Genomic DNA, 56,281 nt, shown 5'->3' on the forward strand with positions numbered 1-56,281 from the left:
GCTGCACCTTCAGCACGATGTCGGCGTCGGCCAGCGCCGAGGCGGCGTCCGGCGCGATCTCCGCACCGGCGGCCTGATAGACCCGGTCCGGCAGGTTCGAGCCCAAACCCGCGCCGGTCTCGACCACGACGTCGAGACCGAGGCCCTTGATCTTCTTGACGGTTTCCGGAGACGCTGCGACGCGATTCTCGCCCGCTCGCCGCTCCCTGGGTATGGCGATTTTCATGGTTGTTGATTGCCTCCCAAAGCAATCGGCAGGACGAGGCGTCAGCGCTCCGGCCTCGACGGCGGGCGGCCTCGGCGGGCGGCCCGCCGGTCAAATTCTCGAATGATGTCGGTGCCGGCCAGCGACGAGGCGTGGTCCGGCGTCAGGCCCGCAGGGCGGCGGAGCGGTCACCCGGGATGGATGCGGGCGACCGCCTCCGGACCGCCGCCGCCTTAACTTGGACGCTGCCGTGGACGTCGCCTTGGGCGCCGCCCACGGCGCCGTCGTCCGTCACTGGGCCGCGGCGACGGGATAGCTGACGACCTCGCCCGGCTCGGAGTCCGGCGGCGCGGCATCGAGCTGCGCCTTGATGAGATCGCGCACGCTGACCACGCCGACCAGCGAGGCTCCGTCCAGGACGGGGATGTGGCGGATGGTGTGCTCGTCCATCAGCTGGAGCACGTGGCGGACGGAATCGCCCGGCGTGCAGCAGACGGGATGATTGCTCATCACCGCCGTGACCGGCAGGGACAGGATGCCCGGCCCGCGGTCGGTCAGGCCACGCACGATGTCGCGTTCGGAAATCACCCCGACGACGGTGTTGCCCTCGGTCCGGCAGACGTCCTTGACCACCAGCGCGCCCGTGTTTTCCGCCTTCAGAAGACGCAACGCCGTTTCCACGGTTTCGTTGATGCGCACCGTGCCGATGCGCGTCCCCTTCCGGCGGAGAATGTCTTCAACCCTCATGACGCTCCTCCTGTGAAGCGATTGTCCGGCCCCTCGGCGTTGCTTCGCTTCGTCGTTGGGGGCGTTGGTTTCTGTGTGCGGGGCCGGACGGTGTCCGCCCTACTGGGCGGCGACCGCGGGTGCGGCCTCGGACGACGCCCGCTGCGGGCGCGTGTAGGCGCCGGCGATCTCGCCGCGCTGGCGGACGAGCGCCAGGACCACGTCGATGGTCGGGGTCGCCACGCCAACCATGCGGCCCATCTCCTGGACCACCGACAGCAGGGCGTCGATCTCCATCGGACGGCCACGCTCCAGATCCTGGAGCATGGAGGTCTTGTGCGCGCCGACGGCGCCGGCGCCGTTGATGCGGCGCTCCACATCCACCCGGAAATGCACACCCAGACGGTCGCCGATCTCCTTGGCCTCCAGCATCATCGCCTTGGCGACGGCGCGGGTTTCCGGATCGGAGCAGATGACGTCGAGCGTGGCGTGGGTCAGCGCGCTGATCGGGTTGAAGCAGAGGTTGCCCCACAGCTTCAGCCAGATCTCGTCGCGGATGCGGTCAAGCACCGGGGCGCGCAGGCCGCCGGCCTCCATGGCCGCGCTGAGCTTCTTCACGCGGTCGGACTGGGTGCCGTCCGGCTCGCCCAGCGAGAACTTGTCGCCGTAGATGTGCTGAATGACGCCGGGTTCGACGACCTCGGTCGCGGGGTAGACGACGCAGCCGATGGCGCGCTCCGGCCCCAGGCCGTTCCACTGGATGCCGCCCGGATCGACGGTGTCGAGCACGCGGCCTTCGAACTCGCCGCCGTTCTTGTAGAAGTACCAATAGGGGATGCCGTTGACCGCGGTGACCACGGCGGTGTCCTTGCCAAGCAACGGCTGGATGGCGTCGACGACGCTGGGAACGGAGTGGGCCTTCAGACCGATGATGACGTAGTCCTGCGGGCCGAGTTCCGCCGCGTTGTCGGTGCAGCGGGGGCGGACGACCGTTTCTTCCTCTCCGACGATCAGCTTCACGCCGTTCTCACGCATGGCCGTGAGATGGGCGCCGCGCGCGACGAGGCTGACATCCGCGCCGGCCTGGTGGAGACGCACACCAAGATAGCCGCCGATGGCCCCGGACCCAAAGATGCAGATCTTCATAACCCGTTTCCTCTCCCCCAATTATCGGCCACGCGCCGCGCAGCCTTTGCAGTAACCCCAATCAATCAGCACACCGAACAAATACGGAGTTTGGTATACCAGATACCAGATGTCAACTGGCAAAATAGACCCTGTAGAGGGAGGGACATGATCCGGAATCGGGCGAGAATCCTGGGTTTTCCAACGAAAGTTCGAGCATGGAAAACCGGGCGTCCGGCCCGTCCGGACGCCCGGCTCGCGGATCCATCCGGTGTGCGGGATCAGGTGAGCGGAAGGACGAGCTGGAACGCCTTAACCGTCATACGCTTGCGGTGATAGAAGCGGTGCGCGTCGCCGCGCTGGACCCCGGAGATGATTTCCATCTGAGCGCAGCCCTTCTCGCGCGCCTGGGCGGCCAACCAATCGAACAGCTTGTCGCCCAGGCCGAAGGAGCGGTGCTTCGGCGAGGTTACAAGGTCCTCAACATACATATAGCGACCGCGCGACAGCGTCTCGTGAACGCGGAAGCCGCCGCAGCCGGCGACCTCGCCGTCGATGCGCAGGAGGGCGAGGTTGTAGCCGTCCTCCATCTGGCGGCGGATCTGGGCGGCGTAGGCGTCGGCGTCGGTCATGTGGGTGCGCAGTTCCTTCACCACCGCGTAGCTGTCGGCGATGTCGGCGTCGGTCTTTGCCAGGGTGATCTCGATGGTGTGCTGGTCGGCAGCGTTCTGTTCGGCGATCCGCTGGTCCATCGTGCGTAACTCCCGTTTTTTTGTGTGTTCGAGGGACTCTGTTCGTCTCTCTGGTATTTGGTATACCAGATAATCCGTGCAGGAAGCAACCGACCTTATGACGCAGCTGCGCAAAGTCCCTCGAAATCCCTCGGCGCTTCGCCGTCCGAGCCCCGGTCAGGCGTGCATCAGGGCCTGGAGATGGGCGGCGCAGCCTTCGGCGAGCCCCACCATGTCGTAGCCCCCCTCCAGCACCGTCACGACGCGGCCGTCGCACAGCCGATCCGCCGCCTCGACCAGCTTGCGGGTCGCCCATTCGAAATCCGGGCCGGTGAAGTTCAGCGACGCCAGAGGGTCGCGGGCGTGGGCGTCGAATCCGGCGGAGATCAGGATCAACTCCGGCTGGAATTCCTCCAGCGCGGGGAGGATGCGGCGCTCCATCGCTTGTCGGAACTCCACCGTCCCGGAGTGGGGCGGCAGCGGCGCGTTGACGATGTTGTCGGCGACACCGGTTTCCCGCATCGAGCCGGTGCCGGGATAGAGCGGCGACTGGTGGGTCGAGGCGAAGAACAGGTCAGCGTCGTCCCAGAACATCGCCTGGGTGCCGTTGCCGTGGTGCACGTCGTAATCGACCACGGCCACCCGGGTCAGGCCGCGCCGCTTGCGGGCGTGCTCCGCGCCGACCGCCACATTGTTGAAGACGCAGAAGCCCATGGCGCGGGCCGGCTCGGCGTGGTGACCGCAGGGGCGGACGGCGCAGAAGGCGTTCTTCGCCGTCCCGTCCAGCACCGCGTCCACCGCCGCGCAGACCGCTCCGGCGGCGCGCAGAATCGCCGAGCGCGAGGTGGGCGACAGCACGGTGTCGGCGTCCAGCCGGACGTGACCGCTGTCCGGGACCGCGTTCAGCACGGCATCCACATAGGCCGCGTCATGCACCCAGCGCAGCTGCTCCGCCTCCGCCTCCGGGGCCTCGAAGCGGGGCAGATCGCGGAACTCGTCGCGGTCCAGAACCTCCCACACCACGGCGATTCGCTCCGGACGCTCCGGGTGCCCCGGGCCGGTGTCGTGCGCCAGGAAGTCCGGGTGGGTGAAAATGGCGGTTGTCATCGAATCCTCTCCTCCCCTGTACCGATGATTTGAAACTGGTCGATCACGCGACGGCGCGGAAGCGCCATGCCTTCCCGAGTCGACGCGCGCCCTTGCCTTATATGTATACCAGATACCAGAATGGACCAAATCGCTTTGGCAGCAAACCGTCAGCACCGCCACCGTCTGAGCGCAAGAACCCCTATCGGGACAAGGGCCATCAACGCTTCCGAAGGTGGTAGAGCGGCCCTCGCAGGCCGAGTCTGTTTGTTACGCTGACAAACAGCTTGCGCCAAAAACTGTATCTGGCATACCATATCTCTAATGCCAAAAACGCTCATCCCGGGAGCTGAAGCCGCCCACACCAAGCGGCCGGTTCCACGGTCAAGCAAAGGCGATGGAGACGACCCGGCACACCACGGGGAAACCTCCGGTCAAAAAACAAAAACAACCCGACTCAAAAAAGCAAAAGACCGCTTCGCAAAGAGATCGCTTCTAGGAGGAGAGAAATGCACCAAGCCCTCACGGAGGCCCCGAAGGGGCCCCTCGGTGGCCGCTGGTTCCAGCTCGTCATCGGCGTCATCTGCATGTCGATGATCGCGAACCTGCAGTACGGCTGGACTCTGTTCGTCGAGCCCATCGACCAGAAGCATGGCTGGGGCCGTGCGGCCATCCAGGTGGCCTTCACCATCTTCGTCGTCATGGAAACCTGGCTGGTTCCCGTCGAAGGCTGGTTCGTCGACAAATTCGGCCCGCGCATCGTCGTCCTGATCGGCGGCGTGCTCTGCGCCGTGGCCTGGGCGGTCAACTCGGTGGCCGACTCGCTCGCCATGCTCTATCTCGGCGCAGCGCTGGGCGGCATCGGCGCCGGCGGCGTCTACGGCACCTGCGTGGGCAACGCGCTGAAGTGGTTCCCCGACCGCCGCGGCCTCGCCGCCGGCCTGACCGCCGCCGGGTTCGGCGCCGGCTCGGCCCTCACGGTCGTTCCCATCGCCAACATGATCCACTCCTCGGGCTATGAAGCCACCTTCATGACCTTCGGCATCGGCCAGGGCGCGGTGATCCTCGCGCTGGCATGGTTCCTGGCGTCGCCGAAGAAGGGTCAGGTTCCGGAGGTCACCCGCTCGGCGGTGTCGCAGACCCGCGAGAGCTACACCCCGGTCCAGATGCTGAAGACCCCGGTCTTCTGGGTCATGTACGCCATGTTCGTGATGGTGGCGGCGGGCGGCCTGATGGCGACCGCTCAGCTCGGCCCGATCGCCAAGGACTTCCACCTGGACGGCGTGCCCGTCAGCATCATGGGCCTGACCTTGCCGGCGCTGACCTTCGCCCTGTCGATCGACCGCGTGCTGAACGGCGTCACCCGCCCCTTCTTCGGCTGGGTGTCGGACCACATCGGCCGCGAGAACACGATGTTCATCGCCTTCGCCCTGGAGTGCGTCGGCATCCTGGCGCTGAACCAGTGGGGCCACAACCCCGTCGCCTTCGTGATCCTGACGGGTCTGGTGTTCTTCGCCTGGGGTGAGATCTACAGCCTGTTCCCGGCGCTGTGCGGCGACTCCTTCGGCTCGAAGTTCGCCACCACCAACGCCGGCCTGCTGTACACCGCCAAGGGCACCGCGTCGCTGGTCGTTCCCTTCGCCAACGTGGCGGTCGCCTCGACCGGCAGCTGGCAGGCGGTGTTCTTCTTCGCCGCCGCGGTCAACGGCATCGCCGCCCTGCTGGCCATCTTCGTCCTGAAGCCGATGCGCGCCCGCCAGATCAACGAGAGCCTCCCGGCCTCGAAGCTGGCGGCGGAGCCGGCCCAGTAAGGCACCGGACGCACCATCAGCACCCGAACGCAATCGGGCCGGGAGATTTCCCGGCCCGATCTGCTTTTGAAGAATGGAACGGCGGGAAAGATCAGAGAGCGCGCGGGAACGACGCCCAGGACGGGCCGCCCTCAATCTCCTCCCGCGCCTTGCGCGCCTTCTTCACCCGGCGGAGGTGGCCGGGCGACCAGGGATCGCGGACCGGCATGCCGGCGGTGGCGACCTCGGCGGTCAGAATCCGCGCCACGACGACAGCGAAGCCCGACAGCAGCATGGACAGAAGAACGATGGCGAGCATGCTTCGTTTCCCGGATGAGGCACACACGGACTCAGGCACGCCCGATTCCGCAATGCAGCATACATAGGCCGTTCGGCTAGGGAAATCGAGTCCGCCACCGCAAGCGCGGCGCTTCGCCGCGCTACAGCATCTCCAGCGGGCGCGGCCCGCGCGGCGGCGGGAAGGCCCGGTCGAGGTCCGCGAGATCCTGCTCGTCGAGCCGCAGGTCGGCGGCGGCCCGGTTGTCGCGTACATGGGCGGGATCCGACGCCTTGGGGATGGCGATCACCCCGTCCTGGCGCAGCAGCCAGGCCAGCCCGACCTGGGCCGGCGTCGCGCCGTGCCGCTCGGCGATGCGGCGAAGCTCCGGATGGCGCAGCATCCGCCCCTGCTCGATCGGCGAATAGGCCATGATCGGAATGCCCCGCCCACGGCACCAGGGCTGCAGGTCGTATTCGATGCCGCGGCGCGTCAGGTTGTAGAGGAGCTGGTCGGTCTGCACCCCCTCCCCGCCCGGCGTGCCGACCAACTCCTCCATGTCCTGGAGATCCAGGTTGCTGACACCCCATCGGCCGATCTTGCCGTCACGCATCAGCGTGTCGAAGGCCTCGATGGTTTCGGAGAAGTCGTGGCTGCCGCGCCAGTGCAGCAGATAGAGGTCGATGCGGTCGGTGCGCAGGCGCTTCAGGCTGCGTTCGCAGGCCGCGATGGTGCCGCGGCGGCTGGCGTTCATCGGCAGCACCTTGCTGACCAGAAACACCTCGTCGCGGCGCCCGGCGATGGCCTCGCCGACCACCTCCTCCGCCCCGCCGTCGGCGTACATCTCCGCCGTGTCGATCAGCGTCATGCCGAGGTCGAGGCCGAGCCGCAGCGCCGCCGCCTCCCGCGCGCGGTCGCGGCTGTCCTCGCCCATGTACCAGGTGCCTTGGCCGAGCACCGGCACGGCGGTTCCCGAAGGAAGGCGTGTCGTCGGAATGGTCATGGATGTCTCCCGTTCCCTTGGCCCCGTCGAAGCATCGAAGGGGCGTGAGGAACGTTAGTCCACCAAGCTACCCCTGGAAACCGCCCCTTGGCGCTATTTCGGCGGGTGGGAGAAGCCGGCGAACGCGGCGCGGCGAAGGGATCACCCGCAGCCGGCAAAGGCGGCAGACAAATGACGCCTGAAACGACAAAAGCTCAGCCAAGGGCTGAGCTTTCGAAACCGGTGCCAACCTGTGAGAAGGTGGCGTCCCCAAGGGGATTCGAACCCCTGTCGCCGCCGTGAAAGGGCGGTGTCCTAGGCCTCTAGACGATGGGGACGTCGTTGGCGTGGCGGGATTACTAATGGGATGACGGGCCGAGCGCAAGCGTTTTTTCCAACTCCTTTCTACCCCGTTCGCGTATGCCCCCCATGCAGCACTCCCGAGCCGAATTTGTTTGCATTCACATGGTTTGGGAGGGTGCGGCGTCGTCGATCAGGAGCTGGACTCCCTCCGCCCCGTTCCAACGGTCGATGCGCAGGACGCCGGCGATGTGGAAGGGCGATCCGCGCCCCATCAGCAGGGCTTTTCCCATCTCGCTGTCCAGCGCGCGGAAGGCGATGGCCTTCAACCGGGCGCCGTCGCCGCCCTGGAGAATGCAGCGGACGTGATTCGCCCCGACCACGTCCGCCCGCACCACGCGGGCGTCGGTGACGGCGAAGCGCGGCTCCGCGTTGCCGGTGCCGAAGGGGCCGAGCTGGTTCAGGCGGTCCACCAGGGAGGTGTTCGCCGCCCCCACGGACAGCGCGCCGTCCAGCTCCAGCGTCGGCACCAGAGGGGCTGCGGCGACCTGTTCGGCGACGCGGCCGGTCAGGAAGGTCTGCAGGTCGGCCAGCCTGTTCCCCGCCACGGTGAAGCCGGCCGCCATGCGGTGCCCGCCTCCGGCCATCAGCAGCCCTTCCTGCCGCGCGGCGATCACCGCCGCCCCCAGGTCGACCCCACGCACCGAGCGGCCCGAGGCCTTGCCGATCACCGTACCGTCCGCCCCTTCCTCCAGGGCGATGACGCAGGCGGGGCGGCTGTAGCGCTCCTTCAGGCGGCTGGCGACGATGCCGATCACGCCGGGGTGCCAGCCTTCACCCGCCACGAAGACCAGTTCGGCCAGCTCGTCGGCGTGCTCCTCCAGCCGGGCCAGGGCGTCGGCGAGCACGCCCTGCTCCACCGCGCGGCGTTCGGCGTTGTGAGCCTCCAGCTTCTGGGCCAGTTCCATGGCCTCCATGGGATCGTCGGTGGAGAGCAGCCGCGCCCCGAGGTCCGAGGCGCCGACGCGCCCGCCGGCGTTGACCCGCGGGCCGAGCACGAAGCCGGCGTGGTAGGCGTCCGGCTTCTCCTTCACCCCGGCGACGTCGGACAGGGCGGACAGGCCGGGGTTGGCGCGCCGCGCCATCACCTTCAGCCCCTGCGCCACCAGCGCCCGGTTCAACCCGGTCAGGGGCACCACGTCGCACACCGTGCCCAGCGCCACGAGGTCGAGCCACTCCATCAGATTCGGCTCGTTGCGGCCCGCGTAGAATCCGGCGCTGCGCAGCGCCCGGTTCACCGCCACCACGGCCAGGAAGGTCACTCCCGCCGCGCACAGCGTGCGGTAGGCGCCGTCCTCGTCCAGCCGGTTCGGGTTGACCAGAGCGATGGCCGGCGGCAGGCGCGGTTCCGCCGCGTGATGGTCGAGAACCACCACGTCCAGCCCGGCCGCCGCCGCCGCCTCCAGCGCCGCGAAGGCGGAGATGCCGCAATCCACCGTCACCACCAGCCGCACGCCCTCGGCCTTCAGCCGCAGCAGCGCCGGGCCGTTGGGGCCGTAGCCCTCCTTCATGCGGTCGGGCACGTAGATCCGCAGATCCGCCCCCACCGCCCGGAAGAAGCGCCGCAGCAGCGCGGAGGAGGTGGCGCCGTCCACATCATAGTCGCCGAAGACGGCCACCGGCTCGCCGTCCATCACGGCGCGGGCGATGCGCTCCGCCGCCGTGTCCATGTCCCTGAAGCGGGAGGGGTCGGGAAGCAGCGCCTTCAGCGTCGGGTTCAGGAAGCCGTCGCATGCCTCCTCCGTCACCCCGCGGGCGGCGAGCACCCGCCCGACGATCTCCGGCAGCCCCCGCCCCTGCGCCAGCCCCCAGGCCAGCCGCTCGTCGTAGGGCCGCGCCTGCCAGCGCTTGCCGGACAGGGAATGGGCGACGTTCAGGAAGGGGGGAACGGTGTCGGTCATGCTGCCCAGAATGCCACGGATCGGAAAGGGCGAAGCCATAGCAGATGGGGGACAAGCGGGCCAGCGGATGGGGCCCGCGGAAGGAGACGGCCGGTCCCGTCGGCGGCGGCGGCGTACGCAAAGGTGGCAGGCATCCTTGCCGCACCGCAACTTGAGGCAGGTCATTGCGGGTGGAAAGGCGTCCTGCTCCACTGCGTCATCCACACGCGGAGGAGGGAACCATGATCACCACGGCGATCTTTCCAGCCCGCTACGTCCAAGGCAACGGCGCCCTCGACAGCCTGGGGGAGGATCTGGCCCGGCTGGGCAAGACGGTTCTGGCCGTCACCGACCGCTTCGTTCTGAAGACGCTGAAAGGCCGGCTGGTCGATGCCGCCGCCGGGCGCGTCGAACTGGACATCCAGGAATTCCGCGGCGAATGCTCCGACGAGGAGATCGAGCGGCTGACCGATCTCGCCCGCGCCATGGGAGCCGACGTCGTGGCCGGCATCGGCGGCGGCAAGGCGCTCGACACCGCCAAGGCGGTCGCCCACGCGCTGGACGCGCGCACCGCCATCGTCCCGACGCTTGCCTCCACCGACGCGCCGTGCAGCGCGCTATCGGTGATCTACACACCGGAGGGGGCGTTCAAGCGCTACCTCGTGCTGCCGCGCAACCCAGACCTCGTTCTGGTCGACACCGGCGTGGTGGCGAACGCCCCGGTGCGCTTCCTCGTCTCCGGCATGGGCGACGCCCTGTCCACCTGGTTCGAGGCGGAGGATTGCCGCATCAAGCGCGGCGGCAACATGACCGGGCGCGTCGGCCCGATGACCGCCTTCGCTCTGGCCCGGCTGTGCTACGACACGCTGCTGGAGTATGGCGTGCTCGCCAAATCGGCCTGCGAGCAGGGCGTGGTCACCCCGGCGCTGGAACGCATCGTCGAGGCCAACACGCTTCTGAGCGGGCTGGGCTTCGAGAGCGGCGGGCTGGCGGCGGCGCACGCCGTCCACAACGGCCTGACCGCGCTGGAGGAAACGCACCATTGCTGGCACGGCGAGAAGGTCGCCTTCGGCACGCTGACGCTGCTGATCCTGACCGACCGGCCGCCGGCCGTGCTGGACGAGGTCTACGGCTTCTGCAAGGCGGTGGGGCTGCCGACGACGCTGGCCGAGATCGGCCTTGCCAGCGTGTCGGACGAGCGGCTTCTGCTGGCGGCGGAGCGGGCCTGCGCCGAGGGCGAGACCATCCACAACGAGCCGCACGAGATCACCCCGCAGCGTGTCCTGGCCGCCATGAAGGCCGCCGACGCCGAGGGACGGCGGCGGAAGGGCCTGTAATCTCCGAAAAAGGAGAAATCTCCAAAAAAGAAAGGGGCGCGCGGCAGACCACCGCGCGCCCCTTTTTCCTTGAGCAGCCTTAGGCCATGCTCGGCTTGCGCTGCAGGTTGTGGTGCGCCTCGACGTAGCGCACGGTGCCCGACTTGGAGCGCATGATGACCGAATGGGTGGTCGCACCGCCGGGGAAGCGGCGGACGCCGCGCAGCATGGCGCCGTCGGTCACGCCGGTCGCGGCGAACATGACGTTGCCGCTGGCCAGCTCGGTCAGGCTGTACTTCTTGTTCAGATCCTTGACGCCCCAGCGGGCGGCGCGGGCCTTCTCGTCGTCGTTGCGGAACAGCAGACGGCCCTGGAACTGGCCGCCGATGCAGCGCAGCGCCGCCGCGGCCAGAACGCCTTCCGGCGCGCCGCCGGAGCCGACATACATGTCGACGCCGGTGCCGGCCTGGCTGGTGGCGATCACGCCCGACACGTCGCCGTCGTTGATCAGCATGATGCGCGCGCCGGCCTCGCGGACGCGGGCGATCAGCTCGGCGTGGCGCGGACGGTTCAGGATGCAGACCAGCAGCTCCTGCACCTCGGTGCCCTTGGCCTTGGCCAGGGCCTTGAGGTTGTTGGCCGGGGTCTCGTCGAGATCGACCACGCCTTCCGGCAGGCCGGAACCGACGGCGATCTTGTCCATGTAGACGTCCGGGGCGTTCAGGAAGCCGCCCTCGTCCGCCATGGCGATGACGGCCAGCGAGTTCGGGCCGCCGGTGGCGCAGATGGTGGTGCCTTCCAGCGGGTCGAGCGCGATGTCGACCTTCGGCCCGCGGCCGATGCCGGCGCCGACCTTCTCGCCGATGTAGAGCATGGGCGCCTCGTCGCGCTCGCCCTCGCCGATCACGACGGTGCCGTCGATGTAGAGGGTGTTGAGCGCCTGGCGCATGGCGTCGACCGCGGCCTGGTCGGCAAGCTTCTCGTCACCGCGGCCCATCAGCAGCGACGCGGACAGCGCGGCGGCCTCGGTGACGCGGACGGCTTCCAGCGCCAGGTTCCGGTCCATACCGGACAGGTCGACATGAACGGACATGGTTGTTCTCCCCCGAATCGATGCTCGGTTCTTCTATGGTTCGGTCAAAACTGTTCGATGCGGATCATGCGCGGCGGCTCGACCACCGACTCCTTGGCGGCGATGGTGGCAAGCGCGCGCTGCATGGCCGCCTCGTCGGTGTCATGAGTGGTCAGGACCACCGGCACCGCTTCACCGGGGGCGCGCCCGCGCTGCAGGAACTGCTCCATGGAGACGTTCTGGTCGCGCATGGCCGCCGCAACATCCGCTATCACGCCGGGACGGTCCACGACCATCAGGCGTACGTAGTACGACCCCCGGCGGGCCTCCATCGGGGACGGCTGGGCCTCGGAAAGCTGGGCCGCCGGCACGCCGAAGGTGGGGGTGGAGCGCCCGCGGGCGATGTCGATCAGGTCGGAGACGACGGCCGACGCCGTCGGTCCCTCGCCCGCGCCGCGGCCGACGAACAGCACGCGGTCCACGAAATCGCCCTGGGCGATCACGGCGTTGAACACGCCGTCCACCGCCGCGATGGGCGCCGCCTTCGGCACCATGCAGGGGTGCACGCGCTGCTCGATCCCGTGGTCGGTGCGCCGGGCGATGCCCAGCAGCTTGATCCGGTAGCCGAGCGCGTCGGCGTAGTCGAAGTCCACCGCCGAGACGTGGCGGATGCCCTCGACATGGACGCTCTGGAAGTCCACCGGCGTGCCGAAGGCCACCGAGGTCAGGATCGCCAGCTTGTGCGCCGCGTCCACGCCGTCGATGTCGAAGCTCGGGTCGGCTTCCGCGTAACCCAGCTTCTGCGCGTCGGCCAGCACGTCCGCGAAGTCGCGGCCGGTGGTGCGCATCTCGGTCAGGATGTAGTTGCAGGTGCCGTTGAGGATGCCGTGCACCTCCGACACCCGGTTGCCCGCCAGCCCCTCGCGGAGCCCCTTGATGATCGGGATGCCGCCGGCCACCGCCGCCTCGAAGCCGATGGCGAGGCCGGCGGCCTCCGCCTTGGCCGCGAGCGCGGTGCCGTGATGGGCAAGCAGCGCCTTGTTGGCGGTGACGACGTGGCGCCCCCGCTCCAGCGCCAGCTCGACGGTCTCCTTCGCCGGTCCCTCGGACCCGCCGATCAGCTCGACCACCACATCCACGCCGGGATGGGCGGCGAGCGCCACCGGGTCGTCGTACCATTCGACCGTCGACAGGTCGACGCCGCGGTCCTTGCCGCGCGAGCGGGCGCTGACCGCCACCACCTCGATGCGGCGGCCGCAGCGCTGCTCGATCAGGTCGGCCTGCCGCTCGAGAAGCTTCAGAACGCCCGCGCCGACCGTGCCCAGGCCCGCGACGGCGATTTTCAGGGGGCCTGTTTTGTGGGAGTCGGACATCAGGCTTTCGCTTTCTCGGGGTCGAGGAGGGCGGCGCGCGCCGCCGGGTCCTTGCTCGCCGCCGCGCCGGCGGCGTTGGAGCGGAAGAACTCCTTGATGTTGCGGGTCGCCTGACGGATGCGGTGGACGTTCTCCACCAGCGCCAGACGGACATGGCCGTCGCCGTACTCACCGAAGCCGATGCCCGGCGCCACGGCCACCTTGGCCTCCTGCAGCAGCAGCTTGGAGAATTCCAGCGAGCCGAGATGGGCGAAGGGCTCCGGGATCGGCGCCCAGGCGAACATCGAGGCCGACGGGCTCGGCACCGTCCAGCCGGCGGAGGCCAGACCCTCGATCATCACGTCGCGGCGCTGGCGGTACATGGTGCGCACCTGCTCCACGCAATCCTGCGGGCCGTTCAGCGCGGCGGTCGCGGCGACCTGGATCGGCGTGAAGGCACCGTAGTCCAGGTACGACTTGATGCGGGCCAGCGCGGTGATGAGCTTCTTGTTGCCGGTGGCGAAGCCGATGCGCCAGCCGGCCATCGAATAGGTCTTCGACATCGAGGTGAACTCGACGGCCACCTCGCGCGCCTCCGGGATCTCCAGGATCGAGGGCGGCGGGTCGCCGTCAAAGAAGACCTCGGCGTAGGCCAGATCCGACAGGATGTAGATGCCGTGCTTGCGGCAGAACTCGACGATCGGGCGGTAGAAGTCGAGGCCGACCACCTCCGCCGTCGGGTTCGACGGGTAGTTCAGCACCAGCGCCAGCGGCTTCGGCACGCTGTGGCGCACGGCGCGCTCCAGCATGATCATGAAGCTGTCGATGTCGGTTGAGGTGCCGTTGGCCTGCCCCACCGGCAGATGGCGCACCGAGGCGCCGGCCAGGATGAAGCCGAAGGGATGGATCGGGTAGCTGGGGTTCGGCACCAGGATGATGTCGCCCGGGCTGGTGATCGCCTGGGCGAGGTTGGCCAGGCCCTCCTTCGAGCCGATGGTGACGATGCACTCCGACTCCGGATCGACGTCCACGTTGAAGCGGCGCTTGTAATAGGCCGCGTGCGCCTTGCGCAGGCCGGGGATGCCGCGGGAGTTCGAGTAGCGGTGCGTCTTGGGATCGCGCACGGCCTCGATCAGCTTGTCGACAATGTGCTGGGGCGTCGGCTGGTCCGGGTTGCCCATGCCGAGGTCGATGATGTCCTCGCCGGCAGCTCGGGCTCGCGCCTTCATGGCGTTCACTTCGGCGAAGACGTAGGGCGGAAGCCGCTTGATCCGGTGGAATTCTGAATCGCTCATGGACGCTCCGAAGCCTTGTCCGGCCACGCCACGAACCCATATTTGCGGACCGGGACCACTTATCTACCGCCCCGCATCTTCAGAAGCGAGGTAAAATTCGCGTCCGGCCGCATTCCTGCGCTGCCCAAGGCATCCCGGACGCCGAAGCCCGTCTTCAGCCTCCCTTGCGGCCGGATGTCCGGCGCTGGTGCAGCGCCTCCTCGATCTCCTCGCCACCGGCGCCGACCAGGGCGGCGGGGTCCACGGCGACCTCCAGATCCTCCGGCCGGGCGGGCTTGGCGGGGTGGACGCGCCGGGCCGCCGGCACGCGCAGCAGCGCGTAGGACAGCAGCGACAGCGAGGCGAGGCCCGGCATGATGGCCGTCGTCGCGATGTAGGGATCGGCGAACAGGGCGGCCACCGCCGTGCCGGCCAGCCCGCCGCCGATCTGCATGAAGCCGATCAACGCCGAGGCCGCTCCGGCCATGCGGGGAAAGCCGGCCAGGGCGTCGCTGGTGGCGCCGGGCATCACCAGCGCGATGCCGAAGGCCCAGATCGCGGTCGGCCCCATCACGCTCGCCACGGTCGGTTCGCCGGTCAGGGGCGCCAGGGCGAAGCCGAGCCCGCCCACGGCCACGCAGGCCAGCCCGTAGGGGATCAGCCGCATCGCGTCCACCCGGCGCAGCAGCCGCCCCGCCAGGGTCGCCCCCAGCGTGTAGGAGCCGGTCTGCAGCAGCATGGCGAAGCCGAAGACGGTCGGGCTCAGCCCCACCCGCTCGATCATCACGAAGGGCAGCAGCGCCGCCATGGTGTAGAGGCCGCCCAGCGTCGTGCCGAGCACCAATCCCGCCCGCATGAAGCGCCGGTCGGTCAACAGGGTCCGATAGTTGCGGATCACCGGGCCGGGCCGGGCCGCCGAGCGGTCGCGCGTCCGGTTGGTCTCCGCCGTGCCCAGCGCGAAGACCGTCAGCACGGCGAGGCCGTAGAGCGTCATCACCACGAAGATGGCGTGCCAGCCCACCGTGCCCAGGATCACCCCGCCCAGCGTCGGCGCAACCGCCGGCACCACGGCGAGCATCAAACCGATCAGGTTCAGGATGCGCGCCGACCGCTGTCCGGTGAACTGGTCGCGGACGATGGCGCGGGAAATGGCGATGCCCGCCGCCGCACCGATGCCCTGCAGGGCCCGCCCGACCAGCAGCCATTCGATGCTGCCCGACAGCGCCGCCACCACGCTGCCCAGAACGTAGGTGACGAAGAAAGCCAGGGCGACCGGCCGCCGCCCGTAGGCGTCGGACAGCGGCCCGCAGGCGAGCTGGGAAAAGGCGAAGCCGAAGAAATAGACGGAAAGCGTCAGCTTCAACGCCGCCGGGGTGGTCTGGAACGCCTCCACCAGCATCGGCAGGGCCGGCGTGTAGAGCGCGAGGCTGAGCGGCCCCAGCGTGACGATCAGCGTTCCGATGACGGCCGTCCGCGTCTCCGTCATGGCGGGCGCGTCGCTTTGCGCTGAGGCGCGGCTCATTGGCCGGCTCCGCCGCGGTCGTCCGCGATCATGCGGTTGCGCAGGCGGGACAGCATGTCCTTGAGCAGGACGACCTCCTCCGCCGTGAGGTTGGCCATGGCCGACTCGCGCTCCGTCCGGAAGGCCTCCAGAACCTGGAGCGCCAGCGGTTCGGCCTGCGGGGTCGGACGCACGATCTTGGCGCGGCGGTCCGCCGGGTCCGGTTCGCGGACCACCAGCCCGCGGGCCTCCAGACGGTCGAGGAAGCCGACCAGCGTCATCGGCTCCACCCACATGTGGGTCGCCAGCACCGACTGGCGCGAGCCGGGGTGGCGGCAGACATAAACCAGTGCCCGCGCCTCCCCCGCCGTGAGGCCGAGCCGGGCGTCATCCAGGGCACGGTCGAACCGCGCGCGCAGAAGCCGCGCGCAGTCGATCAGGATCATTCCGAAGGGGGATTCATCAAGCATCCCTTATTGTAAGGGTGCCTTATAATTTCAAACAACCGCGGGCGGCGCAGGGCGGTCATGCCGCGGCGCCATGGCCACGCACCGTCCTTCCACTCGCCGTGAAACCCACCCGAGCTGAAGCGAAGCCGTCGCGCCAAATAGTCGCAGCATGAAAATCTGTTGCGGACCCGCCACCGCAAGACGTAGTTTTTCCATCTTGGCAGCAGCAATGGGTGCTCCGTGGTCCGCGCCACCGCCATCGGAACTGCGCATCGACCGGACGAAGACCGGCGCGTCCCTTTCCTTCAATGGAGCGCCATCAAAGGCCGAAGGACGCACCGCATAGGTATACTTACGGATTACTGGCAGCGTCCGCCTTTTGCTACACCCCTGCCCTCAATTGGGCTTTCCGGGAGCGGGCTTCCCGGCGCTTGGCTGTCCAGGCGTGATGTCCGGCGGCGGGGGAACGTCCATGGGGGTCGGCAGCATGGTCTTGGCGGCCTCGCGGTCCTGGGCCAGACGGTCCAGATCCTGCTGGCGCTGCGCTTCCGTCCGCAGATCGGTGGGGCGCGGCGGAACGGTGCCGAGATTGGGGTATTCCCGGTTCTGGCCGGACATGCCGCGCACCGGCGAGTCCTGGCTGGGCACCTCGCGACCGGTCACGGCGCCGACCAGCCCGGTGTCGAGCACGCGATCGCTGCAGGCCGGCAGAGCGAGAACAACCAGGACGGACAGCGCCGGACCCAACCGGCCCGCCTTCGCCACCATGCCGCGTCGGATACCCGTTTCCATTCTGCGAACCCCACATCCGAACCCATCCGGCCGCTTGAACGGTGGTGGGCGAAATGAAATCTTCATACGAGAGGTGTATGACGGACCCCGGCTCGAACGGACATGGCATAAGCTGTCCGGGATGCCAGGACCGGAACGCACTCCGACCGAACAGACTTCCGGCAGGCACTGTATAAACCGCACAACGTCCCTCCTGAAGCCTAAAACTCGCCTAAAGAAGAAGGACCGCACCAATGGCCGAAAACCAGGCCCCTGACGTCAAGCTTCCCGATCCGGTCGAGATGTCGCGGGCGATGACCCGCATCGCCGAGCAGAGCCAGCGGCTGGTCACCGAATTCCTGTCCCGTCAGGCCTCGGACGGCGTCGGCGCGAAGAACCCCGACCCGATGGGCGTCGGCCATGCGTTCCTGGAAATGACCACGCGCATGATGGCCGACCCGGCCAAGCTGATGAAGGCGCAGATGACGCTGTGGCAGGACTACCTGACCCTGTGGCAGCGCACCACCCAGCGCTTCTTCGGCCAGGAGGCCCAGCCGGTCATCGCCCCGGCCAAGGACGACCGCCGCTTCAAGGATTCGGCCTGGGACGAGAACACCCTGTTCGACTTCATCAAGCAGTCCTACCTGCTGTCGGCCCGGTGGATGCAGTCCACGGTCAACGGGGTGGACGGGCTGGACGACCACACGGCCAAGAAGGTCGACTTCTACACCCGCCAGTTCGTCGACGCGATGGCGCCCTCCAACTTCGTCATGACGAACCCGGAGGTTCTGCGCACGACCATCGAGACGGGCGGCGAGAACCTCGTCAAGGGCCTGGAGCACCTGCTGAAGGATCTGGAGCGCGGCAAGGGCGAGCTGCGCATCTCCATGACCGATTACGACGCCTTCCAGGTCGGCAAGAACATCGCCGTCACCCCGGGCAAGGTCGTCTTCCAGACCGACCTCATGCAGCTCATCCAGTACACCCCGACCACGCCGGAGGTGAACAAGCGGCCGCTGATGATCGTGCCGCCCTGGATCAACAAGTACTACATCCTGGATCTGCGCGAGAAGAACAGCTTCATCAAGTGGGCGGTCGACCAGGGCCACAGCGTCTTCGTCCTGTCCTGGGTGAACCCGGATGAGAAGCTGGCCCAGAAGGGCTTCGAAGACTACATGTTCGAAGGCGTGCTGGCCGCGCTGGACGCCATCGAGAAGGTGACCGGCGAGAAGGACGTGAACGCCATCGGCTACTGCCTGGGCGGCACGCTGCTGGCCTCCACCCTGTCCTACATGGCGGCCAAGAAGGACGACCGCATCAAGTCGGCCACCTTCTTCACCACCATGCTCGACTTCACCGAAGCCGGCGAGTTGTCGGTCTTCATCGACGAGGAGCAGCTCACCATGATCGAGAGCCAGATGGCCCAGCAGGGCTACCTGGACGGCTCGAAGATGGCGACCACCTTCAACATGCTGCGCGCCAACGACCTGATCTGGTCGTTCGTGGTGAACAACTACCTGCTCGGCAAGGACCCGTTCCCGTTCGACCTGCTCTACTGGAACAGCGATTCGACCCGCATGCCGGCGGCGATGCACAGCTTCTACCTGCGCAACATGTACCAGAAGAACCTCCTGGCGCAGCCGGGCGGGGTGTCGCTGGGCGGCGTGCCGATCGACCTGCGCAACGTGAAGACCCCTTCCTTCTTCCTGTCGGCCCGCGAGGACCACATCGCGCCGTGGAAGTCCACCTACATGGGCGCTCACCTCTTCTCCGGCCCGGTGAAGTTCGTGCTGGCGGCGTCCGGCCACATCGCCGGCGTGGTGAACCCGCCGGCCGCGGGGAAGTATTGCTACTGGACCAACGCCAAGCTGCCGAAGGCCTCGGACGACTGGCTGGCGTCGTCGGAGCAGACCCCCGGCTCCTGGTGGCCGGAGTGGAACAACTGGGTCTCCACCTTCTCCGAAGGCAAGGTCCCGGCGCGCAATCCGGAGAAGGGCGGCCTGCCCGTTCTGGAAGACGCCCCCGGCTCCTACGCCAAGGTGCGCATCGTCTGAAGTCCTTCGTCCGGGGAGCGGTCCGCCACTCTCCGGATCCCCAGAGCCGTCGACGCGACAGCTCGGTAGGACGCGGTCCATAAGAAAAGGCCCCGGACAATGGTCCGGGGCCTTTTCCTTTATCCGGCGAATTCCGTCATCAGGCAAAAGCCCCGGACCAAGGTCCGGGGCTCGTGTCCCGAAAGGGAACCTGCGCCTTACGACGACGGGGCGTTCGCACCGCGCGGCAGGATCTGCGCACGACGGTTGGACGGCTCGCGGACGTTCGGGCCGGTCTGCACCAGGAGCTGGCTCTCGCCCTTGCCCTCGGTGGTGATGGCGCCGGCGGCGATGCCCTTGGAGACGAGGGCCTGCTTCACCGCCTCGGCGCGACGCACCGACAGACGCTGGTTGTAGGCCGGCGAACCCGAGGTGTCGGTGTGGCCGACGACATGGACGCGGGCGTTGGCGCCCTTGCCGATGGCGGCGGCCGCATCGCCGATCACGCGATCGGCGGCCGGGGTGACGTTGGCCTTATCCCAGTCGAAGAACACGAGGTATTCGGTCTGGGCGCGGGCGGCCGGGGCCGGGGCAACCGCCGGAGCGGCGGCCGGCGGGCACTTGAAGCTGCCCTGGTGGGTGGCGTAGCCGCCATCCGCCGTGCGGACCGGGGTGTTGTTCCAGCCGATGACCGGGTTGCACCACTCGGCGGTGTCGGCGCTCTGGGCCTGAGCCCCGGCGGTCAGGCCGAAAGCGACGACGGCGGCCGGCACGACGGCCATGGTAGCGCGGAAGAAGCTGTTCATTTCTCCACTCCCTTAGAGACACACTCCCTACCGCTTGGTTCGCGGAGGACGAATCGCACAAACGATAGGACATATCGCGTGCATGTAACGTGACAAAACGCGAAACATGTGGGGTTTGTCCACGTACAAACATACCCTCCGGAAGTCCTACACGTTTCGTGCCGGTGTCACTGTTGCTAGTATGCCACAGTGCTGCGACGCACTAAAGAGGTATTAGCCCTCTCTGTAGATTTGAGCAAGCCGCACGTAGTTCCGGACGTTTACCGGGAAGAAAGATGTGTCCTTTTCCGTTAGTGCACGCACGGGTCTTGCAGGACTTCCGGCCCAAAGTTGCCCCGCTGCCACACGCTTCCCAGGGGTCACCAGGGCCCCGGCGGCCACCATGGCCCCCGACTCGACGTAAGCTCCGTCCATGACGCAGGCCTGCATGCCGATGAAGCAACCGCTCTCCAGCGTGCAGGCGTGCAGCAGGGCCATGTGGCCGATCGACACGTCGTCACCGATGTAGGTCCCCTGCCCCGCCGAAGCGACGTGGATGACGGTGCCGTCCTGGATGTTGGTCCGGGCACCGATTCGGATCTCGTTCACGTCGCCGCGGATCGTGCAGCCGAACCAGACACTGCTGCCCGGCCCGATCTCCACGTCGCCGATGACCGAGGCCGTCGGCGCCACATAGACGCTCGGGTCGATCTTCGGATGCGTGCCCTGGAAGGGCAATATCAGGCCGGACATCGCAGGCAACTTTTCCTCAGGCTGTTTCTCTTCGGTCACGGGAACAGCGGGGCCTGCTCCAGCCCGGTCGTCTCGCCCAGCCCGAACATGACGTTCATGTTCTGGATGGCTTGGCCGGAGGCGCCCTTCACCAGATTGTCGATGACCGACACGATGATGGCGCCGCGCGGGGTGCGGTCGGGGAAGACGCCGATCAGCGCCTGGTTGGAGGCGCGGACGTGGCGGGTCGCCGGGGCGATGCCCGCCGCCGTGACGTTCACGAAAGGCTCCGATTCGTAACGCGCGGTCAGCGTCGCGCGCAGGTCGTCGGCGGTGACCCCGTCGGCCATGCGGACGTAGATCGTCGCCATCATGCCGCGGTTCATCGGGACGAGGTGCGGCGTGAAGCTGACCGTCACCGGACGCCCGGCGGCCAGCCGCAGCTCCTGCTCGATCTCCGGCATGTGGCGGTGGTGGCCGACGCCGTAGGCGTTGAAGCCCTCCGACACCTCGGTGAAAAGGTTCTGCTGCTTGGCGTCGCGCCCGGCGCCGGAGACGCCCGACTTGGCGTCGATCACGATCCCGCCCGGCTCGATCATCTCGTCCATCAGCAGCGGCAGCAGGGCCAGCAGCGAGCAGGTGGGGTAGCAGCCGGGGTTGGCGACCACGCGCGCCTTGCGCACGCCCTGCCGGTTGAACTCGGTCAGCCCGTAGGCGACCTCCTTCTGAAGCTCCACGGCGCGGTGCTCATGCCCGTACCAGGTGGCGTATTCGGCGGGGTCGGACAGGCGGAAGTCGGCGGACAGGTCCACCACCTTGATGTGGCGCGGCAGGCCGGCGATGACCTCCTGCGTGGTGCCGTGCGGCAGGGCGCAGAAGACGGCGTCCAGCTTGTCCCAGGCGACCTCCTCGATCTTCACGAGGCCGGGCAGGTTGAACTGGCCCAGATGCGGGAACACCTCCGCCATGGGCTTCCCCGCCTGTCGCTCGGCCGTCAGCGCGCAGATCTCCACGCCGGGATGGCGGAGAAGCATGCGCACCAGCTCGGCGCCGGTGTAACCGGACGCACCGAGAATGCCGACGCGGATGGGGGAAGTGCTGTTGGCCATGGACGCTGTTCCTTTTGACGCACGGGGATGGGCACGGAACGGTGAAGAGAAGTGAAGCAGACCTGAAACAAGAAAGGGGCGTCCCGTCGGGACGCCCCTCGCTTGTACAGCAGTAACGCGGGTCCGCGGTAGGCTTTAGCGCTTCGAGAACTGGAAGCTACGGCGGGCCTTGGCCTTGCCGTACTTCTTACGCTCGACGACGCGGGCGTCGCGGGTCAGGAAGCCGGCGGCCTTCAGCGGCGGACGGAGCGCCGGCTCGAAGTAGGTCAGCGCCTTGGAGATGCCGTGACGGACCGCACCGGCCTGGCCGGACAGACCACCGCCGGCCACCGTGACCATCACGTCGAACTGGTCGGCGCGGTCGGTGATGCCGAAGGGCTGGGCGATCATCATGCGCAGCACCGGGCGGGCGAAGTAGACTTCCTGGTCGCGGCCGTTGATGACGATCTTGCCGGAGCCCGGCTTGATCCACACGCGGGCGACGGCGTCCTTGCGCTTGCCGGTGGCGTAGGCGCGGCCCTGGGCGTCCAGCTTCGGGGCGACCACTTCGGCGGAGGCGGCGGCCGGAGCGGCAGCGATGTCCTTCAGGCCGGAAAGGGTGGTGGTAACCTGAGCCATTGGATTACGCGCTCCGCTTATTCTTCGGGTTCATGGCCGCAACGTCGAGAGCGACCGGCTGCTGCGCCTCGTGCGGGTGGGCGGCGCCCTTGTAGACCTTCAGGTGGGTCATCACCTTGCGGCCGAGCGGACCGCGCGGAACCATGCGCTCCACGGCCTTCTCGATCACGCGCTCCGGGTACTTGCCGTCCAGGATCTGGCCCTTGGAACGGCCCTTGATGCCGCCCGGATAACCGGTGTGCCAGTAGAAGATGTCGTCCTGGCGCTTGTTGCCGGTCAGCTTGACCTTCTCCGCGTTGATCACGACGACATGGTCGCCGCAATCCATGTGCGGGGTGAAGGTCGGCTTGTTCTTGCCGCGCAGGATGTTCGCCAGGATGCTGGCAAGCCGGCCGAGAACGAGGCCGTCGGCATCGACGACGTACCACTTCTTCTCGATGTCGGTCGGCTTCAGATTGAAGGTCTTCATCGCCACACTCGTTGACTAAACGTGGATCGACGGGCCACCGAAACTGGACGTTCAATCCCCGGGGCGCCGAAGCGGCCGGTGTTGTACGCAGCGCACGGGGGCTCTGTCAACGGAAAAATATCCATTCCATATCAACGACCTAAGGCCGCGGTATCATTTTACCGCGAAAGCAAAGCCATTGATATCATTAGTGTTTTCCGGAGCTTTCCGGATCCTGGTATCCCGATACCGCGAGCGTCACCGGGTCGTGCGGCGGAATCGAGTAGGTGCCGGTGACGTGGGCGACGGGCTCCGGGTCGCCCTCGGAGAACAGCAGGACCTCGCCGTAAGCCAGCCGCTTGCCCATCTTCAGGATCCGGCAGTCGGCGGTGATGGCGACCGGCGCCGGACGGCGCAGGAAGTTGATGGTCATGCTGGTGGTCACCGCCAGTTCCACCCGCCCGATCAGGCTGAGCACGGCGGCGTAGAGCGCCACGTCGGCCAGACCGAACATCGCCGGCCCGGTCACCGTGCCGCCGGGACGGACGAAGCTGTCGTTGTAGGGCAGCTTCATGCGCACGGTCCCGGCGCCGAGCTGCTCGATGGTGATTCCATAATTGCCGACCAGCGGCACACCCTCGCGAATCAGGGCTTCCAGTTCCTCGGCGGACACGACCGGCGCGCTCATTCCCTCACCCATGGTTTTTTCTTGTGGTCATCCGATCATGGCGAACATCGTCCGCCCCGCCAAGCGCCTCGCACCGCCGCCAATTTCACACAGTCACCCGGAGCCAACCGGAATTAAATCTACTATTTCAATCAACAAATTGGTTGAGTTGTCCGTGGCGGCACCGTTAGATGGGCGGACCACACGCCCGGTTCCGTGGCGGGGGCGGTCGGGGTACTGTTCCCGCCAACGATCAAAACATCCGGGAGGATTGGACAGCGATGAACGACACCCCGCCCCTCATCGGCGACTCCGCGCCGCTGGTTCTCCGCGAGGACCGCGACGGGGTCGCCACCCTGACGCTGAACCGCCCGCAGGCGCGCAACGCCTTGTCCGTCGGGCTGATGGGCGCGCTGCAGGCGGAGCTGGACGCCATTCACCAGGACCCCGCGGTCCGCGCCGTGGTGCTGGCCGGGGCCGGGCCGGCCTTCTGCGCCGGGCACGACCTGAAGGAGATGCGCGCCAACCCGGACCGCGCGGCCTATGAGTCGCTGTTCGTCCAGTGCTCCAAACTGATGCTGACGGTCAGCCGGCTCCGCCAGCCGGTGATCGCCAAGGTCCACGGCATCGCCACGGCGGCGGGTTGCCAGCTCGTCGCCACCTGCGACCTCGCCTATTGCGCCGACAAGGCGCGATTCGCCACGCCGGGCGTGAACATCGGCCTGTTCTGCTCCACCCCGATGGTGGCGCTGAGCCGCGCCGTGGGGCGCAAGGCGGCCATGGAGATGCTGCTGCTCGGCGACCTGATCGGCGCCGACGAGGCAGCGCGCATCGGCCTCGTCAACCGCGCGGTGCCGGCCGACCAGCTCGACGCCGTGGTGGCGGAGGCCGCCGGCAAGATCGCCGCGAAGTCGCCGCTGACGCTCGCCATCGGGAAGGAAGCCTTCTACCGCCAGATCGAGCTGGACGTGGAGGAGGCCTACGCCTACGCCGCCCGCGTGATGACCGAGAACATGCTGGCCCGCGACGCCGAGGAGGGCATCGACGCCTTCCTGCAGAAGCGCCCCCCGGTGTGGTGCGGCCAATGAGCGGCCCCTCCCCTTCGCACGACGGCTACAGCGATGAGTTCATCCGCCAAGTCCTGGACCGGGTGAAGACCATCGCCCTGGTCGGCGCGTCGAACGACCCGGTGAAGGCCAGCTTCATCGTGCTGAAATACCTGCGCGACAAGAGCTACCGGGTCATCCCCGTCAACCCGAAGCTGGCCGGCCAGACCATCCTCGGCGAGCGGGTCTACGCCAGCCTGTCGGAGCTGCCGGAGCCGCCGGACATGGTGGACGTCTTCCGCAACGCCGCCGCCGCCGGAGGCGTGACGGACGAGGCCATCGCCATCGGCGCCAAGGTGGTGTGGATGCAGCTCGGCGTGCGCAACGACGAGGCGGCGGCGCGGGCCGAGGCGGCGGGGCTGACCGTGGTCATGAACCGCTGTCCCAAGATCGAGCTTCAGCGCCTGTTCCACGAGATCGGGCGCATCGGCGTCAACTCCAACATCCTGACGTCCAAGAAGGCCGCACCGGCCAAATCCTTCAAAAAACTGATGTAAAAAGCAGAGGAAGCCATCATGAGCGAGCAGAAGTCCTTCGGTTTCGAGACCCGCGCCATCCACGCCGGCGCCGCCCCCGACCCCGCCACCGGGGCGCGCCAGACGCCGATCTACCAGACGACCAGCTTCGTCTTCGACGACGTGGACGACGCGGCCTCGCTGTTCAACCTCCAGAAGGTCGGCTTCATCTATTCCCGCCTGACCAACCCGACCGTGTCGGTGCTGGAGGAGCGGCTCGCCAATCTGGAAGGCGGCGCGGGGGCCACGGCCACCTCCTCCGGCCACGCCGCGCAGCTGCTCGCCCTGTTCCCGTTGATGGAGCCGGGGGACGAGATCGTCGCCTCGCGCAAGCTTTACGGCGGCACGCTCAACCAGCTCGGCACCAGCTTCCCGCGCGCCTTTGGTTGGAAGTCCGTCTTCGTGGACACCGACCAGCCGGAGAACGTCCGCGCCGCCATCACCGCGAAGACCAAGGCCATCTTCGTGGAAAGCCTCGCCAACCCCGGCGGCGTGGTCACCGACCTGGAGGCCATCGCGAAGATCGCCGACGAGGCCGGCATTCCGCTGATCGTCGACAACACGCTGGCGACGCCGTACCTGATCAACCCGATCCAGTGGGGCGCCACGCTGGTCGTGCACTCCACGACGAAGTTCCTGTCGGGCAATGGCACCTCGGTCGGCGGCGTGGTCGTCGACAGCGGCACCTTCGACTGGGGCAAGTCCAGCAAGTTCCCCGCCCTGTCGGAACCGGACGCCGGCTATCACGGGCTGAAGTTCCAGGAGACCTTCGGTCATCTGGCCTTCACCATCCACGGCCACGCCGTCGGTCTGCGCGACCTCGGGCCGAGCCAGGCGCCGCTGAACGCCTTCCTGACGCTGAACGGCATCGAGACGCTGCCGCTGCGCATGCAGCGCCACAGCGACAGCGCCCTGAAGGTCGCGCAGTTCCTGGAGAGCCATCCGGCGGTGGGCTGGGTCAGCTACGCTGGGCTGGAATCATCCAAGTATCACGCGCTCGCCAGGAAGTACCTGCCCAAGGGGGCCGGCGCCGTGCTGACCTTCGGCGTCAAGGGCGGCTTCGACGCCGGCGTGAAGGTGGTGGAGAACGTCCAGCTCCTCAGCCATCTCGCCAACATCGGCGACAGCCGCTCGCTGATCATCCACCCCTCCTCGACCACGCACCGCCAGCTGTCGCCGGAAGGCCAGGCCCAGGCCGGCGCCGGTCCGGACGTGCTGCGCCTGTCCATCGGCCTGGAGAGCGTGGAGGACATCATCGCCGACCTCGACCGGGCGCTGTCCGCCGCCTGATGCCGGTATCCTTCCGCCCGCCCCGGCATCCGGCGGGCGGAAGGATGCCCCATAGGAGGTAGGCATGGCGCGAAGGGCTGAGCACTGGCCGTTCCATTGACCTCCGCAGGTCATAGCACCGACCCTGACACAAGAAGGATGGGGACACGAACAGGGCGGGGAAGCGGGGCATGAGCGGACGGCTCAGGCGGGGAGTGGCGGCGGCCGCGCTGGTGGGGCTGGGCGGCTGCGCGGGCGCGCCGGTGGCGATGACCGCCGCGTCCTTCGCGGTGGACGGGATGCTGTATGTCGGCACCAACAAGAGCAGCACCGACCATATGCTGTCGGCCATGCTGCAGCAGGATTGCGCAACCTTCCGCGTCCTGACCCAGGGCTATGTCTGCAAGCCGGTGATCGTGCCGGTGGTCCGCAGCGCCGAGAGCGTGCCGGTCCCCCTTCCGGAAACGCAACCGTCACCCGCGCCCGCCCCGCCACCACCCGCGCCGCTTCCCGTGACGGCGGAGGTGGAGATCGCCGCGATGTCGCGCCCCACCCAACGGCGCTTCCTCGTGGTGGCGGGCAGCTTTTCCAAGCGTGGGCAGGCCGAAGCCCAGCGCGCACGGCTGGGCCATCCGGAGGCCGACATCGTGGCGGCCGACGTGCAGGGCCGGCGCATCCACCGGCTTGTCCTGCCGCCGGAGGACCGCCCGACCGCCTTGCGCCGTCTGGCCGAGATCCGCGCCGCCGGAGTCGGCGACGCGTGGCTCCTGACCTGGCCTGGGCGGACGGTGGTCGCCGATCTGCCCGGCGACGCGCCCTACCCCAGCCTTCCGGACAGAATGTGAGCCCTCACTCCGCCGCCATCGGGGCCGCGGCGGGCTTGGCCGGAGCGTCGCGGTCGCGCGGCAGCAGCAGCGCCGCCGCGAAGGCGACCAGTGCCAGAACCGACAGCGTGATGTAGAGCATGACGAACTCGCCCGTCCGCTCATAAACCAGGGCGACGAGCTGCACGGCCAGCGGGCCGGCGCCGAAGGACAGGATGAACTTGGCGCCATAGGCCAGCCCGCGGTGCTTCTCCGGCGTGTAGCGGGCGAGCAGAAGGTTCTCCGCCGGGATCTGCACCTGCGAGGCGACGACGACCAGCGCCGCTGCACCGACCAGCGGCAGGTCGGCCAGGACCGCCACCGCCGCCATCATCGGCACCTGGACCAGCAGGCACAGGGTGTAGATGCGCTTCAGCGGGTACTTGTCCGCCAGATGCCCGCCGATGAGCTGCGGCAGGGCGGCGAACAGATAGACCGCCGTCACCACGCCGCCGACGCCCAGCGTGCTGCCGCCCAGCAGGTCGCTCAGCCGCGCCTCGAACAGCTTGGGCAGCACCACCTGCATGGCGTTGAACATCAGCCCGGCGCAGACCATCGTCACCGACAGCACGAAGAAGGCGCGGATCACATCGCCGCGCGACGCTTTGGGGATCGGCTTCACGTCGCCCTGGCGGTCCTCGACCTTGCCCATGGCGATCAGCAGGGCCAGCACGACGCCCAGCCCCAGGCAGACCGCCCCCGGGATCAGGAAGGCGGAGCGCCAACCCAGCCATTCGGTCAGGCCGCCGGCCACCACCGCCGCCGAGGCGATGCCGATGGTGCCGAAGATGCCCTGGTAGCCCAGCGCCTTGCCGCGGTTGGTGGCGTTCTTGACCATCCAGGCCATGCCCACCGGGTGGTAGATGGAGGAGCCGAGCCCGAGCACCGCCAGCGCCCACAGCAGCGCCTCCGGACCGTCGGTCAGGCCGCAGGCGATGGTCCCCGCTCCGGTCAGCAGGAAGAAGACCGCCATCATCCGGCACTCGCTCCAGCGGTCGCCCAGCCAGCCGGCCAGCGGCGCGCCGACGCCGATCATCAGCGCGCCCAGGGTCCACAGCCGGATCAGCTCGTCGTAAGGCAGCTTCCATTCCCGCTCCAGCGCCAGGACGACCGTCAGGAACAGGGCCGACACGATGTGCATCAGCGCGTGGCCGACCCAGGAAAAGCCGATCGACAGCCGCGCCGATGTGTCGGTCATGGAAATTCTCCGCATCCGGATGATTTGCGGTTGAAAGCAACCCTTGCGAAACTGGCACGCGGGTCGGAGGCGGTCCAATGCGCCCCCGGCATGGCCGGCATGCGGCTGCTGCCATCGGGGGAGTTTAGGCGGTCTCGTCGCGCAGCCAATCCAGATAGGCCGGATTACCGCGCCCCACCCTCAGTTCGACCACGCAGGGCACCTCGTAGCCATGCAACTCCCGCACCCGCAAGGCCAGCCGGTCGAACAACTCCGCCCGCGTCTTGGCGATCAGCACCGTCTCGCTGGCTTCCTCGATGGCGCCCTGCCAGCGGTAGATGGAGGTCATGCCGTCCAGGATGTTGGCGCAGGCCGCCAGCCGCTCCTCGACCAGCGCGCGGCCGATGCGCCGGGCCTCCTCCCGCGATCCGGCGGTGATGTAGGCGAAGACGAATTCCATGACCGAACCCTTTCGATGTAGGATGCCCGAATCTTGCCACAGGCCGCCGGGCCGCAACATCTTCCGAGGCGACGAACCATGGCCGCACCCCGACGCACCACGTCCCGACGACGCCCCACCGAGGCGCAGGCGGCGTGGCTGCGCAACGGCCTGGACCAGCCCGGCGGCAAGCTGCCCCTGTTCGACGGCGACGGCCAGCGCGTCAAGCGCCAGACCATCGAAAGCTGCCTGAAGTCCGGCTGGGCGGAGCGCTGGTTCCACAACCCGCTGAAGCCCGACTGGCTGGTCTGCCGCCTGACCGACACCGGCCGCGCCGCCCTCGCCCCCCGCCCCGCCGCGAAGGAACTCGCCCAGGCGGAGTGACCGCCGGACGGGTGACGCTCCACACCATGCGCACCATGTTGCGGTCCGCGAGGGCTCGCGGCCGAACCGGGCTTCGTTTCGTGACGGTATTGATCCATGCAGCTTTCCGACCTCGGCCACCGCATTTGCATTCTCGGGCCGTCCAACAGCGGAAAATCCACGCTTGCCGAAGCGATCGCGCGGCAGCACGGCTTTCCGGTCGTCCACCTCGACCGGCTGTATCACGCCCCCAACACGGATTGGCAGCCGCGGCTGACCGAAGAATTCATCGCCCTGCACGACGCGGCCATCGCCGGCGAGCGCTGGGTCATGGAGGGAAACTACTCACGCTGCATTCCGCAGCGCTTCCAGCGGGCGACGGGCCTGATCTACCTGGACGTGCCCATGCCGCTCAGCCTGCTGCGCTACTTCCGCCGGACCCTGTTCGAGCGGGAGCGGCGCGGCGCGCTGGAGGGCCGCCGTGACAGCATCAAGTGGGAGATGATCCGCCACATCGCCGTCACCACCCCGAGAAACCGGGCGCGAAACCTGCGGACCTTCGATCAGGCCGACCTGCCGAAAATCCGGATCAGCTCCGCACGCGACCTGAACGCGTGGTACCGGCGCTGGGGCCTCACGCGATAAGGCCGCGGCGCCCGTCTCACGCCGGCACGGCCTTCAACTGCTGGTCCACCGCCTCCGCCAGTTCACGGGGGGTGACCGGCTTGTGGATGACCGTCAGCCCGTGGGCGGTGGCGTCCAGCAGGCAGTCCGGTCCTGTCTCCCCGGTCAGGATCACCCCGGGAACCCCGGCGCCGTATCGCTCGCGCACGCGCAGGATCACCTCGGTCCCGATCCGCCCCTCGCGCAGCCGGTAATCGGCGATCACGATGTCGGGGACGCGGGTCTGGGACGCCAGCCGCTCCATCGCCTGATCGGCGCTGCCCGCCGCCAGCACCGCATAGCCCCACTCCGTCAGGATCAGCTGAAGGCCCATCAGCACGATGGCGTCGTCGTCCACCAGCACGGCAAGTCGGCCCTGCCCCCTCCCCGGCGCCCCATTCCCCGCCGCCGCGGCAGCGGTCACCACCGTTTCGCCGATCGGCACCAGCACCCGGAAGGCCGAGCCCTTGCCCACCGCGGAACGCACCTCCACCGGATGATCGAGCAGCCGCGACAGGCGCCGCACGATGGCGAGGCCGAGGCCGAGGCCCTGGTTGCGGTCGCGCTCCGGGTTGCCGACCTGATGGAACTCCTCGAAGATCCGCTCCAGATGGTCGTCGGGAATGCCCATGCCGGTGTCCTGGACGACGATGGACAGGAAGCGCCCGTCCGGTCGGCACTGCACCCGCACCAGCCCGCTGTCGGTGTAACGGATGGCGTTCTCGACCAGATTGCGCAGCAGCCGGCCCAGCAGCGTGCGGTCGCTGCGCACCCGACCGGTGCCGACCTCCACCTGCCAGCCGATGCCCTTGCCGGCGGCGACCGGTGCGTAGGCGGCGCGGATCGGGTCCAGCACTTCAGCCACGTCGAAATCCTCGAACACCGGCGTCACCACCCCGGCGTCGAGGCGCGACACGTCGAGCAGACTGTCCAGAAGCCCCTTCAGCGCATCCAGACCCTGCTCCAGATGGGTCAGGACCTTGGTGCCCGCGGGGGACCCGACATGGGCCGACAGGGCGGCGGCGAAGAAGAACAGCGACTGGAGCGGCTGGCGCAGATCGTGGCTGGCCGCCGCCAGGAACTTCGACTTGGCGAGGTTGGCGCGCTCCGCCTCGTCGCGGGCGGAACGCAGTTCGGCCTCCATCGCCTTGCGCTCGGTGATGTCCTCGGCGACGGTGATGCGATAGGCCGGCTCCGTGCCGGTGATCCGGGCGAGCGACGAGGTCACCCGCACCCACACCGCCCCGCCGTCCTTGCGGCGGTAGCGCTTTTCCAGGGCGTAGCTGGCCAGTTCCCCGGACAGCAGCCGCTCGATCAGCTGTTCCTCCGCCGGCAGATCCGCGGGGTCGGTGATGTCGCGGTAGGTTCGCCTCAGCAACTCCTCCCGCGGGTAGCCGACGATGTCGCAGATCTTGGCGTTGACGTCGAGAATGCGGCCATCCAACCCCACCCGCTCGATGCCCACCGCGGCCAGTTCGAAGACCGACCGGAACCGTTCGTCGCTTTGGCGGCGCGCCGTCTCGGCCCGGCGTAAATCGGTGACCTCCATCACGACGGCGCCGACCGCCGCCACCTCCATCCCCTCATGCACGGGGAACAGAGCGGTCAACCAGTGGCGCGTCACGCCCAGCTCCTTGGGCGTCTCTCCCACGATCTCCCGGTAGGGAATCGGCTCGCCGGTGGCGAACACCCGGTCGATCAGCGGCTCGACGCTGGCGCCCACGACGGGGATCAGGTCAGCCAGCGTGCGCCCCATATGGGCATCGGCCAGGATGCCGTTGCAATCCGCCAACTGCTCGTTGATGCGGATGTAGCGGCGCTCGCGGTCGAAGAAGGCGAAACCGACCGGCGCGTTCTGCAGCAGGCTGTTCAACTGCGCCAGCAGCGCGTTCTTTTCCCGGTTGGCCGAAACCAACGCCGCTTCCCCCCACTTGCGGGCGGTCGTGTCCTGGAAGAAGACGGCCAGCCCGTCCGGCGACGGGAAGGCGCGCACGGCGAACCACGATTCGTAGGCCGTGCAATACTCCTCGAACTCGACGGGCGTCTGATCCCGCATGGCGCGGCGGTAGTTCTCGCCGAAGGCACTGGCGGCGGCTTCCGGAAAAACATCCCACAGATCCTCGCCGATCAGGTCGCGTCCGCCGGCGATCATCATCCGGGCGCGCTCATTGATGAAGGTGAAGCGCCAATGGCGATCCACCTCGAACACGCCGTCGGTGATGCTGCCCAGAACGGCGGCCGTCTTGTGGGCCAGCGCGTTGGCCTGCTCGCGGATCTGCTGCTGGCGGGCCAGTTCTTCGGCCATGCCGTCGAAGGCGCGGGCCAGCGTGCCGAGTTCGGACGACTGCCCCGCCACGCCGCTGCGCGCCGTCAGGTCGCCGCCTTTCCAGCGCTCCGCCGTCGCGACCAGCGCCGCCACGGGCCGCCGCAGGAACCGGTTGGCGCCCCACCAGACGGTGATCAGAGTCAGCAGCAGCAGGGTGGCGATGCCCGTCATCGCCTGAACCATCGCGCCGTGGATCGGCCCCAGCGCCTCGCCTTTGTCGAGGCAGACGACGACGCCGACGCCGTCCAGACTGTGCCCGGTCGGTTGATAGGCAACGATGAGTGGCCGCCCGTCCTGTCCAATCACCTCGGCGACGCCAGGAGCGTCGCGGGACAGCAGAGCGATGACCGAATGGGACAGCGCACCGCCGCCGACCTCCCGGTTCGGCAGGGGCGGCACCTGGGCGACCACCCGATCCCGACGGTCCACCAGCGTGATCCGCGCGTCGTCGGACAGCGGCCGCTTGGACAGGAAGTCGGCGACCCAGGAGATGTCGGTCATCGCCGTCACCACACCCGCCGCCCGGCCCTCCTCGTCCTTGAAGGCCAGCGAGACGGGCATGGCGGAGTGTCCGTCCGTGCGGCGGAAGACATGCTCGCCCAGGGTCATCCGGCCGCTGTCCAGCGCGTCACGGAAATGGTTGCTGTCGGCGATGGAAATCCCCAGCGAGGCGCGATCGGTCGCGCAGCGCACCACCCCGTCCAGCCCGGCGATCACGATGCCGAGATGCCCGGGATACGACGCGCCCAGGTCGTCCATCAACGCCTGACAGGCCGGGGATCCGGGCGCACGCGCCGCCTCTGCCCTCACCAGCGTGTTCAGCACCTGCCGCAGCCCGTCGATCATGCGGTGCTGCTCGGCTTCGAACAGCGCGGCGAGGTGCAGGGCATCGCGCCCCACCTCCACCTCTCGCGCGGCGCGCAGAGACAGTTCGTTCTTCACCTCGATGACGGCCGCCGGAATCATCGCCACGAGGACGAGCAGCAACAGACGGTGAAGAAGACTCATGCAAGGCGGCTTTCGGAAAATGGTTCCGTGTGACCGTGCGCGATGCTCGACCGCCCCGTCAACGGGTACGGGTGGCCTTCCAGGCGCCGGAGCGTTCGGCTCCCGCAGCGATGCGGCGGTCGGCGATCTCCGATTCGTCCACCTCGGCGATCCCGGCGTGCTTCAGGGCGCGCAGAAGGACGCTGCGGACGGTCGTTCCCTCCTCTTCGGCGCGGCGGCGGACGGCGCGCTTGACGCTCTGCGGAACCATGGCGGCCAACTGCACGTCGGGTTCACGTCGGTCCGACGGAGCCGGGTTGGCATTGGACGGAATGGTGTGAGCGGGGCGGAGGGAGTGGTCGCGCATCGGTCCTGCCGTACATGGTTCGAATGTACGAAACCATCCCCGCTTATAGTTAATTTCTTGTTAACCATAAACCCCGCAGCAGTGCCAGGGGTTTATCCTACGCCGGAATAGCGGTTGACCTGCACAACCCTGCATCGAACAGTGGCCGGCCGGGCCTTCCGGGGCCACGGCACCGGATCACCGCCCCCTTCGCACGGCCAGAGCAGAGGAGCGACGACGTTGTCAGCACGCCCTTCGAAACGCCGCATCGCCATCATCGGCGCCGGCTTCACCGGCAGCGTCCTCGCCGCGCATCTGATGCGCTGCGCCGATGAGCCGACCAGCCTGCACCTGATCGAACGCACACCCAGCGTCGGCGCCGGACTCGCCTACTCCACGCCCAACGCCGCGCATCTGCTGAACGTGCGCGCCTACAACATGAGCGCCTATCCGGACGACCCACGGCACTTCCTCCGCTGGCTGTGGGCGCAGGACGACGGGGCGCTGGACGATAAGGCCGGGGCGGTGCCGCCCAGCGGCCATGCCTTCGTCTCCCGCGCCCGCTACGGCGCCTACATCCAGGACGTTCTTCGGGAGGCCGTGGCGGCCGCCCCGCCCCACGTCTCGCTCACCGTATCGCAGGCGGAGGCGGTGGACATCGCGTCGGACGCGCGGGGCACTCGGCTGCGGCTGGGCACCGGGACCAGCCTGTCGGTGGACACGGCGGTTCTGTGCGTCGGCAATTTCGCCCCCTCGCCGCCGCCGGTCCCGGCCCCGGAGGTCTATGCCTCCAGCCGCTACGTGGCCTCGCCCTGGGACTGGCCGGCGCTGGCCACGATCGCCCCCGACGCCCCCGTGCTGATCCTGGGGACCGGGCTGACCATGGTGGACACTGTCCTGTCGCTGGAGGACCAGGGGCATCGCGGCCCCATCCTCGCCCTGTCGCGCCGCGGGCTGCTGCCCCATACGCACGAGGAGACGCGGCCCTTCAAGAGCTTCATCCACCCGCAGGTGATGCCGCGCACCGTGCTGGACGTGTTGATCGCCCTGAAGGCCGACGTCCGCCGCGCGCGGGAGACGGGCTTCGACTGGCGCTCGGCCTTCGACGCGCTGCGTCCCTACCATCACCTGATCTGGAGCCACCTGCCGCCGGAGGAGCGGCGGCGCTTCCTGCGCCATGCCCGCCCCTATTGGGAGGTCCATCGCCACCGCATCGCGCCGGAGGTGGCCGCCCGCATCGCCTCCCTCTGCGCGAACGGGCGGCTGGCCATCCGCGCCGGCCGCCTGCAGACGCTGAATCTCGTTCCGAACGGGGTGGAGGCGACCGTGCGCGCCCGCGGGGCGGAGGGAGCCGTCTGGACCCGGACGGTGGGGGCCATCGTCAACGCCACCGGCACCGAATGCGATTTCAGTCGGATCGGCCATCCGCTGGTGAAGGCGTTGCTGACGCGCGGTCTGGCGCGCCCCGACCCGCTGCGGCTGGGGCTGGACGTCACGGTGGACGGCGCCCTGATCGGCGAAGACGGGGAAGCGTCGGACCGCCTGTTCGCGCTCGGCCCGGTCAGCCGCCCGCCCTTCTGGGAGATGACCGCGGTGCCCGAGCTGCGCAACCAATGCGCCCAGGCCGCCCGGCACATCGCCCGGCTACGGCGGTCCGCCTACCCTCTGGCGGGACCGGCGCTGCTGCGCGCGCGGGCGGTGACCTGACCGGACCGCGGCCCCACTCCTCTCACCAGGGGGTGCCGTCGCGGTGCGTGAAGAGATCCGCCACGCTGTCGTAGCGCAGATCCTCGTCCGGGTAATGCGCCTCGTCCCCGGCGGTGCGGTCGCCCACCTCCAGGTAGGTCGCCGGCTCGTCGGAGCGGTTGACGAGCTGGTGTCCGTCCGGCTTTCCGGCCGGGAAGCCGGCGCACATGCCGGGGCGCAGAACCGTCTCGCCGGCGTCGGTGACCAGCGTCAGTTCACCGTCCAGCACGTAGACGAACTCGTCCTGGCGGGTGTGCCAGTGCCGCAGGGCGGAGGCGGCGCCCGGCTCCAGCCGGGTCAGGTTGACGCCGAAGTTGGTGATCCCCAGCGGGTTGCCCAGCCGCTTGCGCAGGCGTCCGGCGACCGCCGCGCGGAACGGCTCCGGATAGTCGGTGGCGCCGAGCTTCGCCCCAAGGGCGGCGGGGTCGAGCACCGGAGGCTCCGGCGGGACGGCGGGGGCAATGGGCGGCGCGCTGGCGGGGGCCTTGTCTGACAAAGGTGGGTCTCCCTTCACCGAGGATCGATACCGATCTCTGGAATTGATTCGGGGACATCACTGTAGGCCATCGGGCACGGACCGACCATCCGGCCTGTTAAGCCACCGGCCGGGTGCCTCATCGAGGAATGGCCCAACGATAGGGGGGAAAGGCGCATGGAGACGACGCTCTACATTCCACCGCTCGGCCTTGCGGGGCAATTCGGCGGGCCTGCCGGATTCGAGGCTGTGGTGATCTTCGCCCACGGCACCTCCAGCGGTCGAACGAGTCCGCGCAACGTCCGCGTCGCGGCCCGTCTGCGCGAGGCGGGATTCGCCACGCTGCTGATGGATCTGCTGACGGACGGAGAGAAGGCCGACCCGGCCAACCAATTCGACGTCCACCGCCAGTCCGAGCGCCTGCTGCTGGCCGTCCGCCACCTGCGCGCGACCACCGCGGTGGAGCGCAAGCCCATCGGCTTCTTCGGCGCCGGGTCGGGGGCGGCGTCCGCCCTGATCGCGGCCGGGCGGGCTGCGGAGCATGATGGAATCGGCGCCGTGGTCTGCCGCGGCGGGCGTCCCGACTTGGCGGAGGAGTGGCTGAACGCCGTTGCCGCCCCGACCCTGCTGGTGGTCGGCAGTAAGGACGCCCCGGCGCTGGACCTCAACAACGACGCCTTCACCCGGCTGCACTGCACCAAGGCGTTGGAGGTGGTGCCTGGGGCCGGCCGCCTGTTCGAGGAGACGGGCAAATTGGATCAGGTGGCCGATTCCGCGCGCTCCTGGTTCACCACCCATCTGCTCAAGGCTGCCAACGGCTGAGCGTGGGTCGACAGCGGGAGCGATGCGGGCTACCTCTGGTTTCTCTATCGCATCGCAGCATCCGGATCGGCCCGCCCATGCCCCAGCTCGAAATCCTCAGCCGCCCCTCCGTCGGACCGGTCAAGCCCGTGCCCCTGCTGTTCGTCCATGGCGCCTTCTGCGGCGCCTGGATCTGGAACGAGCATTTCCTGCGCTGGTTCGCCGAGCAGGGGTGGGAGGCGCACGCCGTGTCCCTGCGTGGCCACGGCGCCAGCGAGGGGCGGGAGCGCCTGCACAGCTTCGGCATCGCCGACTATGTGGAGGACGTCCTGGCCGCCGCGGACGCTTGTTCATCGCCGCCGGTGCTGATCGGCCATTCCATGGGCGGCATGGTGGTCCAGCGGGCCTTGATCCGCCGCCGCTTCCCAGGGGCCGTCCTGATGGCCTCCGCCCCGCCGCACGGCTTGCTGGAATCGACGATGCGGCTGGCCTGGAGCGCCCCCTACGTGTTCCAGCAGATGGGCATGCTGATGGCCTTCGGCTCCCGCATGGTCGATCCGGAGGCGGTGCGCCGCGCCATGTTCTCCGATCGGGTGCCGCTGGAAATGGCCAAGCACTACGAACCGTTGATGCAGGAGGAGTCGCAACGCGTGGTTTTCGACATCGGCGGTTGGATTCCCTTCCCGCCCTTGCCGGCCCGCGGCATCCCCGTGGCCGTTCTGGGCGCGGAGGAGGACCGGCTGTTCTCCGCCGATCAGGTCGAGGCCACCGCCCGCGCCTTCCGCACGGAACCGGTCTTCTTCCCCGCCATGGGGCACAGCATGATGCTCGAACCCGGCTGGGAAGCGGTTGCCCGCCACATCGCGGATTGGGTGGAATCGGCGGTGCTGAAAAAGACGGCACCGCAAACGAAAGCTCCGGACGCACGGACTTCGGACACCGGCGCACGCGCCGCCGCCGACTGATCGGCAGGGCGCGCCACGGTTTCGCCGTTCACTGCGTGCGCAGAGTCCGCAGGAAGCCGGCGATCTCGCCGTTCAAGGTCTCCGACTGCTGGGCCAGTTGCCGGGACGCTTCCAGCACGGCGTAGGCCATCTTCCCACACTGGTCGGCGGCGTCGGTGACGCCGGAGATGTCGCGCGCCACCTCGCGGGTGACGTCGGCGGCTTGCTGCACGTTGCGGCTGATCGCCAGGGTCGCCGCCCCCTGTTCCTCCACCGCCGACGCGATCATCGTGGCGATGCCGTTCACCTGCTCGATCACCCGCGCCACACCGCCGATCTCCGCCACCGCCTCACCGGTCGCGGACTGGACGCCGGCGACCTGGGCGGCGATCTCCTCGGTGGCCCGGGCGGTCTGGCTGGCGAGGCTCTTCACCTCGCCCGCGACCACCGCGAAGCCCTTGCCGGCTTCGCCCGCGCGGGCCGCCTCGATGGTGGCGTTCAACGCCAGCAGGTTGGTCTGCGCCGCGATGTCGTTGATCAGGCCGACCACGGTGCCGATCCGCCCGACCGCCTCGGCCAGCCCGGTCACCTTGCCGGTGGCCCGTTCCGACGCGGTCGCGGCGTCCCGCGCGATGCGCGAGGCGTCGGCGACCCGGCGGCTGATCTCCCCCACCGAGCCGGACAGTTGCTCCGTCGCCGCGGCGACCGTCTGCACATTGAGGGAGGTCTGTTCGGTCGCCGCCGCCACGGCACTGGCCAACCGATCGGTCTGCCCGGCGGCCCGGGTCATCTCCTGGGCTTCGCGCTCCATCTCTTCGGTTTCGAGCGACACCGACTTCATCACCTCGCCGACGCTCCGCTCGAACCGTTCGGCGAGGCCAGTGAGGGTGCGGCGCTTGTCCTCCTCCGAGCGGCGGAGAGCGGCGGCCTGATCGGCTTCCAGGCGCTTCTTCTCCTCGGCGTTGCTCAGGAACACACGGGCGGCGCTGGCCATGGCACCGATCTCGTCGCGCCGGCTCGCCTCGGGAAAGGCGACGGAGAGGTCGCCGTCCGCCAGGGCGTGCATGCGGGTGCTGAGGCTGCGGATCGTGGCGCTGAGCCGCATCCCGACCAGCGCGATCAGGCAGATCGCCGGCACCGCCAGAAGGCCGGCCACCGCCAGAACGGTCCACAGCGTGCTCAGGAAGGCGCCGCGAATGTCGTCGATGAAGACGCCCGTTCCGATGTAGATCCCCCAGGGTTGGAAGGTCTTGATGTAGGACAGCTTCGCCGCCGTCTGGTCGCTGTTCGGGGTGACGTTCCAGAAATAGCCGTAGGTTCCCTCTCCCGTCGACTTGGCGATTCGCGCCATGTCCATCAGGATCGGCGCGCCTTTGGTGTCCTTCACGCCGGACACGTCCTGCCCCATCATCTTCGGGCTGGGATGGGCGAAGCCGAAGCCGTCCAAGGTGATCGCGAACAGATACTCCTGCCCGCCATAGCGCATGCCCAGGAGCGACCGTTTGAAGCGGGCCTGCGCCTCCTCCCGCGTGATCTGCCCGGCGGCGGCCTCCGCCTCATAGGCGGCGGCCATGCTGTGGGCCGCTTCCACCATGAAGCGCAGGGACTGAACACGGTCCGCGTGCATGCGCTGGTAATTCAGCCAAAGGCCGGCTCCGACGATGGCGGCCGACGCGATGCTCGCCAGAACCACCAGCCCCCAAAGTTTCGAGCGGATGGACAAATTATCGAACATGACAACCCTTCCGACAAATCAGCGCCGATGATCGATTGCGCAGACCTTTTCATCCGTCGGAATACTAGAAGAGAAACTATGACTCATTCATTAATAGATTTACTTCATAGATCCAACGAAAATCCAGCCATCATCGGTCTTCCGTTGCGAGTGTTTTGCTTATTCTGCCGCAAAATTGATAGCCATGTCGGGTTTGAAAATTACCGAGCCGGGAATTTTAATCCCCCTTTCAGAGACTGGGCGCTGATTTCTGCGTCAGGACGAGGAAGACCTTCTCCTCGAGCTGCTCCGGGGTGAAGGGCTTGGCGATGTAGGCGCTGACATTGTGAGCCAGCGCCCGTTCCACAGCCTTCAGCGTGGCGAGCGCCGTCACCATCAGGAAAGGCAGGTCGCGCCGGACCTCGCGCACGCGGCGCAGGACGTCTAGGCCGCTGGCCTTCGGCATCATCCAGTCGCAGACGATCAGGTCGTAGCTCCCGTCCCCGGCGAGCCGGAGCAGCGCCTCCTGCCCGTCCGCCGCCGTGTCGATGTGGCCGATGCCCAGATCGCGCAGCACCGATTCGACGAAGTGGCGCGGCCCCTCCTCGTCGTCGACGACCAGGACGCGGATGGCTCCGAGGTCGATGAAGGGCACCCCCACCCCCTCGAGCGCCCCGCGCATCCAGGAGGCGCGCGCCGAACGCTCCTTGCCGCCCGTCGCCCCCAACAGGAAGGAACGCACGAAGCGCGGCCGGTGCACCTGCCGGTACAGCGCCTTGGCGACCGCCGCCCGGCTCTTGCCGCGGCAGAAGGCGCCGTCGCCGGCCAGCCGAACCATCTCCAGCACAGTGTCGGGGTTCGGCTCGTCCTTGCCCTGAAGGGGGCTCAACAGGCGCTGGGTGCGGATGAAGGCGTTCTGGATCTCGTCGATCTGCCCGGCCATGTGCTCGCGGGTATCCTCGGCGAAGGCGCTGTCGAGCACGAGTTGCTGGACCTCGGCCAGTCCCTTCAGCTTCTCGGTCTTCTCCTTCCAGCAGTCGAGCAGGCGCCCGGCGAAATCCCGCCCGTCGAAGAACTGTGTCAGATAGCCGTTCACCGCCCGCTCGGCGCTGGGGGAGAGAGGCATCCTCTGCAGGACGAACAGGATGCGGAGCTTCTGCATCAGCGTCCGCCCCTTGGTGATCTCGGGCAGCGTGTCCTCGTTGACCAGCAGCGCGCTGCGCCGCTGGAGCGCCGCCTCCGTGCGGGCGCCGCCGAAATAGCCCTCCCCCGTGCGCAGCCGCTGCGACACCTGGCTTAGCGCCATGATCTCGCGCTGCACAGCCTCCACGCCGAACAGGTCGCCGGCGCTGGTGATGGTGAAGCGGTCGGGCTTCGACAATTCGCGGCGCAGCGCGAAGATCAGGCTGTCGCTCAGCACCGGCATGGCCGTGCGGCGCACCAGCGTCTCAAGACCCAGGAAGACCGGCGGCGCCTCGTCGGACAGCGGCTTGTCCCCGGCGATCAGCGACACGATCATGTCCACCCGGTCCACGAAGGCGGCGTCCTGGGAACAGGACGCGGTGCCGGTGTCGCTGCGCAGGATCTCGCCGAGCAGCCGATCGAGCGGTGCCAGCGCGTCGGCATCTTCCAGGCTGTCGGCCAATTCCAGCAGGAGCCGCGCCTTCTCGGCGAAGCTGCGGCCCTGGTACAGATGGGTGGTCAGAGCCGCATCGACCATGAAGCGCCCGGTGAAGGCGTCGCGGGAGGCGAACAGCCGTTCCGCGGTGGCGGCGTAGATGGCCGGCGTCAGGTCCGGCGGCTGGGCGTCCTTCAGACGCTCGCGGGTCAGCCGGGCGACCTCGTTGACCAGGGCGGTCAGCGCGCCCTTGCGGTCCATCGCCCGTTCCGCCTGCTGCAGGATGGCGACGAAGGTCGGGATGTTGGAGAGGCTCTGCTGGTGGCGGGGGGAGTGCAGAAGCTCGGTCGGGGTCAGCGCGTTTTCGTCGAAATAGCGCTGGCAGTGCCGGCCGATGCTGTCGCGGCCCTGCGGGGTGTAGAAATCGTCCGGGGTCCGGCAGACGGCGGTGTCGATCCCGCCCTCTGTGTCCGCGTCCCGGCCGTCCGCGATGCTCTGGTCCGATGCCATGCCCTACCCCTGTCTCATTCGGCCAGCAGCCCGCGCACCGCCTCGATCAGGCGGTCCGGGGCCACTGGCTTCATGACGATCCGGCGGCCCGGCTGTGCCGTCATGTCCGCCGCCGTTTCGTGCGACGCGTAGCCGGTCAGGAAGAGGATTCGCAGGTCAGGGTTGCGCTCCGTCAGGGCGCGGCTCAGTTCCAGGCCGTTCATGCGGGGCATGGACATGTCGGACACCACGGCGTCGAACAGCCCGCCGCATTCGTCCCAGCGCTCCAGCGCGTCCAGCCCGTCCACCGCCTCGGTCACCGTGCAGCCGGCCTCCTCCAGCGCCAGACGGACGTAAGTGCGCACGGACTCCTCATCGTCCACCAGCAGGATGGCCGCGCCCTCGTTCTCGCCCAGCCCCAGCCCGTCGGCCAGCGAACCGGCCTTCACGGGGGCGGGAACGGCGGGCAGATGGATGGAGAAGACGCTGCCGCGCCCGTCCGGCCCGGCCTCCATCTCCACGGCACCGCCGGCCTGCCGGGCGGTGCCGTAGACCATCCACAGCCCGAGACCGGTGCCCTTGCCCGGCTCCTTGGTGGTGAAGAAGGGCTCCCAAATGCGGTCGCGCACCGCCTCCGGCACGCCGCAGCCCTCGTCGATGACCCGGATCACGGCGTAGCGCCCATGCGCCAGCGCGCCGTGCCGCCCGAAGAAGCCGGCATCCGGCAGGGCGCTGTCCAGCGCGATGGTCAGGCGCCCGCCGTCGGGCATGGCGTCGCGCGCGTTGAGGGCGAGGTTCAGGATGGCTTGGTTCAGCATCACCGGGTTGGCGACGGCGTGGGCATCCCCGTCGCCGATGTGGATGTTAAGGTCGATGCCGGCGCTCATCAGCGGCTTCAGGAAGATCTTCAGGTCGCGCACCAACGGCGCCAGCGCCACCACCTCCGTCTCGTCCGACGGGCGGCGGCGCGAAAAGTCCAGGAGCTGCGCGGTCAGCGCGGCCGCCCGGTCGGACGCCTTGGCGATTTCCCGCACGCAGGTGGTGACGCGCGCCGGATCGTCCGGAGCCCGCTCGGCCAGCCGGGCGAATCCGCCGATGGCGGTCAGCATGTTGTTGAACTCGTGGGCGATGCCGCCGGCCATGCGGCCCACCGCCTCCATCTTCTGCGATTTCTGAAGCTCCGCCTCGGCGCGGCGGCGCTCGGTCACGTCGTTCAGCACCAGGAGAACCGCCGCCTCCCGCTGGTAGACCGCGGGGAAGGCGCCGATCTCCACATGGCGCTGCTCGCCCGACGGGCGGGCGATCGCGCATTCCACCCGCTTGTGGTCGCCCTCCGCCCCCGGCCCCAGCCGCGCGGTCACCGTCTCCGCCTCGACGATGAAGCGGTTGAGGTGCAGCCCCTCAAGCCCACCGCTGCCGTCCACGCCGAGGATGGACGCCGCCGCGGCGTTGCCGAAGCGAATGGCCCGGCGGTCCCAGATGACGATGCCGTAGGGCGCCAGCTCGACCAGCTGGCGGTAGCGCTTCTCGCTCTCGCTGAGCGCGCTGACGGTGGCCTCCAGCCGCTCCGTCTGGCCGGCGAGCTGTTCCTCGCGCCGCTTCAGCTCGGTGATGTCCATCAGGATCTTCACGATGCCGCCGGAACCGGTGGCGTGCTCGCTGATGCGGTACCAGCGCCCATCGGACAGGCGGCCGTCCACCGGATCGGTGTGCAGCAGGTGGCGCTTCATCCGTTCGGCGATCCAGTCCGCCATCTCGCGGTCGTCGCCGTCATAGCCACCGCGCTCGGCGGCGGCGCGCAAGATGTCCTTGAAGGCGGTGCCGGGAACCAGCACGTCGGCCAGGTTGGGGTAGGCGCTGCGGTAGCGCTCGTTGCAGAAGATCAGCCGGTCGTCGGGGCTGAACAGCACGAAGCCTTCGGAAATGCTGGACAGCGCGTCGTGCACCACCGACTGCATGAAGCGCGCCTCGACCAGCGCCAGCGTCTCGGCGGTCGTCTCGATGCCGGTGCCGCGGTAGCCGGCGAACCGCCCGTCCGCGTCGGTGAAGGGCTGCGCGCTGATGCGGAAGACGCGGGTGTCGCCCGCCCCGTCGCGCAGCGTGACCTCCAAGTCGCGGAAGGCCCGCCCGGCCTCGATGTCGGTCAGATGGTCCAGCCACGTGTCAGCGTCCTCCACCAGCCCGCGGAGGTCGAGCAGCGAATCGCCGAACACCGGCGCCGGGTCGCCGCCGAGAAGCGCCGGCAGCCGTTCGGACACGTAGGTGTAGCGGTGGTCGGGAGCGCTTTCCCAGAACCAGTCGGACGCAGCCTCGGCGAAATCGCGAAAGCGCTGGCGGCTGGCGGCCAGCTCCTCGTTGGCGGCGCGCAGCAGGCGGGCCGAGCGGTCCAGCGCCGCCGCAGCCGCACGGGCGCGGCGCACCGACAGCACGGCCAGCGCCGCCATCGCCAGCGTCATCACGCCAAGCGGCAGCGTCAGCCGGTCGCGCCCCTCCTCCGGCATCATCACGGCCAGCAGGCCGGCGGCGCCGAGCATCAGGAACAGCAGGTCGGTCAGCCCGCCCAGCCCGCGGCGCGGCGCCGCTTCCCCGGCCGGCCGGACGGCACGGACGTCGACGTCGGTGGGGGGCAGCCCGCCCCGGCCGGAAAGATCCACGGAGCCCCGCTCCATCGTCATGGGTGTACCGCCGCGCAAGACGCGGTCTGCATAAACCCGTAATAGGAGGCGAGCCGTTAACAGCGGGTTTCGGTGTTCGCCTTCGTACGATCAGATTCCACCGTGAGCATACGATTTCCACCGCTCAGCGGCGGTTCACCAGAACCAGGATCTTCTCCTCGAGCTGTTCGGGAGAAAAGGGCTTGGCGATGTAGGCGGTCACGTCGTGGGCCATGGCCTCCTCCACCGCGATGATGGTGGCGAGCGCGGTGACCATCAGGAAGGGCATGTCGGGCCGCACCGCGCGGACCAGCTTCAGGAACTCCAGTCCCGACAGGCGGGGCATCTTCCAGTCGCAGACGATCAGGTCGAAGGCGCCCTGCCGCTCCTCGAATCGGGTCAGCGCCTCGCGCCCATCCTGGGCGATGATCAGGTCGGTGATGCCGAGGTCGCGCAGGATCATCTCGACATAGCCGCGCGCGGCCGGCTCGTCGTCGGCCAGCAGGACGCGCAGCGTGTTCATGGCGCGCATCGGCAGGCCGGCGCCGGCCAGCGTGGCGAAGAACTGGGCGAAGCGGTCGGCCCGCTGCTCCGTCGCGTCCTTGCAGCGGGCGAGGTAGCCGCGCAGGAACGCGGTGGAGCGGACATGGTGCCCGACCAGCTCGCGCGCCGCCGCCACGCATTTCCCCTCTGTGAAGGCGCCCTCGGCGAGCAGGCTGGCGAACTCCATGACCTCGTCGACGTGGGGCGGGCGGTCCTTGGCGATGCGGGCGAAGACCTTGTTGGTGCGCAGGAAGGTGTTCTGGATCTCGTCGAGCATGCGGACGTAGCGCTCGCGCAGGCCGTCCGGCAACGTGGAGCGCTGCACCCGCCGCTGCAGGTCGGCCAGCGCCTTGATGCGCGCGCGCGGCGTGCGGGCGGTCTCGAACAGGCGCTGGGTGAAGTCGCGGGCCTCGAGATGGCGGCGCAGGTGGGCAACGATCATGCGCCGGCTGCGCTCCCCCGACACCGCTCCCTCGAAGGCCAGCAGATCGACGATGCGCGCGTAGTGGCTCTTGGCGTGGAGCACCGCCTCCAGCCGCGCGCCGGACAGCAGCAGCGCCACCCGCCGGTCGATCAGCCGGGTCGTGCGCTCCCCGCCGATCACCCCGCCCTTCACCGTCAGGCGGGCGGCGAGAAGGCTGATCGCCGACAGCTCGTCCAGCACCGCCGCCACGCTGTTCGGCTCCGCCTTGGTGCCGGACAGCGGCGCGTCCCCCAGCAGGGCATGGTGAACCGCGGCCTCCAGCCCCAGCCGGGCGGCGCGCGCCTGATGGCGGGCGACGAAGGCGGACAGGCGGTGCAGAACCGCCGGGGCGTCGGGGTGCGACGGCGCCTCGCCCCGCCAGACCATCGCCATGGCGTCCAGCACGCCGCGCAGCCCGTCCGCCCAGCCGAACAGCGCCTCGACCACCAGCCCGTTGGCCAGCATCTCCCCGACGATCTGGTCGAGGATGGCGATGCCCTCGCCGGACAGCCCGTCCCCGTCGAGCGACAGGATCCGCACCAGCCGAAGCTCGTGGTTGCGCCCTTCGCCCAACCAGGCGGACAGCCAGGAATCGATGGTGTGGCGCCCGGCGAAACCCGGCGTCCGCGCCATGGTCTGGGCCACCGTGGCGGCGAACTGCTTGGCGTCGATGGACAGGGACGCGCCGCTGTGGGCGCGCCGGGCGGTGAAGGCCAGCACCTCCTGCTCCAGCCGCTTCAGCTCCTCCAGCCGCATGGCCGGGGAGCGGCGTCCGGGACGGGCCTGCCGCTGCGCCACCCGCTCCAGCACCTGGGCGCGGCGCGGCCAGTCGAGGAAGGAGCGTTGCGGCTCCACCTTGTGCAGGAATTCGGTGGGGGTGATGCCGCGCGTCTCCAGGAACTCCGCCAGCTCCTCCGCGATGAGGAACCGCGCGGCGGGGGCGAAGACTTCCTCGACCCGGACGCAGACGGCCGACTCCGGCGACTCCTCCGGCGCGTCGCCGCTCAGCTCGCCGAGGAGCGCGTCGACGTCGTAGGCTCCGATGGGGATGCCGTCGGTCGGGATGGAGGAAGGCGGCGGAACGGCGATCATCGATGTCCCGCCATCAGATCAGCAGCGCGTGGATCGTGTCGGCCAACTCGTCCGGGTTGATCGGCTTGCGCAGGAAGACGATGCGGCGCCCATCTGCCATCGGGTCCGCCAACAGGTCGTCCAGGCTTTCCGTCTCCGGCGGGTAGCCGGACATCAGGACGGCCGGCAGGTCCGGATTTTCCCGGCGCAGCGCGCGTGCCACCGACGCCCCGCCGACCTGCGGCATCACGAGGTCGGTCACCAGCAGGTCGAAGGCCCCGCCATGGTCGGCGTAGGCGCGCAGGGCTTCCGTGCCGTCGGCGGCGCAGACCACCCGCATGCCCAGATCCTCCAGCGTCAGGCGGATGAAGTCGCGCACCTGCGCCTCGTCCTCGACCAGCAGGACGGTGGCGGCCATCGACAGCCCCTCCATCTCGTCGTCCTCCGCGTCGAGGAGCAACGGGTCGTCCAGGCCGGGGGCGTCCGCTTCCCGTTCCTCCGCGGCGTCCTCCGCCGGGAAGCGGAGCGTGAAGACGGTGCCGCGCCCCAGCTCCGTGTCCACCTCGACGTCGCCGCCGGCCCGCGCGACCGTGGAATAGACCAGCGCCAGCCCCAGCCCGGTCCCGGCCCCCGGCTCCTTGGTGGTGAAGAAGGGTTCGAAGATGCGATCGACCACCGCCTGGTCGATGCCGCAACCGGTGTCGGCAACGGTGATGGTGACTCCGAGATCGTCCGTCCGCTCCACCGCGATGGTGATCGGCCCGCCTTCCGGCATGGCGTCGCGGGCGTTGAGGACGAGGTTGAGCAGCGACTGGTGCAGCAGGGCCGGGTCGATGGTCACCGCCGCCCCGCCCCCGGTGCCCGCGATCCGCAGCGGGTGGCGCTCGCCGAGCGTCGGACCGAGGAAGCGGCGCAGGTCGTCGATCACCGCGCCGACGCGCACGGGGCGCGCCGCGTCGGTCTGGCCGGGGCGCCCGAAGCTGAGAAGCTGGGCGGTCAGGCCGGAGGCGCGCTCGGTCGCCTTGACGATCTCGGTCAGGCAGCGCTCGACCCGCGGCCGGTCCTGCGGGGCGCGGCGGGCCATCTGGGCGAAGCCGCCGATGGCCGTCAGCATGTTGTTGAACTCGTGCGCGATGCCGCCGGCCAACTGGCCGATGGCCTGCATCTTCTGCGCCTGCTGGATGGCCCGCTCCGCCTGCTTGCGCCCGGTGATGTCGGAGAGGACGAGGAGCCACGCCGCCTCCCCCTCCACCGCGAAGGCTCCCACCGTGAAGGGATGGATGCCGACCTCCAGCTCCCGCAGGGCACCCTGCGCGGTCACGAAGCGCGCCTCGACCGGCGGCGGCGCTTCCAGACCGCTGCCGGGCGGGGGCAGCCAGTCGAACAGGCGCTGCACCCCGTCGAACTCCGTCGCCTCGACCAGCGGGATGCGCAGCATGGCCTCGGGATCGCCGCTGCCCAGGATGAGCGCGGCGGAACGGTTGGCGAAGCGCACCCGCAACCCGTCCCAGATCAGGATGCCGTAGGGCGCCATCTCCACCAGCCGGCGGTAGCGCGCCTCGCTGTCGGCCAGCGCCTCCTCGTGGCGCTTCAGCTCGGTGATGTCGGTGAGGATCTTGACGACGCCGCCGAAGCGCGTAGCGTGCTCGCTGATGCGGTACCAGCGCCCGTCGCCGAGCCGGTGGTCGGTCGGCGGCCCGCTGCGGGTGTGGCGGTTCAGCCGTTCGGCGATCCAGTCGGACGGGTCGCCCAGATCGTCGCCGGCGGCTCCCCGCTCCACCGCGACCCGCAGCAGATCGGCGAAGCGGACGCCGGGAACCAGATGGTCGGAGAGCAACGGATAGGCCGCGCGGTAGCGGTCGTTGCACAGCACCAGCCGCCCGTCGGCGCCGAACAGCACGAAGCCTTCGGACACGCAGCCGATGGCGTCGGACAGCAGCGCGCGGAAAAGCTCCTCACCATCCTCCATGGGATGGTTCGGAACAGGATCATCCAGGGTGGCCGACAGCCGGTCGCGCAGGGCGCGCAGCGGCTCCCGCAGATGGGCCAGCGCGCCGGGCGGCGCGGCGGACAGGCGCGCGCCCAGGGTGTCGAGGAGTTCCGCAAGCTCTTGGTCGGGCCGGTCCATAGCCCGGCATTCAACCACTCCGCCCGGTCTCCCCGCCAGTTGATTCCGCGCTCAGCCCTGCTTCGGGAAATGGTGATGGCCGTGGTCGCAGACGCCGCGTGAATGCTTGTCGTCGCAGCTTTCGCCGGATGCGGTCAGGCCGATCCAAGCGTGAAGCGTGTTGGGATCGAATCCGGCCTTGCGGTCCGTCCCGACCTGGAGCAGCGGGCGGCGGATCAGGTCGCGGTCGGCCAGCAGCGCGGCCAGCGCCGCCTCCTCGTCCAGCTCGTCGGGCTTCACGGCGCCGGTCTTCACCGCGGCGGCGCGGCGGTTGAACCAGTCCTCGACCGGACGGTCCTCGAAGAAGGGGCGCAGGGTTTCGGTGGTGAAGGGCTCCGCGGCCAGATCGCGCTCCACCAGCGTGTGGCCGGCGGCCTGGAGTTGAAGCTTCTGCTTGGCGTTCGCCGTGCAGCCGGACAGGCCGTAAAAGATCACTTCCGTCATGGGGTTGGGGCTCCGCATCGAAACAGGACGAATTAGGTCCAGTCTACCGGCGCGGAGACCGGGGGTGCCGGTGACGGAATGTCGCACCCCCGGATTGTCGAGCGGCTAGGCTGTTCGCGAAAAATCGCATTCGGCGAAATCAACCCTCTCCCCTCCGGGGAGAGGGAAATATCACTTGATGCGCTTCAGCGAGTCCTCGACGTAGGCGTTCGTGTAGGTCTTGGACAGGTCGATGTCCGTCGCGGCCACCGCCTTGTCGAAAGCCTTCAGCACCTTGTAGGCGGCCTCCGCCCCCTCCCGGGAAAAGCGGCCGTCCGGCGAGTAGGTCGGCTTCGAATGCTCGAACGCCTGGGCGTAGAGCGTCTGGTTGCCGAGGAAGTATTCCGGCGGCAGGACCTTCAGGACATCCTCGGTCTTGGCCTGATCCAGCCACTTCAGCGTCCGCACGAAGACGTCGACCAGCGCCTGGGTTGTCTTCGGGTTCTCCTTGATGAAGGCCGGCGTGGTGTAGAGCACCGCCGCCGGGTACGGCCCGCCGTAGGTGTCCAGCGTGCCCTTCTCCGTCCGGGTGTCGGCGATGGTGGTGACGTCGCCGTCGGCCTCCAACTGGCTGATCACCGGGTCGAGGTTGGCGATGGCGTCAATCTCGCCGCGCTTCACCGCGGCCACCGCGCTGGGGCCGCCGCCGACGCCGATGAAGGACACATCCTCCGGCGTCATGCCGTGCTGCGTCAGCAGGTAGTTGACCATGAAGTTGGTCGAGGAGCCGGGGGCGGTCACGCCGATCTTCTTGCCCTTCAGCTCCTTGATCGACGTGATCGTGCCGGCCTTGTTGACCGCGGCCAGAACGATGCCCGGATAGCGGCCCAGCAGGGCGACGGCGGTGATCGGCTGACCCTTGGCCTGCATCTGCACCGTGTGGTCGAAGGCGCCCGTCACGATGTCCGCCGAGCCGCCGACCAGCGCCTGGAGGCTCTTGGCGCCGCCGCCGAAGTCGTTGATCTCGACGTTCAGCCCGGCCTCCTTGAAGTAGCCGAGCCGCTCCGCCACCGTCAGCGGCAGGTAATAGAGCAGCGGCTTGCCGCCGACCGCCAGCTTCAGGTCCTTCTTCTCGACCTGCTGGGCGTTCGCCCCGCCGATGCCGAAGGCCAGGACCACCGCCGCGGCGGCGATCACGCTTTTCATACGCATGGCTTCCCTCCCGATTTTATGAGCTTGGCGCGGTCATCCCTGCGCGTTGGTCGTCTGCGCCTCCTGCGGGCGCCAGTGCAGAAGACGTTTCTCGATGACGGTCACCACGGCATCGATCACCACGACGAAGATCGTCAGCACCAGCATGCCGGAGAAGACGCCGACCGTATCGAACACCCCCTCCGCCTGATGGATGCGGTAGCCGAGGCCGGCGGCGGAACCCAGATACTCGCCCACCACCGCGCCGACCATGGCGAAGCCGACCGCGGTGTGCAGGCTGGAGAAGACCCAGGACAGGGCGGACGGCAAATAGACGTGCCGGAACAGGTGCCGGTTGCTCGCCCCCAGCATCTTCGCGTTGGCGAGCACCACCGGGCTGACCTCCTTCACGCCCTGATAGACGTTGAAGAAGACGATGAAGAAGACCAGCGTCACCCCCAGCGCCACCTTCGACCAGATGCCGAGGCCCAGCCACAGCGCGAAGATCGGCGCCAGCACCACGCGGGGCAGCGCGTTGACCGCCTTGATGTAGGGGTCGAAGACGATGGAGACCAAGGGCGCGCGGGCGAACCAGAAGCCGAAGGCGATGCCCGCGATGGTGCCGATGGCGAAGGCCAGCGCGGTCTCCAGCAGCGTGATCCCGAGATGGTACCAGATCACGCCGGACGCGAAGTCGCTCCAGGTGCGCTCCAGCACCGCCAGCGGCGTGCCGAAGAAGAAGGGGCTCAGGATCTTCGTCGCGGTCAGGACGTGCCAGAGCAGGAAGAAGCCGACCAGAACGGCGACCTGCAACAGCAGGATCACCGGACGGCTCGGCAGGCGTTTCACACGGGCCAGGGCCATGGGATCCTCACGTCAGCTTGGTCTGGGCGTAGCCCTTGAGCACTTCCTCACGCAGCTGCCCCCAGATTTCCCGGTGCAGGTCGAGGAAGCGCGGCGTCATGCGGATTTCCGCCACGTCGCGCGGGCGCTCCAGATCCACCCGGTACTCGCCGATCAGCCGGGCGCCGGGGCCGGCCGACAGCACCAGCACCCGGTCGGACATGGAAATGGCCTCCTCCAGGTCATGGGTGATGAAGACCACCGACTTGCGGTCCGCCGACCACAGGTCCAGCAACTCGTTCTCCATCAACTGCCGGGTCTGGATGTCGAGCGCCGAGAAGGGCTCGTCCATCAGCACGATCTTTGGATCGACGATCAGCGTCTGGGCGAGCGCCACCCGCTTGCGCATGCCGCCGGAGAGTTGATGGGGGTAGCGGTCGCCGAAGCGGTCCAGCCCGACGCGGGCCAGCCAGGGGCGCGCCCGCTCCTCCGCCTCGCGCCGCGGCACGCCGCGGAACTCCAGTCCGGCGGCCACATTCTCCAGCGCTGACTTCCAGGGCATCAGCGCGTCGGCCTGGAACATGTAGCCGGCGTGCGGATTGATGCCGTCGACCGGCTGGCCGAACGCCAGGGCACGCCCGGCGCTGGGGGCCAGAAGGCCCGCCGCGACGTTCAGGATCGTGGATTTGCCGCTGCCGGTCGGACCGACGATGGACACGAACTCCCCCGCGGCGACCGACAGGGTCACGCCCTGGACCGCCGTGTAGGTGTGCCCGCGCCCGTCGGGCGATGGAAAGGTGCAGGTCACGCCGTCCAGGCGGAGCGCGGCCTTGTCCGCCCCCTCCGTCCGCAGGGCGGCCGCCACGGCGGCGCTGTCTGACATCGATGCGTTCCATCCCTGATGTTCGTTTTCAGGGCATCTTGGCGGAATGAGACGGCGTCGGCAATGGGCGCCACCAACAATTGTTTCCGCTGACGATGCGAGTCAGTCCAGCCGGGCGAAGAAGGCCATGATCGCTTGCCCCACCCCTTGCGGCCATTGATGCGGGTAGAAGCGCCCGCTGCGCGTGCGGTCGTCGGCCAGTGGGCACCACAGCACCGGGTTCGCCTCGCCCTCGGCACCGTAACGGCGGCAGTTGTAGCGGTGCGGCTCGTCCGGCTCGCTTCCCGTCGGCAGCCTGTCCTGAGCCAGCAGCGCGCGGCGCAGGCGCAGGGCTTCGGATACTGGCACCTGCTCGTCGCGCGGGTTGTGCAGGACCATGGCGGCGACCGGCCCGCCGCAGTTCTTGGGCCGCGCGGACCCGCCCCCGACGCTGGCCAGACCGCGGATCACCCCGCCCCGCGCGCAGGCGAGGCTGTTGGCGAAGGACCCGCCCAGCGAATGGCCGACCACGAACACCCTGCCCATGTCCAGGCAATAGGCGTCAGCCATGGTCTCCAGAACGGCGTCGAACAGCCGGAAATCGCGAAGCCGGTCCGGCGCGTCGCCGGGATCGGACCACACGTTCAAGCCGCGCGCGTCCTTCAGGCTGGCGGGATAGACGACGATCGCCGGCTCCTCCGTCGGGACCTCCAGGCCGAAGTAGCGCCGCACCTCGGCGTTGCTGTTGGTCCGCCCGTGGAAGGCGACGACGAGGCTGTGCGGACGGTCGGGGCGGTAGCCCTCCGGCACGGCCACGATCACGCCGCGCGCCGCCCCGTCCAGGGTCACATGGTCGGGCACCGCGGCCGGAGGCGGCACACCGCAGCCGCGTGATTTTTGCTGCAGCGCCACATTATTAACCAATTCCGCCGATAAGCCCTGGAAGGACCACAGAATCAGCACGGCCGCGGCGCAAAATGCGCAAAATTGTTTCACCATTCACAGCCCGAACAATCGACTTCCTCCATAAACAGCCTGCGGCGAAGGACGTTGCACTTTCGGACAGGCTTCGCGTTAACCATCACGCAAGCATTTCCCGGCACCCTCCTTCGCAGAGCAAGGAGGTTTCGATGCCGGTTCGCGCGACTGCACGCATGATGGTTCTGGGGCTGCTGCTGGCCGTCGGCTCGTCCGGGGCCGCGACCGCCGACAGCCTGTCGGTGAACCGTCCGAACCCGGCGCCGACACCCGTCACTTCCGACTTTCCCGACGCCACGCTGATCCGGGTCGATCAGACGGAGTCCACGACGCTGCGGCTGGACGGCATCATCACACCGGCCGTGGAGCAACGTTTCTCCGAGGCTCTGCGCGGCGTTCCGGCGGGCCAGCCGGTGGTGGTCGAACTGTCGAGCCCCGGCGGCTTCACGACCGCGGGTTACCGCATGATCGACCTGATGCTGGCGGAACGGCAGGCGGGGCGCTCGGTCGCCACCCGCGTGGCCGGCGGCCAGTCCTGCGAGAGCATGTGCGTGGGGCTCTATCTGGCCGGCTATCCGCGCTACGCCGCGCCGACCGCGGAGTTCATGGTGCACGCCCCGCGTCTGGCCGAGAACGGCCGCATGACGCTGCGCTCCACCGACCAGATGGTGAAGCGTCTGGTCGCGCTCGGCGCCGCCCCCGCCTGGATCGAGCGGGTGCGGGCCGCCGGCGGCTTCTCCGGCAGCCTCGACTACCGCGACAACGCCGACCATCTGGCGGCGGTGGGCGCCAACATCGTCACCCACCTGATCCGCTGAGCGTCTTTACGCTTCGCCCGCCACGCTTTACGCTTCGCTTTCCTTGAGGCGCCGGGCGATCTCCGGCATGACCGCCGCGTCAACGTTGGCGAAGGCGAAGCGCAGGTAATCGTCCTGGCCGGGACCGAACATGGAGCCGGGCAGGCACAGGATGTTGTGTTCGCGCGCCAGCCCCTCGGCCACCTCATGGGCGCGCTTGCCGGCAAAGGGATGCCGGACATAGGCGAAGTAGGCCCCGATGCTGGCGATGCGGTACCCGGTGCCGCTGGCCTCCATCGCCGACTGGAAGGCATGGACGCGGGCCAGGATGTCGCCCCGCTTCTCCGCCACCCAACCGTCCAGGTTCTCCAGCCCGAACAGCGCCGCCTTCTGCCCGACATGCGGGGCGCAGATGGCGAGGCAATCCATCACCTTGCGCGCCTGGGACAGCAGACCGGCGTCGGCGATCACCGCACCCACCCGATAGCCGGCGAGGCTGTAGACCTTGGAGAAGCTGTAAAGCTGGACCAGCGTGCGCTGCCAGCCGGGCCGCTGGAACAGCCCATGCGGGGCCCGCCCCTCCCAATCCGGAAAGTCGCGGTAGGTCTCGTCGAGCAGCAGCTTCACGCCGCGCCGCTCGCACAGTTCGTACAGCGCAGCGATGGCGTCTGGCGAGGCGATGGCGCCGGTCGGGTTGTTGGGGGAGATCAGCACCAGCGCGCGGGTGCCGGAGTCGATCAGCCGCTCGGCCTCCGCCGGATCGGGGATCAGCCCGTTCTCCTCGCGCAGCGCCAGCGGCCGGGCCTCGATGCCCAGCATGTCCAGCGTCATCTTGTGATTGAAGTACCAGGGGGCGGGCAGGATCACGTTGTCGCCGGCCCGCGCCAGCCCCATCACCGCAACGGCAAAGGCCTGGTTGCAGCCGGCGGTGATGAGCACCTCACTTGCGGCGACGTCCGCGCCATAGAGCGAGCCGGTGCGCCGGGCCAGCGCCGCGGTCAGCGGCGGGATGCCGTCGATGGCGGTGTAGCGCGCCGTGTCCGGCGCCCGCACCTGCTCGGCCAGATGGGCGGTCAGCGCGTCGGCGGGCGGATAGCCGGGCACCGCCTGACAGAGGTCGATCAGCGGCTTGTCCGCCGGAAAGCTGCGGCCTTCCACCCAGCGCCACGCCTCGGCGATGGGCGGGGCCTCCGTGGCGGCGACGAGCGGGTTGACGTCTCTGCGGTCCATTCCCTGATGTCCAGTCTGCGAGGTCCGATTTTTATGGGGCGCCATGGTGGACCGCCCCGCCGGGCTCGCGCAAGGGACCAGCGCGGGAAGACCACGCATGGCAGGCCAAGCGGAGGCAAAGCAGGGGTCAGGCGCTGCCCAGAACCACGTCCGGCTTGCGGCCCACCAGGGACTCATAGACCTCGGGGTCGGTCGCCCCTTCCGATCCGAAGACCAGAACGCGGGCGTCCGGAGCAAGACCCAGGCTGGCGCGGGTCGCCGGATCCGCCGCGGCGCAGAGCAGGCCCGCCAGACCGGCCACACCGGATTCCCCGCCGACGATGGGCCGCCCGCCGTGCCGCCCCTCGGCCAGCAGACGCATGGTCGCCACCGCCGCATCGTCGGGGATGGTCAGGAAATCGTCGGCCCCGCGCTCCAGGATCGCCCAGGCCAGCAGGGACACCTCGCCGCAGGCAAGCCCGGCCATCAGCGTTTCCAGATCGCCCTTGGACGGCGTCGGGCGGCCGTTGACGGCGCTCTGGTACAGGCAGTCGGCGGCGTGCGGCTCCACCACCACGAAGCGCGGGCGCTGGCGGCCCCAGCTTTCCCACAGATGGCCGCAGACGGCGGCGGGCAAGGCCCCCACCCCGCCCTGCACGAAGACGTGGGTGGGGCGCTCGCTGGCCGGAAGCTGGCCGATCGCCTCCTCCACCATCACGGTGTAGCCCTGCATGACGTCGCGGGGGATGTCCATGTAACCGGTGTAGGAGGTGTCGGAGACGACGTGCCGGCCATGCTCCCGCGCGTCCGCCGCGGCCTGCCGCACCGCGTCGTCGTAGTTGCCGGCCACGCGGACGACGCGGGCGTCGAAGGACTCGATCGCCTGCTGCCGCCCCTGCGAGCAGTTGCCGGGAATGTAGATGACGCAGCCGCAGCCGAACACCTGCGCGCCCCAGGCGACGGACCGGCCGTGGTTACCGTCGGTCGCCGTGGTCACCGTGATGCCGCGGGTCACCTTGGCGTAGCGCCCCACCACCAGATCCAGCGCGGTCACCGGCACGCCGGGCACGCGGGCCTGCACCTCGCGCACCAGAAGGCGCAGCACGGCGTAGGCGCCGCCCAGCGCCTTGAAGCTGTGCAGGTTGAAGCGGCTGCTTTCGTCCTTGTACCAGATGCGGTCGATGCCGGCGGCGCGGGCCAGCCCGCTCAGCGAGCGCAGCGGGGTCGGGGCGTAGCCCGGCCAGGCGCCGATCTCGCTCATCGCGTCCTGGAAGGCGGCGCGGCTCAGGATGGCCCGTTCGGCGGACCCGTAGGGCTGGTCCGTGTCGGCGCGCGGATTCGAGAAGAGACGCGGGGTGCCAAGCGGCGGCAGGTCGGACATCGTGTTCGCTCTCCAGACCGCAAGGACGGCCACAGCCACGAAAGCATTGCCGGCCACGCCGCGTCAAGCCACGCGCGTTGTCCCCGGACAAAGCGCCGCGAGCTGTGCTAACAGCGCCTCCCCCCGCGGCCCGGCAGGGTGCCGAAGGCGGCGGGGGTTCCCGTTCCTGAAGGAGATGGTTCCGTCGTGACGACCGGTTTCAACACCACCGCCGCCGACCAATTGAAGCAGTTCGCCGACCGCATGGAGCGGTTGATGGACGAGATCGACAGCCTGAAGGCCGACCTGAAGGACCTGCGCAGCGAGGTCAAATCCGCCGGCTTCAACATCAAGGCGCTCGACAAGCTGGTCGCCATCCGCCGCAAGGACGCCGGCGAGCAGGAGGCCGAGCTGCTGAACGACCTGATGCTCTACGCCCACGCCACCGGCACGCCGCTGGACATCGTGGTCCCCGAACCGGCCGAATGACGATTTAAGGATCGTTGCGAAACCGCAACATGAATGTTCCGGAAGCGCAACATGACGTTTCGCTCCCGGAACATGTCATTGCGCAAGCGCATCAAAGCGCC

General features: G+C 68.8%; 50 protein-coding genes, 1 tRNA gene and 1 pseudogene. 14 read left to right on the top strand and 38 right to left on the bottom strand.

The window, feature by feature from the left end; genetic code table 11:
- The 5 genes and pseudogenes from H0B54_RS23765 to H0B54_RS23785 all read right to left on the bottom strand — a co-directional run.
- Positions 1–226: pseudogene (locus H0B54_RS23765) on the bottom strand (NAD(P)(+) transhydrogenase (Re/Si-specific) subunit alpha); the annotation flags it as partial.
- 270 nt (positions 227–496) lie between these two features.
- Positions 497–952: a CBS domain-containing protein gene (locus tag H0B54_RS23770; protein WP_094306439.1), complete on the bottom strand. Its 456-nt coding sequence runs from the start codon at positions 950–952 to the stop codon at positions 497–499.
- 99 nt (positions 953–1,051) lie between these two features.
- Positions 1,052–2,077 carry a 2-dehydropantoate 2-reductase gene (locus tag H0B54_RS23775; RefSeq protein ID WP_188262373.1) on the bottom strand — a complete coding sequence of 342 codons (1,026 nt, stop codon included), beginning with the start codon at positions 2,075–2,077 and terminating at the stop codon, positions 1,052–1,054.
- A 260-nt stretch (positions 2,078–2,337) separates the two neighbouring features.
- Complete coding sequence (locus H0B54_RS23780) at positions 2,338–2,808, bottom strand: GNAT family N-acetyltransferase (protein WP_094306441.1); 471 nt, start codon at positions 2,806–2,808, stop codon at positions 2,338–2,340.
- Between the two features lie 156 nt (positions 2,809–2,964).
- Complete coding sequence (locus H0B54_RS23785) at positions 2,965–3,894, bottom strand: histone deacetylase family protein (RefSeq protein ID WP_188262374.1); 930 nt, start codon at positions 3,892–3,894, stop codon at positions 2,965–2,967.
- Between the two features lie 488 nt (positions 3,895–4,382).
- On the opposite strand from H0B54_RS23785, the gene oxlT reads away from it, so the two are divergent.
- Complete coding sequence (oxlT, locus tag H0B54_RS23790; RefSeq protein WP_094306443.1) at positions 4,383–5,684, top strand: oxalate/formate MFS antiporter; 1,302 nt, start codon at positions 4,383–4,385, stop codon at positions 5,682–5,684.
- Positions 5,685–5,775: 91 nt separating this feature from the next.
- Here oxlT and H0B54_RS23795 read toward each other — a convergent pair whose 3' ends face one another.
- From H0B54_RS23795 to recJ, 4 genes are all read right to left on the bottom strand, one after another.
- Entirely contained in the window at positions 5,776–5,982 is a 207-nt protein-coding gene (locus H0B54_RS23795; protein WP_188262375.1) for a hypothetical protein, read from the bottom strand.
- Positions 5,983–6,103: 121 nt separating this feature from the next.
- On the bottom strand, positions 6,104–6,943 hold the full coding sequence (locus H0B54_RS23800; protein WP_188262376.1) for an aldo/keto reductase: 840 nt from the start codon (positions 6,941–6,943) through the stop codon (positions 6,104–6,106).
- Between the two features lie 241 nt (positions 6,944–7,184).
- Positions 7,185–7,260 (bottom strand) — tRNA-Glu (locus H0B54_RS23805).
- Positions 7,261–7,383: 123 nt separating this feature from the next.
- A complete protein-coding gene (recJ, locus tag H0B54_RS23810) occupies positions 7,384–9,183 on the bottom strand; it encodes a single-stranded-DNA-specific exonuclease RecJ (protein ID WP_188262377.1) in 1,800 nt (599 codons plus the stop codon).
- A gap of 221 nt (positions 9,184–9,404) precedes the next feature.
- Here recJ and H0B54_RS23815 point away from each other — a divergent pair, with 221 nt between their 5' ends.
- Positions 9,405–10,499 (top strand): glycerol dehydrogenase, encoded by a 1,095-nt coding sequence (locus H0B54_RS23815; protein WP_188262378.1) that lies wholly within the window; start codon positions 9,405–9,407, stop codon positions 10,497–10,499.
- A gap of 79 nt (positions 10,500–10,578) precedes the next feature.
- On the opposite strand, the gene glpX is transcribed toward H0B54_RS23815, so the two are convergent.
- The 6 genes from glpX to H0B54_RS23845 all read right to left on the bottom strand — a co-directional run bounded on the left by glpX (position 10,579) and on the right by H0B54_RS23845 (position 16,918).
- Entirely contained in the window at positions 10,579–11,571 is a 993-nt protein-coding gene (gene glpX / locus H0B54_RS23820) for a class II fructose-bisphosphatase (protein ID WP_014240259.1), read from the bottom strand.
- A 44-nt stretch (positions 11,572–11,615) separates the two neighbouring features.
- Entirely contained in the window at positions 11,616–12,923 is a 1,308-nt protein-coding gene (locus tag H0B54_RS23825; protein WP_188262379.1) for a homoserine dehydrogenase, read from the bottom strand.
- A complete protein-coding gene (locus tag H0B54_RS23830) occupies positions 12,923–14,197 on the bottom strand; it encodes an LL-diaminopimelate aminotransferase (RefSeq protein WP_094306449.1) in 1,275 nt (424 codons plus the stop codon). The genes H0B54_RS23825 and H0B54_RS23830 overlap by 1 nt, the downstream gene beginning before the upstream one ends.
- A 154-nt stretch (positions 14,198–14,351) precedes the next feature.
- Positions 14,352–15,698 (bottom strand): multidrug effflux MFS transporter, encoded by a 1,347-nt coding sequence (locus H0B54_RS23835; RefSeq protein WP_188262380.1) that lies wholly within the window; start codon positions 15,696–15,698, stop codon positions 14,352–14,354.
- Positions 15,695–16,123 carry a MarR family winged helix-turn-helix transcriptional regulator gene (locus H0B54_RS23840; protein ID WP_188262420.1) on the bottom strand — a complete coding sequence of 143 codons (429 nt, stop codon included), beginning with the start codon at positions 16,121–16,123 and terminating at the stop codon, positions 15,695–15,697. Before H0B54_RS23840 ends, H0B54_RS23835 begins: the two co-directional genes overlap by 4 nt.
- Before the next feature lie 399 nt (positions 16,124–16,522).
- Positions 16,523–16,918 (bottom strand): hypothetical protein, encoded by a 396-nt coding sequence (locus H0B54_RS23845; protein ID WP_188262381.1) that lies wholly within the window; start codon positions 16,916–16,918, stop codon positions 16,523–16,525.
- A gap of 233 nt (positions 16,919–17,151) precedes the next feature.
- Here H0B54_RS23845 and H0B54_RS23850 point away from each other — a divergent pair, with 233 nt between their 5' ends.
- Positions 17,152–18,951 (top strand): PHA/PHB synthase family protein, encoded by a 1,800-nt coding sequence (locus H0B54_RS23850; RefSeq protein WP_094306452.1) that lies wholly within the window; start codon positions 17,152–17,154, stop codon positions 18,949–18,951.
- 197 nt (positions 18,952–19,148) lie between these two features.
- Here the strand turns inward: H0B54_RS23850 and H0B54_RS23855 are convergent, their stop codons facing one another.
- From H0B54_RS23855 to H0B54_RS23880, 6 genes are all read right to left on the bottom strand, one after another.
- The gene (locus H0B54_RS23855) at positions 19,149–19,736 is read right to left on the bottom strand and encodes an OmpA family protein (RefSeq protein ID WP_188262382.1); all 588 of its coding nucleotides are present in this window, start codon (positions 19,734–19,736) and stop codon (positions 19,149–19,151) included.
- Between the two features lie 213 nt (positions 19,737–19,949).
- Entirely contained in the window at positions 19,950–20,468 is a 519-nt protein-coding gene (locus tag H0B54_RS23860; protein WP_094306453.1) for a gamma carbonic anhydrase family protein, read from the bottom strand.
- Between the two features lie 35 nt (positions 20,469–20,503).
- On the bottom strand, positions 20,504–21,556 hold the full coding sequence (gene argC / locus H0B54_RS23865; RefSeq protein ID WP_014240249.1) for an N-acetyl-gamma-glutamyl-phosphate reductase: 1,053 nt from the start codon (positions 21,554–21,556) through the stop codon (positions 20,504–20,506).
- A 135-nt stretch (positions 21,557–21,691) separates the two neighbouring features.
- Positions 21,692–22,174 carry a 30S ribosomal protein S9 gene (rpsI, locus tag H0B54_RS23870; RefSeq protein ID WP_014240248.1) on the bottom strand — a complete coding sequence of 161 codons (483 nt, stop codon included), beginning with the start codon at positions 22,172–22,174 and terminating at the stop codon, positions 21,692–21,694.
- Between the two features lie 4 nt (positions 22,175–22,178).
- Entirely contained in the window at positions 22,179–22,643 is a 465-nt protein-coding gene (gene rplM, locus H0B54_RS23875; protein WP_014240247.1) for a 50S ribosomal protein L13, read from the bottom strand.
- Between the two features lie 187 nt (positions 22,644–22,830).
- A complete protein-coding gene (locus tag H0B54_RS23880; RefSeq protein ID WP_188262383.1) occupies positions 22,831–23,310 on the bottom strand; it encodes a PaaI family thioesterase in 480 nt (159 codons plus the stop codon).
- 260 nt (positions 23,311–23,570) lie between these two features.
- On the opposite strand from H0B54_RS23880, the gene H0B54_RS23885 reads away from it, so the two are divergent.
- The 4 genes from H0B54_RS23885 (at position 23,571) to H0B54_RS23900 (ending at position 27,024) form a co-directional block, all read left to right on the top strand.
- Positions 23,571–24,377 (top strand): enoyl-CoA hydratase, encoded by an 807-nt coding sequence (locus tag H0B54_RS23885; protein ID WP_188262384.1) that lies wholly within the window; start codon positions 23,571–23,573, stop codon positions 24,375–24,377.
- On the top strand, positions 24,374–24,892 hold the full coding sequence (locus H0B54_RS23890) for a CoA-binding protein (RefSeq protein WP_188262385.1): 519 nt from the start codon (positions 24,374–24,376) through the stop codon (positions 24,890–24,892). The genes H0B54_RS23885 and H0B54_RS23890 overlap by 4 nt, the downstream gene beginning before the upstream one ends.
- Before the next feature lie 18 nt (positions 24,893–24,910).
- The gene (locus tag H0B54_RS23895) at positions 24,911–26,200 is read left to right on the top strand and encodes an O-acetylhomoserine aminocarboxypropyltransferase (protein WP_188262386.1); all 1,290 of its coding nucleotides are present in this window, start codon (positions 24,911–24,913) and stop codon (positions 26,198–26,200) included.
- A gap of 170 nt (positions 26,201–26,370) precedes the next feature.
- Positions 26,371–27,024 (top strand): SPOR domain-containing protein, encoded by a 654-nt coding sequence (locus H0B54_RS23900; RefSeq protein ID WP_188262387.1) that lies wholly within the window; start codon positions 26,371–26,373, stop codon positions 27,022–27,024.
- Positions 27,025–27,028: 4 nt separating this feature from the next.
- Here H0B54_RS23900 and H0B54_RS23905 read toward each other — a convergent pair whose 3' ends face one another.
- Positions 27,029–28,240: an MFS transporter gene (locus H0B54_RS23905; protein ID WP_188262388.1), complete on the bottom strand. Its 1,212-nt coding sequence runs from the start codon at positions 28,238–28,240 to the stop codon at positions 27,029–27,031.
- Between the two features lie 124 nt (positions 28,241–28,364).
- Positions 28,365–28,679 carry a divalent-cation tolerance protein CutA gene (cutA, locus tag H0B54_RS23910; RefSeq protein ID WP_188262389.1) on the bottom strand — a complete coding sequence of 105 codons (315 nt, stop codon included), beginning with the start codon at positions 28,677–28,679 and terminating at the stop codon, positions 28,365–28,367.
- A gap of 78 nt (positions 28,680–28,757) precedes the next feature.
- Between cutA and H0B54_RS23915 the strand changes: the two genes are divergently transcribed.
- Positions 28,758–29,042 carry a hypothetical protein gene (locus H0B54_RS23915; protein ID WP_094306462.1) on the top strand — a complete coding sequence of 95 codons (285 nt, stop codon included), beginning with the start codon at positions 28,758–28,760 and terminating at the stop codon, positions 29,040–29,042.
- Positions 29,043–29,138: 96 nt separating this feature from the next.
- The gene (locus tag H0B54_RS23920) at positions 29,139–29,666 is read left to right on the top strand and encodes an isopentenyl transferase family protein (RefSeq protein ID WP_188262390.1); all 528 of its coding nucleotides are present in this window, start codon (positions 29,139–29,141) and stop codon (positions 29,664–29,666) included.
- 16 nt (positions 29,667–29,682) lie between these two features.
- Here the strand turns inward: H0B54_RS23920 and H0B54_RS23925 are convergent, their stop codons facing one another.
- Positions 29,683–33,018, bottom strand: coding sequence for a PAS domain-containing protein (locus tag H0B54_RS23925; protein ID WP_188262391.1), 3,336 nt, complete (start codon positions 33,016–33,018; stop codon positions 29,683–29,685).
- Positions 33,019–33,076: 58 nt separating this feature from the next.
- Positions 33,077–33,364: a hypothetical protein gene (locus H0B54_RS23930; RefSeq protein ID WP_094306465.1), complete on the bottom strand. Its 288-nt coding sequence runs from the start codon at positions 33,362–33,364 to the stop codon at positions 33,077–33,079.
- Positions 33,365–33,583: 219 nt separating this feature from the next.
- Between H0B54_RS23930 and H0B54_RS23935 the strand changes: the two genes are divergently transcribed.
- On the top strand, positions 33,584–35,050 hold the full coding sequence (locus tag H0B54_RS23935) for an FAD/NAD(P)-binding protein (RefSeq protein ID WP_188262392.1): 1,467 nt from the start codon (positions 33,584–33,586) through the stop codon (positions 35,048–35,050).
- A 22-nt stretch (positions 35,051–35,072) separates the two neighbouring features.
- Here the strand turns inward: H0B54_RS23935 and H0B54_RS23940 are convergent, their stop codons facing one another.
- The gene (locus H0B54_RS23940) at positions 35,073–35,585 is read right to left on the bottom strand and encodes a cupin domain-containing protein (RefSeq protein WP_188262393.1); all 513 of its coding nucleotides are present in this window, start codon (positions 35,583–35,585) and stop codon (positions 35,073–35,075) included.
- Between the two features lie 156 nt (positions 35,586–35,741).
- On the opposite strand from H0B54_RS23940, the gene H0B54_RS23945 reads away from it, so the two are divergent.
- Together H0B54_RS23945 and H0B54_RS23950 are read left to right on the top strand one after the other, a co-directional pair.
- Positions 35,742–36,386: a dienelactone hydrolase family protein gene (locus H0B54_RS23945; RefSeq protein ID WP_188262394.1), complete on the top strand. Its 645-nt coding sequence runs from the start codon at positions 35,742–35,744 to the stop codon at positions 36,384–36,386.
- Positions 36,387–36,463: 77 nt separating this feature from the next.
- Positions 36,464–37,330, top strand: coding sequence for an alpha/beta hydrolase (locus H0B54_RS23950; protein ID WP_188262395.1), 867 nt, complete (start codon positions 36,464–36,466; stop codon positions 37,328–37,330).
- 28 nt (positions 37,331–37,358) lie between these two features.
- Here the strand turns inward: H0B54_RS23950 and H0B54_RS23955 are convergent, their stop codons facing one another.
- From H0B54_RS23955 to H0B54_RS24000, 10 genes are all read right to left on the bottom strand, one after another.
- Complete coding sequence (locus H0B54_RS23955; RefSeq protein WP_188262396.1) at positions 37,359–39,044, bottom strand: methyl-accepting chemotaxis protein; 1,686 nt, start codon at positions 39,042–39,044, stop codon at positions 37,359–37,361.
- Positions 39,045–39,273: 229 nt separating this feature from the next.
- Entirely contained in the window at positions 39,274–41,151 is a 1,878-nt protein-coding gene (locus tag H0B54_RS23960) for a response regulator (RefSeq protein ID WP_188262397.1), read from the bottom strand.
- A 14-nt stretch (positions 41,152–41,165) separates the two neighbouring features.
- Positions 41,166–43,784, bottom strand: coding sequence for a hybrid sensor histidine kinase/response regulator (locus tag H0B54_RS23965; RefSeq protein WP_343069021.1), 2,619 nt, complete (start codon positions 43,782–43,784; stop codon positions 41,166–41,168).
- Between the two features lie 145 nt (positions 43,785–43,929).
- Entirely contained in the window at positions 43,930–45,882 is a 1,953-nt protein-coding gene (locus H0B54_RS23970; protein ID WP_188262398.1) for a response regulator, read from the bottom strand.
- Positions 45,883–45,895: 13 nt separating this feature from the next.
- Complete coding sequence (locus H0B54_RS23975; protein ID WP_188262399.1) at positions 45,896–47,989, bottom strand: hybrid sensor histidine kinase/response regulator; 2,094 nt, start codon at positions 47,987–47,989, stop codon at positions 45,896–45,898.
- 51 nt (positions 47,990–48,040) lie between these two features.
- A complete protein-coding gene (locus H0B54_RS23980; RefSeq protein ID WP_188262400.1) occupies positions 48,041–48,472 on the bottom strand; it encodes an ArsC/Spx/MgsR family protein in 432 nt (143 codons plus the stop codon).
- Between the two features lie 171 nt (positions 48,473–48,643).
- Positions 48,644–49,663, bottom strand: coding sequence for an ABC transporter substrate-binding protein (locus H0B54_RS23985; RefSeq protein ID WP_188262401.1), 1,020 nt, complete (start codon positions 49,661–49,663; stop codon positions 48,644–48,646).
- Between the two features lie 33 nt (positions 49,664–49,696).
- Positions 49,697–50,506 carry an ABC transporter permease gene (locus H0B54_RS23990; protein WP_094306475.1) on the bottom strand — a complete coding sequence of 270 codons (810 nt, stop codon included), beginning with the start codon at positions 50,504–50,506 and terminating at the stop codon, positions 49,697–49,699.
- A gap of 7 nt (positions 50,507–50,513) precedes the next feature.
- A complete protein-coding gene (locus H0B54_RS23995; protein ID WP_094306476.1) occupies positions 50,514–51,368 on the bottom strand; it encodes an ABC transporter ATP-binding protein in 855 nt (284 codons plus the stop codon).
- Between the two features lie 102 nt (positions 51,369–51,470).
- Positions 51,471–52,226: a CE1 family esterase gene (locus H0B54_RS24000; protein WP_188262402.1), complete on the bottom strand. Its 756-nt coding sequence runs from the start codon at positions 52,224–52,226 to the stop codon at positions 51,471–51,473.
- 251 nt (positions 52,227–52,477) lie between these two features.
- Here H0B54_RS24000 and H0B54_RS24005 point away from each other — a divergent pair, with 251 nt between their 5' ends.
- Positions 52,478–53,143, top strand: a complete 666-nt coding sequence (locus tag H0B54_RS24005) for an ATP-dependent Clp protease proteolytic subunit (RefSeq protein WP_188262403.1) — start codon at positions 52,478–52,480, stop codon at positions 53,141–53,143.
- Between the two features lie 27 nt (positions 53,144–53,170).
- On the opposite strand, the gene H0B54_RS24010 is transcribed toward H0B54_RS24005, so the two are convergent.
- Both H0B54_RS24010 and H0B54_RS24015 read right to left on the bottom strand, forming a co-directional pair.
- Entirely contained in the window at positions 53,171–54,352 is a 1,182-nt protein-coding gene (locus H0B54_RS24010; protein ID WP_188262404.1) for an aminotransferase, read from the bottom strand.
- Positions 54,353–54,479: 127 nt separating this feature from the next.
- Positions 54,480–55,712 (bottom strand): diaminopropionate ammonia-lyase, encoded by a 1,233-nt coding sequence (locus H0B54_RS24015; RefSeq protein WP_188262405.1) that lies wholly within the window; start codon positions 55,710–55,712, stop codon positions 54,480–54,482.
- Between the two features lie 186 nt (positions 55,713–55,898).
- Here H0B54_RS24015 and H0B54_RS24020 point away from each other — a divergent pair, with 186 nt between their 5' ends.
- Positions 55,899–56,180, top strand: coding sequence for a DUF2312 domain-containing protein (locus H0B54_RS24020; RefSeq protein ID WP_343069023.1), 282 nt, complete (start codon positions 55,899–55,901; stop codon positions 56,178–56,180).
- The last annotated feature ends 101 nt before the right edge of the window (positions 56,181–56,281 follow it).

This window comes from Azospirillum tabaci, from assembly GCF_014596085.1.
Classification (GTDB): domain Bacteria; phylum Pseudomonadota; class Alphaproteobacteria; order Azospirillales; family Azospirillaceae; genus Azospirillum; species Azospirillum tabaci.

Excerpts from the sequence above, each read along its gene's own strand:
- recJ (WP_188262377.1), bottom strand. The coding sequence starts at position 9,183 with ATGACCGACACCGTTCCCCCCTTCCTGAACGTCGCCCATTCCCTGTCC.
- H0B54_RS23995 (WP_094306476.1), bottom strand. The coding sequence starts at position 51,368 with ATGTCAGACAGCGCCGCCGTGGCGGCCGCCCTGCGGACGGAGGGGGCG.
- H0B54_RS23835 (WP_188262380.1), bottom strand. The coding sequence starts at position 15,698 with ATGAGCCGCGCCTCAGCGCAAAGCGACGCGCCCGCCATGACGGAGACG.
- H0B54_RS23795 (WP_188262375.1), bottom strand. The coding sequence starts at position 5,982 with ATGCTCGCCATCGTTCTTCTGTCCATGCTGCTGTCGGGCTTCGCTGTC.
- H0B54_RS23850 (WP_094306452.1), top strand. The coding sequence starts at position 17,152 with ATGGCCGAAAACCAGGCCCCTGACGTCAAGCTTCCCGATCCGGTCGAG.
- H0B54_RS23860 (WP_094306453.1), bottom strand. The coding sequence starts at position 20,468 with ATGTCCGGCCTGATATTGCCCTTCCAGGGCACGCATCCGAAGATCGAC.
- H0B54_RS23825 (WP_188262379.1), bottom strand. The coding sequence starts at position 12,923 with ATGTCCGACTCCCACAAAACAGGCCCCCTGAAAATCGCCGTCGCGGGC.
- H0B54_RS23880 (WP_188262383.1), bottom strand. The coding sequence starts at position 23,310 with ATGAGCGCGCCGGTCGTGTCCGCCGAGGAACTGGAAGCCCTGATTCGC.
- H0B54_RS23905 (WP_188262388.1), bottom strand. The coding sequence starts at position 28,240 with ATGACCGACACATCGGCGCGGCTGTCGATCGGCTTTTCCTGGGTCGGC.
- H0B54_RS23885 (WP_188262384.1), top strand. The coding sequence starts at position 23,571 with ATGAACGACACCCCGCCCCTCATCGGCGACTCCGCGCCGCTGGTTCTC.
- H0B54_RS23830 (WP_094306449.1), bottom strand. The coding sequence starts at position 14,197 with ATGAGCGATTCAGAATTCCACCGGATCAAGCGGCTTCCGCCCTACGTC.
- H0B54_RS23840 (WP_188262420.1), bottom strand. The coding sequence starts at position 16,123 with ATGATCCTGATCGACTGCGCGCGGCTTCTGCGCGCGCGGTTCGACCGT.
- H0B54_RS23945 (WP_188262394.1), top strand. The coding sequence starts at position 35,742 with ATGGAGACGACGCTCTACATTCCACCGCTCGGCCTTGCGGGGCAATTC.
- H0B54_RS23930 (WP_094306465.1), bottom strand. The coding sequence starts at position 33,364 with ATGCGCGACCACTCCCTCCGCCCCGCTCACACCATTCCGTCCAATGCC.
- H0B54_RS23955 (WP_188262396.1), bottom strand. The coding sequence starts at position 39,044 with ATGTTCGATAATTTGTCCATCCGCTCGAAACTTTGGGGGCTGGTGGTT.
- H0B54_RS23900 (WP_188262387.1), top strand. The coding sequence starts at position 26,371 with ATGAGCGGACGGCTCAGGCGGGGAGTGGCGGCGGCCGCGCTGGTGGGG.
- H0B54_RS23915 (WP_094306462.1), top strand. The coding sequence starts at position 28,758 with ATGGCCGCACCCCGACGCACCACGTCCCGACGACGCCCCACCGAGGCG.
- H0B54_RS23855 (WP_188262382.1), bottom strand. The coding sequence starts at position 19,736 with ATGAACAGCTTCTTCCGCGCTACCATGGCCGTCGTGCCGGCCGCCGTC.
- H0B54_RS23895 (WP_188262386.1), top strand. The coding sequence starts at position 24,911 with ATGAGCGAGCAGAAGTCCTTCGGTTTCGAGACCCGCGCCATCCACGCC.
- H0B54_RS24005 (WP_188262403.1), top strand. The coding sequence starts at position 52,478 with ATGCCGGTTCGCGCGACTGCACGCATGATGGTTCTGGGGCTGCTGCTG.
- H0B54_RS23950 (WP_188262395.1), top strand. The coding sequence starts at position 36,464 with ATGCCCCAGCTCGAAATCCTCAGCCGCCCCTCCGTCGGACCGGTCAAG.
- oxlT (WP_094306443.1), top strand. The coding sequence starts at position 4,383 with ATGCACCAAGCCCTCACGGAGGCCCCGAAGGGGCCCCTCGGTGGCCGC.
- H0B54_RS23800 (WP_188262376.1), bottom strand. The coding sequence starts at position 6,943 with ATGACCATTCCGACGACACGCCTTCCTTCGGGAACCGCCGTGCCGGTG.
- H0B54_RS23785 (WP_188262374.1), bottom strand. The coding sequence starts at position 3,894 with ATGACAACCGCCATTTTCACCCACCCGGACTTCCTGGCGCACGACACC.
- rplM (WP_014240247.1), bottom strand. The coding sequence starts at position 22,643 with ATGAAGACCTTCAATCTGAAGCCGACCGACATCGAGAAGAAGTGGTAC.
- H0B54_RS23970 (WP_188262398.1), bottom strand. The coding sequence starts at position 45,882 with ATGATCGCCGTTCCGCCGCCTTCCTCCATCCCGACCGACGGCATCCCC.
- H0B54_RS23890 (WP_188262385.1), top strand. The coding sequence starts at position 24,374 with ATGAGCGGCCCCTCCCCTTCGCACGACGGCTACAGCGATGAGTTCATC.
- argC (WP_014240249.1), bottom strand. The coding sequence starts at position 21,556 with ATGGCCAACAGCACTTCCCCCATCCGCGTCGGCATTCTCGGTGCGTCC.
- H0B54_RS23780 (WP_094306441.1), bottom strand. The coding sequence starts at position 2,808 with ATGGACCAGCGGATCGCCGAACAGAACGCTGCCGACCAGCACACCATC.
- H0B54_RS23985 (WP_188262401.1), bottom strand. The coding sequence starts at position 49,663 with ATGCGTATGAAAAGCGTGATCGCCGCCGCGGCGGTGGTCCTGGCCTTC.
- H0B54_RS23815 (WP_188262378.1), top strand. The coding sequence starts at position 9,405 with ATGATCACCACGGCGATCTTTCCAGCCCGCTACGTCCAAGGCAACGGC.
- H0B54_RS23980 (WP_188262400.1), bottom strand. The coding sequence starts at position 48,472 with ATGACGGAAGTGATCTTTTACGGCCTGTCCGGCTGCACGGCGAACGCC.
- H0B54_RS24015 (WP_188262405.1), bottom strand. The coding sequence starts at position 55,712 with ATGTCCGACCTGCCGCCGCTTGGCACCCCGCGTCTCTTCTCGAATCCG.
- H0B54_RS23975 (WP_188262399.1), bottom strand. The coding sequence starts at position 47,989 with ATGGACCGGCCCGACCAAGAGCTTGCGGAACTCCTCGACACCCTGGGC.
- H0B54_RS23775 (WP_188262373.1), bottom strand. The coding sequence starts at position 2,077 with ATGAAGATCTGCATCTTTGGGTCCGGGGCCATCGGCGGCTATCTTGGT.
- rpsI (WP_014240248.1), bottom strand. The coding sequence starts at position 22,174 with ATGGCTCAGGTTACCACCACCCTTTCCGGCCTGAAGGACATCGCTGCC.
- cutA (WP_188262389.1), bottom strand. The coding sequence starts at position 28,679 with ATGGAATTCGTCTTCGCCTACATCACCGCCGGATCGCGGGAGGAGGCC.
- H0B54_RS23925 (WP_188262391.1), bottom strand. The coding sequence starts at position 33,018 with ATGAGTCTTCTTCACCGTCTGTTGCTGCTCGTCCTCGTGGCGATGATT.
- H0B54_RS23990 (WP_094306475.1), bottom strand. The coding sequence starts at position 50,506 with ATGGCCCTGGCCCGTGTGAAACGCCTGCCGAGCCGTCCGGTGATCCTG.
- H0B54_RS23770 (WP_094306439.1), bottom strand. The coding sequence starts at position 952 with ATGAGGGTTGAAGACATTCTCCGCCGGAAGGGGACGCGCATCGGCACG.
- H0B54_RS23845 (WP_188262381.1), bottom strand. The coding sequence starts at position 16,918 with ATGGAAACGGGTATCCGACGCGGCATGGTGGCGAAGGCGGGCCGGTTG.
- H0B54_RS23920 (WP_188262390.1), top strand. The coding sequence starts at position 29,139 with ATGCAGCTTTCCGACCTCGGCCACCGCATTTGCATTCTCGGGCCGTCC.
- H0B54_RS24010 (WP_188262404.1), bottom strand. The coding sequence starts at position 54,352 with ATGGACCGCAGAGACGTCAACCCGCTCGTCGCCGCCACGGAGGCCCCG.
- H0B54_RS23960 (WP_188262397.1), bottom strand. The coding sequence starts at position 41,151 with ATGGCATCGGACCAGAGCATCGCGGACGGCCGGGACGCGGACACAGAG.
- glpX (WP_014240259.1), bottom strand. The coding sequence starts at position 11,571 with ATGTCCGTTCATGTCGACCTGTCCGGTATGGACCGGAACCTGGCGCTG.